Below are 55,644 nucleotides of genomic sequence, written 5' to 3'. Positions count from 1 at the left end.
CAGGGACATAGCTTCTCTACGCTCCGTGACGACCAGCGGCTATGCGCGCACGCACCGCGCCCGGAAGGTTGCGGACCGTACCGGAAGCGGATTACACGCGTATTGCCGTGATGGTCAGTTGTCGGTGGATCCCGTCGTCAAAATCACGTTTCGCAACGGCTCCCGGTTCATGAAGCGGTTCAACTGCTCGGTGACGAGACGCTTGGCGCGCGGCAGGAAGGCCGAGGTGGGGCCGCCGACATGAGGGCTGATCAGCACTCCCGGCGCCTGCCACAAGGGGTGTCCGGCCGGCAGCGGCTCGGGGTCGGTGACGTCCAGGGCGGCGGTGAGACGGCCGCTCTCCACCTCCGCGAGGAGGGCCTTGGTGTCCACGACGGGCCCGCGCGCGATGTTCACGAGCAGTGCGCCGTCCTTCATCCGCGCGAGGAACTCCGCGTTGACCAGGCCCCGCGTGGTGTCCGTGAGGGGCGTGGCGAGGATGACGACATCGGCTTCCGGAAGCAGATCCGGCAGTTCGGTGAGCGGATGCACGGGACCGCGCGCCGAGGCGCGCCCGGAGCGCGCGACGCGCGCCACCCGCGCAACTTCGAAGGGCACGAGCCGGTCCTCGATGGCCGCGCCGATGGCGCCGTAGCCGACGATGAGGACGGTCCGGTCGGCGAGGGCGGGGTGGAAGCCGCTCTCCCAGCGCTCCTGCTGCTGGGCGCGCACGAATCCCGGGATACCGCGCAGGGAAGCCAGCGTGAGGGCGAGCGCGAGCTCGGCGGTGCTCGCCTCGTGCACCCCGCGCGCGTTGCAGAGCTGCACGCCGGGGGCGATCAGGTCGATGGCCGCGGTCATGTCGTCGACGCCGGCGGTGAGGGTCTGGATGAGCCGGACGTTGCGCATCCCCGCCAGCGGCCGCACCTTGACGGACTGCCGCTTCATGTAGGGGACGACGTAGACGGCACAGTCGGCGGGATCACCGGGAAAGTCCTGCTCGCCGTCCCAGAAGAGGTAATTGAGGCCTTCCGGGAGCCCCTGGATCTCGGTCGGGGGGATGGGGAGCCATACGTCAGAGGTCATGGGCAGGAGGCTAGGGCCTGCCCGGCGGGTCCGGCCGGAGAAAAACGACAGCACGTGATCAGCGCAGGTGAGCGGGGTGTGGTGCGGGCAGCTGCAAGGCGGAGGAGACGTGGACATCGGCCGCTGCCGCGGCGGGCGACGCGGTGGGGGCACCTCCCGGCCGAAGGCTGGGGGACGTCGGCGAGTGACGACAACGCGGCTGGGGGTCCCCCACGCCTTTAAGGCAGTGGGGGAGTGCGTGCCACACCCCGCGTCTCCGGCAGGGCCCGCCGGGCAGGCCCTAGGTCAGAGGTGTGGGGAGGCAGAGGTTAGGTTGGGGGCCGGAGAAGGAGGTTCACGGGCTGGTGGAGTGCAGGACGATCGGCGCGGGGGCGCTCGCGGTGGGGGCCGTCGGACTCGGGTGCATGCCGATGAGCTGGGCCTACAGCGGGTCGCGGCAGCGGGGGGACGAATCGGTGCGGGCGGTGCACCGGGCGCTGGACCTGGGCGTGACGCTGCTTGACACGGCCGACATGTACGGCCCGTTCAAGAACGAGCTGCTGCTGGGGCGGGTGCTCAGGGAGCGGCGCGCGGAGGCCTTCGTGTCGACGAAGGTGGGGCTGCTGGTGGGCGACCAGCACATCGTGGCGAACGGCCGGCCTGGCTATGTGAAGCGGGCCTGCGACGCGTCGCTGCGCCGGCTCCAGACCGATGTCATAGACCTCTACCAGCTGCATCGCGCCGACCCCGAGGTTCCCGTCGAGGAGACCTGGGGCGCGATGGCGGAACTGGTGCAGGCGGGGAAGGTGCGGGCGCTGGGGTTGTGCGCCGTGGGGGCGCGCGGGGGGCGCAGGTCCGGCGCGCGACTGCATGACGCGACCCTGCGTCAGCTTCAGCGGGTGCAGCAGGTGTTTCCGGTGAGCGCGGTACAGGCGGAGCTGTCGGTGTGGTCGCCGGAGGCGCTGGAGTCCCTGTTGCCGTGGTGCGCGGCGCGGGGCGTGGGGTTTCTCGCGGCGATGCCGCTCGGCAACGGCTTCCTGAGCGGCACGCTCACGCCGGGTGAGGGGTTCGAACCCGATGACCTGCGGGCGCGGCACCCTCGCTTCACCGCGGAGATGATGGCGGCGAACCAGCCGATCGTGGCGGGACTGCGGAGGGTTGCGGGCCGGCAGGGGGGCGACGGTGTCACCGCGGCTCAGGTGGCGCTGGCGTGGGTGCTGGCGCAGGGGCGGCATGTGGTGCCGGTGCCGGGGGCGAAGCGGTGGCGGTGGGTGGCCGAGAACGCCGGTTCGGTGGACGTCCGGCTGACTGCGGAGGATCTGGCGGAGCTGGGCGGGCTGCCTGCTGCGCAGGGCTCTTGGGATTGAGCGGTTTTCGAAAGTGCCGCGATCTGCCGGTGGTTCGGTGCGGCGCCGTGGGGGCTGGTCGCGCAGTTCCCCGCGCCCCTTACGGGGCGCTGTCAGCGGGCGTTCGCAGCATGATCCGCCGGACAGCCCCGCGCCCCTGAAGGGCGCGTTGTACTACCGTCGGTCGGAGGAGCCGGGCCGTTTCGAAGGGATCGTGATCGTGCGACGTCGAGGTGGGGCCGCCGTGTTGGCCGTGGCCGGGGTCCTGGTGGTGGCCGGGTGTTCGTCCGGGGGCGGGAGTGGGGACCTGCCCACGCCGTCCTGGGCCGGGGGGTCGTCGGCGAGTGGCTCCGGGGGCTCCGCGTCCGCCGGGGCGAGTGACTCGGCCGCGCCCGCCAAGGGGTCGGTCAAGGTGGTGCGTACCGTCGCCCAGGGGCTGAAGTCGCCCTGGGGGCTGGCGCCGTTGCCGGACGGGTCCGGGCTGCTGGTGTCCGACCGGGACGACGGGACGATCAGCAAAGTCGACGAGAAGACCGGGAAGGTCACGGAGCTGGGGGTCGTGTCGGGGGTGTCCGCGGCCGGTGAGGGGGGTCTGCTGGGGATCGCGCTCTCCCCCGGCTTCGCCTCGGACCACATGATCTACGCGTACTTCACGTCGGCCTCCGACAACCGCATCGTGCGCATGCTCTGGGACGAGAACAAGCCGGCCAAGGAGCAGCTGGGCGCCCCCGACACGATCTTCAAGGGCATTCCCAAGGGGTTCATCCACAACGGCGGCCGGATCGCCTTCGGCCCCGACGGCATGCTCTACGCGGGCACCGGCGAGAGCGGGCAGCGCGGCCTCGCGCAGGACAAGAACTCGCTCGGCGGCAAGATCCTGCGGCTGACGCCGGAGGGCGACCCGGCGCCCGGCAACCCGTTCCCGGACTCCCCCGTGTACACCTACGGCCACCGCAATGTGCAGGGCCTGGCCTGGGACGACAAGGACCGGCTGTTCGCCTCGGAGTTCGGGCAGGACACCTGGGACGAGCTGAACGCGATCAAGCCCGGCGGCGACTACGGCTGGCCGGACGCGGAGGGCAGGTCGTCCGACCCGAAGTTCGTGAACCCGATCGCCCAGTGGCACACCGACGACGCCTCCCCCAGCGGCATCGCCTATGTCGGCGGCGTGATCTGGATGGCCGGTCTGAAGGGTCAGCGGCTGTGGCGGATCCCGCTGGACGGCACCACCGCGGCCGCCGCGCCGCAGGCGTTCCTCACCGGCGAGTACGGCCGCCTCCGCACGGTCGTGGCCGCGGGCGGCGACAAGGTGTGGCTGGTGACCAGCAACACCGACGGACGGGGCAAGCCGAAGGCGGGCGACGACAGGATCCTGGAGCTGCAGGTGAAGTAGGCGGCGGCGACACCGCTCACTCCTCGTCGTCCCCGGAGTCCGCTGCGGAGTCCGCCTCGGAGTCCGACACGGGCTCCTCCTGCGGAAGCCGTATGACGACCTTGCCGGACGCGAGGTCTATCGGTCCGCGGCCGGGATCCGTGTCCCCGACGTCCTCCCGGGTCAGCTCCAGCCGCTTCTGCTCGTCGTGGGTGTGTTTGCGGCCGGGTGCGAACAGCTCCTCGAACATGTTGAACACGGTGCCTCCTCTGCCGGTCCCCCTACCTGGTCGGGTCGAGGGCCTCGACGGGGAACAACTCCAGTCTGTGTGCCACCGCCGCCGCCTCGCCCCTTCCTGCAACGCCCAGCTTGCCCAGAATGTTCGAGACGTGGACGCTCGCGGTCTTCGGGGAGATGAAGAGCTCCTCGGCGATCTGGCGGTTGGTACGGCCGGCCGAGACCAGGCGGAGGACGTCGCGCTCCCGGCTGGTGAGGCCGAGGCTCTCGGCGGGGTCGAGGGCCCGGCGGGAAGCACGGGGGGTGAGGGTGAGGCGGGCACGCTGGGCGAGCAGGGCGACGGCCTCGGCGAGCGGGCGGGCGCCCAGGTGGTCGGCGACGGCTCCGGCCAGCCGGAGGAGTTCCGTGGCGCGGTCGCGTTCGTCCTCGCCGGTGGCCGCTTCGAGCAGGGCCTGGGCGAGGCGGCGCCGGACCCGGGCGAGGTCGTAGGGGCGGTCCAGGCACTCGAAGTCGGTGACCACGTCCGACCAGAGGGCGACGGTGTCGGTGCCCCGGGCACGGTGCAGCTCGGCGCGGGTCCAGCGCTCGTACCCCTGCCAGAGGGGCGCGCCGGTGGTGAGCTTGCGGACGGCCTCGGCGAGCCGGTCAAGGGTCTCGGCGCGGCCCTCGGCCGCCGCGGGCAGGGTGCGGGCGTCGGCCTCGGCGCCGGCTGCGGCGAGCAGCAGCGGCCAGCCGCAGTGCTGGGTGCCGGGCGGGAAGCCGGCCGTCAGGGCGCGGTCCAGCTCGGCACGGGCGTCCAGGAGCCGGCCCTCCTCGGCGGCGACGCCGATGGCGATGCGGGCCACGGGCAGCTGTACCTGGGGCATCGGGTCGTGGGTGCCGTAGTGGGCCTGGGCGATGGCCAGTTGGCGGCCGGCCTCGGCGGCGTCGCCCCGGGCGAGGGCGATATGGGCGAGGCGCAGGGCGCCGGCGCCGCGGGGCTTGGCGCTGGCCGCGGAGCCCAGGGCGCCCGCCGCGGCTTCCGCGGCCTCGTCCCACTGGCCGAGCGCGTACAGCGATTCGGAGAGGTTGCCCCAGATCCATGCCTCGGAGTCCAGCAGGCCGTATCTGCGGGTGAAGACGACACCCTCGCGCAGGATCGGCGCGGCCTCCCGGGAGCGGCCGACCGACTCCAGCTTGGAGGGGAGGTTCGTGTAGACGCGTCCCGCGACATGGGCGACGCCTTCCCGGAGCACGGCGTCCTTGACCCGGTGCAGCTCTTCCAGACCGTCCTCGACGTCGCCGGCGTCGACCATGAGGCAGCCGAGGGTGATCCGGGCGTTGAGCTCGGTCTCGCGGGCGCCCACCATCCGCGCGTACTGCACGGCGCGCTCGGCGGCGGCGAAGGCCTCGGGGCCGGGTTCGTGGAGCATGGACCAGCCGGCGGCGTTGGCCAGCACATCGGCGTGCACCTCGGAGGGCGGCAGGCCGCGCACCAGGTCCTGGGCGGTGCCGAGCTCCTGCCGGCCGTCGCCCCGGGCCAGGCCCTGGACCAGCCGGGAGCGCTGCACCCAGAACCAGGCGGCGCGCTGCGGGTCGTGCTCCTCCTGGAGGATCCGCAGCGCCTTCTTGGTGATCTTCAGGGCGCGTTCGCGCTCTCCGCAGTAGCGGCCCGCGACGGCCGCCTCCGCCATCAGGTCGAGATAGCGCAGCGGCTCGGTGCCGGGGTCGCAGCCGCAGGGCGGGTAGACGTCGGTGTAGTCGACGGGGCGCAGGGCGGCGCGGATCTCCTCGGGGGCGGTGTCCCACAGCTCCATCGCCCGCTCCAGGAGCCGCAGTTGCTCGCTGTAGGCGTGCCGGCGGCGGGCCACGACCGAGGCGTCGAGGACGGCGGGCAGGGCCTTGGCCGGGTCGTGGGCCTGGTACCAGTAGCTGGCCAGGCGGGTCACGCGCGCGTCGGCCGGGACCAGTTGGGGGTCGCTCTCCAGGGTCTCGGCATAGCGTCGGTTGAGCCGGGAGCGCTCGCCGGGCAGCAGGTCGTCGGCGACGGCCTCGCGGACCAGGGAGTGCCGGAAGCGGTAGCCGTCGCCGGCGGGGGTGGGGGTGAGGATGTTGGCGCCGACGGCGGCGCGCAGTGCCTCGATGAGGTCGTCCTCGGCGAGCCGGGCGACCGCCTCCAGCAGGCGGTACTCGACGGTGGAGCCGCCCTCGGCGACGATCCGGACGACCCGCTGGGCGCTCTCGGGCAGCGCCTCGACGCGGACCAGGAGCAGGTCGCGCAGCGAGTCGGTGAGGCCGGTGCAGGAGCCCTCGGCGGCGGCGACGGCCAGCTCCTCGACGAAGAAGGCGTTGCCGTCGGAGCGTTCGAAGATCTCGTCGACCTGGGCGGGGTCGGGTTCGGTGGCGAGGATGCCGGCGATCTGGCGGCCGACCTCCTCGCGGGTGAACCGGGCGAGTTCGAGGCGGCGGACGGTGCGCAGCCGGTCGAGTTCGGCGAGCAGGGGGCGCAGCGGGTGGCGGCGGTGGATGTCGTCGGAGCGGTAGGTGGCGAGGACGACGAGCCGGCCGGTGCGCAGGGTGCGCAGCAGGTAGGCGAGGAGGTGGCGGGTGGAGGAATCGGCCCAGTGCAGGTCCTCCAGGGCGAGGACCACCGTGCGGTCGGCGGCGACCCGCTCCAGCAGCCGCGCGGTGAGCTCGAAGAGGCGGGCCATGCCCTGTTCGTCGTGCCGGCTCGAGGTGGCCTCGCCGAGCTCGGGCAGCAGCCGGGCCAGCTCGTCCTCCTGGCCGGCCGCCGCCGCGGCCAGTTCGTCGGGCAGGGCGGCCCACAGCGCGCGCAGGGCGGTGGAGAAGGGTGCGAACGGCAGTCCGTCGGCGCCGATCTCCACGCAGCCGCCCAGGGCGACGACCGCGCCCTGCCGGCAGGCGGCCGTGGCGAACTCCTCGACCAGCCGGGTCTTGCCGACACCGGCCTCGCCGCCGAGCAGCAGCGCCTGCGGCTCGGCGGCTCCGGCACGCCCGAGCGCGTCGTTCAGTGTGTCCAACTCGTCGCTGCGGCCTACGAACACGGGACTCACGGACCTGGTCTCCACAGGCCAGAGCATTGCATGGGGACCGGAGGCCACCCCACGGGTTTTCCACAGCACCGGTGCGCTTGTCGTACCGATGGACGGCGGTGGGGGAAGCACCGGGGTCAGCGACGGGGGAAGCCGGTGGCCAACCCCCGTAAGGCCACCGGCTTTCCCGTTCCCGGCCTCCGGGCGGTCGGCGCCGCCCGGCCGGCCCGTGTTCACGCGGCGCGTGGGAGCCGGCGCCGGCCGCGGCGGTCCGTATGCGCCTCCTCCGCCACGGCGTGGTGCTCGGCCTCGCGGCTCGCGGCGCGGCGGGCGCGGACGGCCTCGCGGGCGAGCCGGGCCTCCGCGGCCTGGCGGCGCAGTTCGGCGGAACGGATGCGGTGGAGTTCGTACTCGAACATGGTGTGTCCCTTGTGAGAGCGGGTGGTGGGGCTTCGCTTTCCGCGATGTCTCCACCTTCGTCTCCCAGGGGGGCGCGCCACATCGGGAGAGTTCCGCATCTTCGCGGGGGTGCCGGCCCCCGGACACGCGTAAGGGGCCTCAGGTCGTCCGTAAGGTGCTTACGGACGCCCTAAGGCCCCTTCTGAGCTGGGCTTTCGCAGCCGGTCTCAGCTGGTCGACGGCAGTCCGAGGAGTGCGTCGGAGTACTTGAGGACGGCGAGCAGCAGGCCGATGACAGCGAGCGCGACACCCGCCCAGGCGACCGACTTGATCCACGGCGCCTGCGTCCTGCCGGGGGCGCCGAAGGCGGGCCGGACCAGCACCACGACAGCGGTGAGCAGCGCGGCCAGCGCGAACAGGCCGGCCCACAGCGCGGTGGTCTGCCACGCGTCGCCGTACACCTCCTTGACCTGCGTGGCGACGCTCGCGCTCGACGAGGTCTGGAGCTGGCCGATGAGGGTCTCGCGGGCGGCGGCCACCGTACCGATCCAGCCGCCCGTGAGGGAGACCAGGCCGAGCACGACGGAGACGACGGCACCGGCGCCCTGGCCGACCCCGGACGGGCCCTCGGCCTCGGCCAGGTCCCCGGCAAGGTCGGCGTCGTCCTCCAGGTCCTCCGCGTCGAGGTCGGCGTCCGTGCCGTCGGCGGCCTCGGTACCGGCGGCCGCCGCCTCCGGCTCGGCCCCGGCCTCGGTACCGGACTCCGACACGGCGTCGGCGCTCTTGGTGACGCTCACCTTCTCCTCGTCGGTCGTGGCTTCGGTGCCCGTCGCGGCACCGGTCTCGTCAGCTGTCTTGGTTCCCATGTCCGGCACCGTACGGATCCTGTCTGAGAGGCGTCTTAATGATCGTTCTCTGCGGCACGCGCGCGTGCTTCACGCCATTCCGGGGCGAGGATCGACCACACCTCCAGGTCGTGCCGTAGGCCACCATAGGGGTGTGCCTCGCGGCGTACGCCATCGCGGGTCATCCCCAGCCGCCGGGCCACGTTCAGGCTGGGCTCGTTGCCCGAGGCGGCGACCCACTCGATCCGGTGGATGCCGCGCTGCTCGACCGCGAAGTCGAGGAGTACCCGCATCGCGCGCGTGACGAGTCCGCGGCCGGTGCCGGCCGGCTCCAGCCAGCAGCCGACCTCGGCGTTCCCGTGTTCGGCGTCGAAGTTCAGGAAGAGCACCCCGCCGACGAGCGTGCCCCCCAGCCACAGGCCGTGCAGGGAGCCGGTGTCGGCGGCGCGCAGGTCGGCGTACCGCTGGAGCATGGCCCGTGCGGAGGGCACGTCCGTCTCCTTGGAGCCGAAGGAGATGAACTGTCCGATGAACTCCCGCCCGCGGTCCAGGTGGGCCAGGAACTCCTCGGCGTGCCAGGGCTCCAGTGGGCGCAGTTCGGCGCCGTCGTCACCCAGGGATATCGCGTACATCGTTGCTTCTCCAGTTCCACCGCGTCCTCGGCCGGCACGCCGAGCCTCTCATGCGCGGCGCGGCACTCGGGCGGCTCGACGCCGGTCCGGGGCGGCGGGTCAGTCGAACTGGTCGCCGAGGGCCATCACCATGGTGCCCAGGATCATCAGCCAGAGGGCCCAGCGGGTACGGCCCCGGGCTCCGAGCGCCCCCGCGAACACGCACACGGCGGATCCGGAGCCGTAGGCGGCCGGCACCACCGCGGCCACGCCCCCGCCCACTCTCATCGACGCGGCGGTGAGCCCCATCAGGGCCAGCAGCACCCCGGTCATGGTGGCGGTCCAGCGGGCCCGACGGGCGTCCTCGTAGAGGTCCTCGTCCTCGTCCCCGTCCATGTCCTCGTCCTCCGCGGCCGCCACCCCGGTTGGCTCGGGTTCGGCGTCGGATTCGGCGTGTCCGGTCATGGCGGGCGAGCGTAGTACCCGCACCTGAGGAAATCGGCTGCGGACCAGGTCGAGAACTGCTAGCTTCCGCTGGTCAGCCCTGACCGGCCCCTCGCCGACGACCGAAGCGGGTGCATTTTTTGACGGTCCGAATGAGCTCCTGTTCATCGCCCTTCACTACGAAGATCACAAGGAGCCCGTTCAGCGATGTCCGACGCCGTCTCTCCCGCACCGTCGAAGGACGCCTCTCTCACTGACCGTCTGACCCTCCCCCGGTATCCGCTCAGCAGCACCTACGACGCCCGCTGGGCCGTCGAGAACCAGATGGGCCCGCACGCCCTGTGGCTGCTGGAATGGCTGGCCCCCGCCCTGGGCCTGGACGCGCTGCGCCCCTGCGCGCGCGTGCTCGACCTGGGCTGCGGCCGGGCGATGACCTCGATCTTCCTGGCCAGGGAGTTCCACGCGCAGGTCACCGCCGCGGACCTCTGGGTCAGGCCCGACGACAACGCCCGGCGGATCGCCGAGGCGGGGTTCGCCGACCGCGTGCAGCCGGTGCACGTCGAAGCGCACGACCTGCCCTTCGCCGAGGGCGGCTTCGACGCGATCGTCTCGGTCGACGCGTACCAGTACTTCGGCACCGCCGACCTCTATCTGCCCACGCTCACCCGGCTGTTGAAGCCCGGCGGGCGGATCGGGATCGTGGTGCCCGCGGTCCGCGAGGAACTGGCGGGCGCCGAGCCGCCGGAACATCTGAAGGCGCACTGGGACCCCGGTTTCTGGGCGTTCCACTCCGCCGACTGGTGGCACCGGCACTGGACGCGCAGCGGGGCCGTGCAGGTCGAGGCCGCCGACTGGCTGGAGGACGGCTGGCGCGACTGGCTGCTGTGGAGCGAGGTGTGCGCCGCGGAGAGCCCGTACCCGGAGATGGCCCGGATGGCCCGGGAGTCGGTGGAGCTGGTGAAGGCGGACCGGGGCCGGCTGCTCGGCTTCGCCCGGATCGTGGGCCGCCGCCGCTGACGCGCCACGGCCCCGGAAGCGCTGCCTCCGGGGCCGTGTCACGTGCGTGCGGCCTGCTCAGCCCTCGCTGACGCCCAGCTTCTCCAGGATCAGCTCCTTGACGCGGGCCGCGTCGGCCTGGCCGCGGGTCGCCTTCATGACCGCGCCGACCAGCGCGCCCGCCGCGGCCACCTTGCCGCTGCGGATCTTGTCGGCGATGCCGGGGTTGCCGGCGATGGCCTCGTCGACGGCCGTACCGAGCGCGGAGTCGTCGGAGACGACCTTCAGACCGCGCTTGTCGACGACCTCGTCGGGGGTGCCCTCGCCCGCGAGGACGCCCTCGATGACCTGGCGGGCCAGCTTGTCGTTCAGGTCACCCTTCGAGACCAGCTCGGTGACCCGGGCGACCTGCGCCGGGGTGATCGCCAGCTCGTCGAGCGAGGTGCCCGACTCGTTGGCGCTGCGCGCCAGTTCGCCCATCCACCACTTGCGGGCGGAGGCCGCGTCGGCCCCGGCGTCGATGGTGGCGACGATCAGGTCCAGCGCACCGGCGTTGATGATCGCCTGCATCTCCACCGCGGAGATGCCCCACTCGGCGAGCAGCCGGGTACGGCGGGCCAGCGGCAGCTCCGGCAGCGCGGCGCGGATCTCCTCGACCCACTCGCGGGACGGGGCGACCGGGACCAGGTCGGGCTCCGGGAAGTACCGGTAGTCCTCGGCCTCCTCCTTCACGCGGCCCGAGGTCGTCGACCCGGTGTCCTCGTGGAAGTGCCGGGTCTCCTGGATGATCGTCCCGCCGCCGTCGAGCACGGCCGCGTGCCGCATGATCTCGAAGCGGGCCGCGCGTTCCACGGACCGCAGCGAGTTCACGTTCTTCGTCTCGGAGCGGGTGCCGAACTTCGCGGTGCCGTTGGGGCGCAGCGACAGGTTCACGTCGCAGCGCATCTGGCCCATCTCCATCCGGGCCTCGGAGACACCGAGCGCCCGGATGACCTCGCGCAGCTCACGGACGTACGCCCGCGCGACCTCGGGGGCCCGCTCGCCCGCTCCCTCGATCGGCTTGGTGACGATCTCGATGAGCGGGATGCCCGCGCGGTTGTAGTCGAGCAGGGAGTGGGACGCGCCGTGGATACGGCCGGTGGCGCCGCCGACGTGCGTCGACTTGCCGGTGTCCTCCTCCATGTGGGCGCGCTCGATCTCCACGCGGAAGGACGTGCCGTCCTCCAGCTGTACGTCGAGGTAGCCGTTGAAGGCGATCGGCTCGTCGTACTGGGAGGTCTGGAAGTTCTTCGGCATGTCCGGATAGAAGTAGTTCTTCCGGGCGAAGCGGCACCACTCGGCGATCTCGCAGTTCAGCGCGAGGCCGATCTTGATCGCGGACTCGACGCCGGTCGCGTTGACGACCGGGAGCGCGCCGGGCAGGCCGAGGCAGGTCGGGCAGGTCTGCGAGTTGGGCTCGGCGCCCAGCTCGGTCGAACAGCCGCAGAACATCTTGGTCCTGGTGCCGAGTTCGACGTGGACCTCGAGGCCCATGACGGGGTCGTAGGACGCCAGCGCGTCCTCGTACGACACCAGGTCGATCGTGGTGGTCACGGTGAAACTTCCCTCTCAGCCCAGCAGGACGTCGTCGTCGCCCAGCCGCTTCAGCTCGCGGTACAGCAGGGCGAAACCGGTGACGATCGCGACGGCGGACACGGTGGCGTCGATGAGCCGGAGCGTGTCGTGCTCGGCGCGGGCCTTCTTGATCTGCTTGGCGACACCGACCGCGCCGAACGCGGTGGTGGCCATGGACAGGTACGTACCGGACTTCGACTTCTTGAAGCCCTTGGCCTTCGACAGTGCGTTGCTCACAGCGACGGTGCCTCCTCCAGGAGCGGGTGCCCCCACCTTTCCACGAAGGCGGCCTCGACGGCGGCGCCGACCTTGTAAAGCCGGTCGTCCTTGAGGGCCGGGGCGATGATCTGCAGGCCCACCGGGAGGTTGTCCTCCGGGGCGAGACCGCAGGGCAGCGACATGGCCGCGTTGCCCGCGAGGTTCGTCGGGATGGTGCACAGGTCGGCCAGGTACATCGCCATCGGGTCGTCGGCACGCTCGCCGATCGGGAAGGCGGTGGTCGGCGTCGTGGGCGAGACGATGACGTCCACCTGCTCGAAGGCCTTCTCGAAGTCGCGCGTGATGAGCGTGCGGACCTTCTGGGCGGAGCCGTAGTACGCGTCGTAGTAGCCGGAGCTCAGGGCGTACGTGCCGAGCATGATGCGGCGCTTGACCTCGGGGCCGAAGCCCGCCTCGCGGGTGAGGGAGGTGACCTCCTCGGCCGAGTGACCGCCGTCGTCGCCCGTCCGCAGGCCGTAGCGCAGGCCGTCGAAGCGGGCGAGGTTGCTCGAACACTCGCTCGGCGCGATCAGGTAGTACGCCGACAGCGCGAGGTCGAAGGACGGGCAGTCCAGCTCGACGATCTCGGCGCCCAGCTCCTTCAGCAGCGCGACGGACTCGTCGAACCGCTGGATGACACCGGCCTGGTAGCCCTCGCCGCGGAACTGCTTGACCACGCCGACGCGCATGCCCTCGACGCTGCCGTTGCGGGCGGCCTCGACGACCGGCGGGACGGGCGCGTCGATGGAGGTGGAGTCCAGCGGGTCGTGCCCGGCGATGACCTCGTGCAGCAGCGCCGCGTCCAGGACCGTACGGGCACAGGGGCCGCCCTGGTCCAGGGAGCTGGAGAACGCGACCATGCCGTACCGGGACACGGCCCCGTAGGTCGGCTTGACGCCCACCGTGCCGGTCACGGAGGCCGGCTGGCGGATGGAGCCGCCGGTGTCGGTGCCGATGGCGAGCGGCGCCTGGAAGGAGGCGAGGGCGGCCGACGAGCCGCCACCGGAACCACCGGGGATCTTGGTCAGATCCCACGGGTTGCCGGTGGGCCCGTACGCGCTGTTCTCGGTGCTGGACCCCATGGCGAACTCGTCCATGTTGGTCTTGCCGAGGATGACCACGTCGGCGGCCTTGAGCCGCTTGGTGAGCGTGGCGTCGTACGGCGGGATCCAGCCTTCGAGGATCTTCGAACCGACGGTGGTCGGCACGCCCTCGGTGGTGAAGATGTCCTTGAGCGCGAGCGGCACCCCGGCGAGGGGGCCGAGCTTCTCGCCGCGGGCCTTCTTCTCGTCGACGGCACGCGCCTGCGCCAGGGCGCCCTCGCGGTCGACGTGCAGGAAGGCGTGCACCTTCTCGTCGACGGCCTCGATCCGGGCCAGGTGCGCCTCGGTGACCTGCACGGCGGTGAGCTCGCCGGCGGCGATCTTCGCGGCGATCTCGGCGGCGCCGAGCTTGATGATGTCCGTCATGGCTGTCTAGTCCTCCCCCAGGATCTGCGGCACCTTGAAACGCTGCTGCTCCTGGGCCGGGGCGCCGGAGAGCGCCTGCGCGGGGGTGAGCGAGGGACGGACCTCGTCCGCGCGCATGACGTTCGTCAGCGGCAGCGGGTGCGAGGTCGGCGGTACGTCTTGGTCGGCGACCTCGCTGACGCGGGCGACCGCGCCGATGATGTCGTCGAGCTGGCCGGCGAAGTGTTCGAGTTCTTCGGGCTTCAGCTCCAGACGCGCCAGCCGGGCGAGGTGGGCGACCTCCTCGCGCGTGATGCCAGGCATGCAGCGTTCCTCTGGGGTGAGTGTGTGTGGTTTGGAGCCAATCCTATGGGGCGGGGGCGGATACCCGTTAAACGGTTTCAGTGGCGGGTGTCCCAGGCCTCGCTCCGCAGGTAGTGGTTGTCGTACAGCTCCTGCACCTCCAGGAGGCTCTCCAGGGTGGCCTCGCCGAGGCGCAGCCGCTGGAGATGGCGGAAGTACTCGAAGCGCTCCACGCCCGGTGTGATGACGATGAGGATGTCGGCGGTGCTGCCGGGGACGGCGGCGAAGGCGTGCGGCTTGCCGGGCGGGACGACGACCAGGTCACCGGGTCCGGCGGTGACGACGTCGGCGCCGGAGAGCACGTCGGCGGCGCCGTCGAGCAGGTAGAACATCTCGGCGGAGTTGCGGTGCAGATGCGGTACGGCGCCGTCGGCGCCCTCGCCGAGGGTGACGCGCACGGTGGACAGGGCGCCGCCGGTGGCACTGCTGTCGGCGAGCAGCCTGACACCGACCGGGTCACCGCCGACGACCTCGGCGTCGGCCTCCCGCACGATCACGGACTCATCGAACTTCGGTACGAACAACGACATTTCCCAGACCCCCTGTTGATGGACGTGTCGTTCACACGAGGAACAGCAGTACCGCACTCACCAGGACAACGACCGCGGTGGCGAAGTGGATCCCGTACGCGACGGCCTTCGCTCCGCCGTGGCGCAGCACTATCAGCGTGTCGAAGAGCGGTACGAGTGCCACGCAGAGCATGAACCAGGCCTCGGCACGGGCGCCGGCGAAGGCGAGCAGGGCGAGGCCCAGGACACCGAAGGTGCCGTCGTTGAGGCCCTTGTTCGTGAGGTAGGCGGCGGCGTCGCCCTTCGGGTCGGCCGGGACGCCGTAGCCGACGGCGGCGGGCCCGGGCTGGAACAGGAACCGGTAGCCGAGGAACACGCAGAACAGGTCGAGCACGACGGCGAGCGTGTACGCGGTGACAGTCATGACGGACGCTCCGTTTCCGGTTTTCTAGCAGCGCTAGGTCTGAGAGTGACGCTAACAGAGCGCCGACAGATTGGCTAGCGTTGCTAGAATCCAGAGCGTATCGATCCACAGACGCCGGAAGCGAACGGGAAGGCGCAGGAGACAAGCCGACCTTGCCGGTCGGCCACTTCGTCACTCCGCAAGGGGCCAGCGCCCCTGTCTTTAGGGGCGCGAGGAACTGCGCGGGCAACCACACTCAACCCGCAGCCGCCGAACGCGCCGCACCCCCACGGCAGACGCTCACCTCTTCAGAGACGGTGAACGGGCGGGCGGGTGGGCGACTATTCGGCGGCCGGCAACGCCGCCCGCGGCCGCTGCCACCCCCGCGACCCCCGCGCCAGCAACCACGCCGTGGTCTCCTCCGGCGGCATCGCCGCGGCCACCAGCCACCCCTGCACCGCGTCACACCCGAGATCCCGCAGCCGCTCCCACGTCTCGTCGTCCTCCACCCCCTCCGCGACCACCAGCAGCCCCAGCGAATGCGCGAGATCGACCGTGCAGCGCACGATCTCCGCGTCCTCGTTGTCGACCGCCAGCCGGGCCACGAAGGACCGGTCGATCTTCAGCTCGCTCACCGGCAGCCGCCGCAGATGCACGAGCGACGAATACCCCGTGCCGAAGTCGTCGAGCGACATCTTCACGCCGTGCCCGTGCAGCCCCGCGAGGGTGTCGGCGGCCCGCTGCGGGTCCTCAAGCAGCACGTGCTCGGTTATCTCCAGCTGCAGCGCCCCGGCCGGCACCCCGTGCCGCGCCAGCCGCGCCGCCACCAGGCCCGCGAACCCCGGCGTGTGGACGTCCCGCGGCGAGACGTTGACCGCCACCGGCACCCGCAGCCCCTGCGCCCGCCACCGGGCGACCTGCCCGAGCGCGGTCTCCAGCACGTACTCCGTCAGATGGGGCATCAGCCCGGACGACTCGGCGATCGCTATGAACTCGTCCGGCGGCACCTTCCCCCGCTCCGGGTGCACCCACCGCACCAGCGCCTCGAGTCCGGCCACCTGGCCGTCGAAGCGCACCTTCGGCTGGTAGTGCAGCTGCACCTCATGGGCGTCCAGGGCGCGCCGCAGATCGCCCAGCAGGCCCAGCCGGTCGGGGGTGTTGGAGTCCCGCTTGGACTCGTACACCTCGACGCCGGTACGGTCCCGCTTGGCCTGGTACATCGCCACGTCCGCGCGGCGCAGCAGCCCCTCCGCGTCGAGCGCGTGATCGGGGAAGACGGCGACACCCGCGCTGGCCTCCAGCACGAGGGTGAGTCCGTCGAGATCGAGCGGGGACGAGAGCGCCGTGACCAGGCCGCGGGCCACCCGGGTGGCCGAGGTCGTGGAGTCGGCGACCGGGAGTAAGACCGCGAACTCGTCACCGCCGAGCCGGGCCGCCTCCGCACCGCGCGGCAGCGCGGCCCGCAGCCGGTCGGCTATCTGGAGGAGCAGCCGGTCACCGGCGAGATGACCGAGCGTGTCATTGACCGAACGGAACCGGTCGAGGTCGATCAGCATGAGGGCGGAGCGGGCGCCGATGCGTTCGGCGTCGTCGAGCGCGGTCCATATCCGCTCAAGGAGCCACTGCCGGTTGGGCAGTCCGGTCAGCGGGTCGCGCAGCTGCTCCTCGGCACGGGCCCGGGCTATCCACAGGGTGGAGTCGAGGGCGACCAACGGGATGGAGAACAGCGGCAGCAGCAGCGGCTGGGCGACGGTGACCACGCAGATCAGCGGGGCGATGCCGAGCAGGGCGACGGCGACCAGGCCCTGGCGCATCAGGGCGGTACGGGCGACGGTGGGCAGGCCACCGCCGCGCGGTGCGTGCAGGTACCAGAGCAGGGCGCGGGTCACGGCGAGGTAGGCGACCGCGACGAGCACGACCTCGGGGGCGGTGGCGACGGTCCAGCCGGTGGGGTCCCAGGGCGACTCGACGGTCGGGACGCGTCCGAACATGCCGAGCACCAGCGCTCCGGCACCGATGCCGAGGATGTCCACCGCGCCGTGCAGGACACCCTGCCGCCAGCGGTGGCGCCTGGCTATGCCGACCAGGACGACGACGGTGAGGCTGACCATGCCGGCGGGCACCCAGCCGTACAGCAGGAGGACGGCGAGGGTGAGGGCGGCGCCGGAGCCGGTGCCGCCCCACCAGCGGGCGCGGCCGAGCAGGACGAGGTGGCCGACGATGATGCCGGTCAGCACGGCCAGCGACCAGCCGACCGTGCCGGACGGGAAGAGGGCGTGGTCGTCGGAGAACGCGCGGTAGAAACCGGCGCCGAGGACGAACGCGGCGGCCGCGACGACCCCGGCGGGCAGCGCGGGCCAGGACAGGTGCCGTTCGTGCTCGGTGCCGACCAGGTCGGGCGGCGGGTCGACGGCGGCCAGCGGCAGCGGGTCGCGCGCCTCCGCCGCGATGCCCGCCACCGGCATCCCGGGCACGCCCGGACGCCGATCGCCCCGACCCGTCCACCGGCTTCCCCGCCACGCGCACGCCCGGCGGCGCAGCGGCAGCCGCGCACCCGGGGCGGCGCTCTCGGTCGGTTCCATTCCCGTCCCTCTCACAGCCGGCGGTGCCCACGCCATGCGGTCCGTGCCCTGCCGGAGCACGGGAATGCCCCGACCGCAGCTGGGCACGGCAGGCGCATATCCCAACAGTAGGCCGCGGAAGGCTTCCACGGGCAGCGGTCGTAGACGGTTGCCCGATTGCACCCCGGCCACCCGTATGCATCTGATATGCGCCGAACGGGTGGCCTTCAACCGCTACTCCTCGGTCGGAAGGGCTACTTCGGCCGCCGCTTCCGGCCCCTGCTCCAAAAGGACGACAAATCCGTCCTCGTTGAGGACCGGAACCTTCAGCTGCATCGCCTTGTCGTACTTCGATCCGGGGTTGTCACCCACGACCACGAACGACGTCTTCTTGGACACCGAGCCGGTCACCTTGGCCCCGCGGCTCTGCAGCGCGTCCTTGGCGCCGTCGCGGGTGAAGTGCTCCAGGGTTCCGGTCACGACGACGGTGAGGCCCTCCAGCGGACGCGGCCCCTCGTCCTCGCCGGTGGACTCGTCCTCCAGCGGAACTCCAGCGGCCTTCCACTTTCGGATGATCTCGCGGTGCCACTCCTCGGCGAACCACTCCTTGAGCGCGGTCGCGATGATGCCGCCGACGCCGTCGATGTTCGACAGCTCCTCCTCGGTGGCCTGCTCGATGCGGTCGATGGAGCGGAACTCGCGGGCCAGCGCCTGCGCGGCGACGGGTCCGACGTGCCGGATGGAGAGGCCGTTGAGGAAGCGGGCGAGCGGGCGGGTCTTCGCCTCCTCGATGTGCTGGAGCAGCGCGAGGGTGTTCTTCTTGGGCTCGCCCTTCTGGTTGGCGAAGACCGTGACGACCTTCTCCTCGCCGGTCTTGGGGTCCCGCTTGGGCAGCCCGCTGTCCGGGTCCAGGACGTACGCCTTGATGGGCAGCAGCTTCTCGACGGTGAGGTCGAACAGGTCGCCCTCGTCGACCAGCGCCGGTTCGGCGGGCTCCAGCGGCCGGGTGAGCGCCGCCGCCGCCACCGCGCCGAAGTTCTCGATGTCCAGGCACTCCCGGCCCGCGAGGTAGGAGACGCGCTCTCTCAACTGGGCGGGGCAGGTGCGGGCGTTGGGGCATCGCAGATCGATGTCGCCCTCCTTCATGGCCCGCAGCGGTGTCCCGCACTCGGGGCACTCGGCCGGCATCACGAACTCCCGCTCGGTGCCGTCCCGCAGGTCGACGACCGGGCCGAGGATCTCCGGGATGACGTCACCGGCCTTGCGCAGCACCACGGTGTCGCCGATCAGCACGCCCTTGGCCTTGACGACCTCCTGGTTGTGCAGGGTGGCGAACTCCACCTCGCTGCCCGCCACGGTGACCGGCTCGACCTGGGCGTACGGCGTGACGCGGCCGGTGCGGCCGACGCCCACCTTGATGTCGATGAGCTTGGTGTTGACCTCTTCCGGCGCGTACTTGTACGCGATCGCCCACCGGGGTGCACGGGCCGTGGAACCGAGGCGCCCCTGGAGCCGGATCTCGTCCAGTTTGACGACGACCCCGTCGATCTCGTGCTCCACGGAGTGCCGGTTCTCGCCGTAGTAGGCGATGAACTCCCGTACCCCGTCGAGGTCGTCGACCACCCGGTTGTGCGGGGAGGTGGGCAGGCCCCAGGTCTTGAGCAGGTCGTAGGCCTCGGAGAGCCGGTTCAGGCCCTCGAAGCCCGCCAGGGCGCCGATGCCGTGGACGACCATGTGCAGCGGGCGGCTTGCGGTGACCCGCGGGTCCTTCTGGCGCAGTGAACCGGCCGCCGCGTTGCGCGGGTTGGCGAACGGCTTGTCGCCGGCCGCGACCAGGCGTTCGTTGAGCTCGGCGAACTTCTCCATCGGGAAGTAGACCTCGCCGCGGATCTCGACCAGGTCGGGGACGCGCTCGCCGTGCAGCCGGTCCGGGATCTCCGCGATCGTACGGACGTTGGGCGTGATGTCCTCGCCGGTGCGGCCGTCGCCGCGGGTCGCCGCGCGGGTGAGACGGCCGTGCTCGTAGGTGAGGTTGACGGCGAGGCCGTCGACCTTCAGCTCGCACAGGAAGTGGTACTCCTGGTCGCCCAGTTCCTTGTGGATCCGCTCGGCCCAGGCCGCCAGGTCGTCGTCGTTGAACGTGTTGTCCAGCGACAGCATCCGCTCGCGGTGCTCGACCGCCGTGAACTCCGTCTCGTACGCCCCCGCGACCTTCTGGGTCGGCGAGTCGGGCGTGCGCAGCTCCGGGTACTGCTCCTCCAGCGCCTCCAGCGTCTTGAGGAGCTTGTCGAACTCCGCGTCGCTGATGACGGGAGCGTCCTTCACGTAGTACCGGAAGCGGTGCTCCTCGATCTGCTCAGCGAGCCGCGCGTGCTTCTCCCGTGCCTCGGCGGGCACTGCCGTCTCCGCCTGCTGCTTGTCGCCGGCCACCGTGTTCCTCCCGTTACTCTGGGTTGTCAGCGAGTGATCTCGCCGCCCGGACGCAGTGGGCGAGCGCCTGCCGGGCGTACGCGGGGGAAGCGCCCGCCAGCCCGCACGTGGGCGTGACCGTGACGGACTCCGCGAGAAGCCCCGGTCGCAGCCCCAGCCTGCGCCACAGCGTCCTGACACCCATGACGCTACCGGCAGGGTCTGACAATGCCGTGTCCGTGCCCGGCACGACACCGACGAACAGCCGGGTGCCCCCTTCCACCGCCTCGCCGACCGCGTCCTCGTCACGTTCGGTGAGGAGCGAGAAGTCGAAGGAGACGGCGGCCGCTCCGGCACGGCGGAGCAGGGCGAAGGGGACGTCGGGGGCGCAGGAGTGGACGGCGACCGGGCCGTCGGCGTGCACGCCGATCACGTCGCGCAGGGTGGACTCGACGACCTGGCGGTCGACCGCGCGATGGGTGCGGTAGCCGGAGGCGGTCCTCACCTGCCCGCGCAGTACGGCGGTGAGGGACGGCTCGTCGAGCTGGAGCACCGGGCGGGCGCCGGGGATGCGCCGCCGCACCTCGGCCAGGTGCAGCCGCAGGCCCTCGGTGAGGGAGGCGGCCAGGTCACGGCAGGCGCCCGGATCGGACAGGGTCGACTCGCCGTTGCGCAGCTCCAGGGCCGCGGCCAGCGTCCAGGGGCCGACCGCCTGCACCTTCACCGGTCCCTGGTAGTCCTGGGTGAACTCCTCCAGCGCGTCCAGGTCCTCGCCCAGCCAGGAGACGGCCCGCCTGGTGTCCCGGCCCGGCCGGTCGCCGAGCCGCCAGCCGCTGGGCTCCACGCGCGCGTACAGCTCGACGAGCAGGCCCGCGGTGCGGCCGATCATGTCGGCGCCGGGGCCGCGGGCGGGCAGTTCGGGCAGGAAGGGGAAGTCCTCGAAGCTGCCGGTCGCGGTCCTGGCGGCCTCGCGGGCGTCGGTGCCGGGGAGTGAGCCGATGCCTGTGGCCGGGCCGAAGTCGGAGAGTGCGTTCACGTGAGGAGCCTAAGCGGGGTGGGCGGTGCGGCGTGCGGCGGCGTGGGTGCGGATCTTGGTGCGCAGCGCCTGGGCCTCCGGCAGGCCCAGTTCGTCGAACAGGTCCAGGGCCCGCCGCCAGGCGTCGAGGGCGGGGCCGGGTGCGCCCGCGGCCTCGTGGGTGTCGCCCAGATAGGTGAGGCCGACGGCCTCGCTGCGGAGGTCGCCCGTCTTGCGGAAGAGGGCGAGGGCCCGGTCGTAGCACTCCACTGCGGTGGTGTGGCGGCCCAGGTGCCGGTGGATGTAGCCGAGGCTGTCCCAGGTGTGCGCCTGGCCGCTGAGGTCGCCCGTCGCCTGGACGAGCGGCAGTGCCTGCCGGCAGTGGTCGAGTGCCTCGCGCAGCTCGCCGAGTTCGGCGAGGTACCAGCCGATGTCGTTGAGGGCGACCGCCTGGCCGCCGCGGTCGTGCGCGAGCCGGAAGTGTTCCAGCGAGCGGCGCGCGTACTGGAGTGCCTCCCTGCTCGCGCCGTGCGCCCAGGCCATCTTGGCCAGGTTCTGGCAGGTGCGCGCCTGGCCGGGGTGGTTGTCCAGGCGCCGGAAGAGGCCGAGGGCGCGGGTGAGGTGGTGCCGGGCGCCGGGCGCGTCCCGCAGCTGGAAGCGGGCCAGGCCCAGACCGCGGTGGGCGGCCGCCTGTCCGGCCAGGTCCTCGTGGTGCACGGCCGCGCGCAGGGCGACGGTGTGGATGTCGGTGAGGGCCTGCCAGTTGCCCTGGCGTTCGAGGAACGTGGTCAGGGTCGCGGCCTGCTGCCAGGTGTGGGCGTCCAGGCCCGGGGCCGGGCGCTCCACGGCGGACAGCAGCACGCACTGTTCGGCGATCAGCCAGGCCAGCGCCTCGTCGTAGTCGGCCAACGGGCGGGGCAGCGCGCCGGGTTCGGCCGGGGCGAGGGTCATCGGGTGGCGGCGCCGGGTCAGCAGGGCGTCGGCCGCGTACGCCGTGTGCAGGTAGTGGTCCCGGACGCGGCGGCTCGCGGCCCGTACCGCGCGTATGTCGTCGTGCTCGGCGGCCAGTTCGACGGCGTGGGCCCGCAGCAGGTCGTGGCAGGTGTAGCGGAGCGGGGTGTGCTCGGTCAGCAGGTGGGCCTCGGTCAGTTCGGCCACCGCGACCCGCACCCGGGCCACCCCCGTACCGGCGAGCGCGGCAAGCGAGGTCGGGTCGGCGTCGGGGCCCGGGTGCAGGCCGAGGAACCGGAAGAGCCGGGCCGCGTCCGGGCCGAGCGTGCGGTACGACCAGTCGAAGACCGTCCGTACCGCGGTGGCCGGGTCGCCGGTGTCCAGGGGGTCCAGGATCCGCTCGGCGGTGCGCAGTTCCTCGGCGAATCCGGCCAGCGGCACGTCGGGGCGGGCGACGGCGCGGGCGGCGACGACCGCGAGCGCGAGCGGCAGCCCGGCACACCGTACGACGATCTCGTCGACCGCGGCGGCCTCGGCGGCCACCCGGGCGGCGCCGAGGCGGGCGGCGAGCAGTTCGCGGCTCTCCTCCGGGCCGAGCAGGCCGAGGGCGAGCAGCCGGGCGCCCTCCGCGGCGGCGAGCCCGGTCAGCGGGGCGCGGCTGGTCACCAGGGCCAGACAGCCCGGCGCACCGGGCAGCAGCGGCCGTGCCTGGTCGGCGTCCCGGGCGTTGTCGAGGACCACCAGGACCCGGCGGCCGGACAACAGGCTGCGGTACAGGCCGACCTGGGCGTCGAGAGACTCCGGCACCCGGGCGGCGGGCACCCCGAGCGCCTCCAGGAACCCGCGCAGGGCACGGTCCGGGGAGAGCGGCGCGCCGCTCGGGTCGTAGCCGCGCAGGTTCACGTACAACTGCCCGTCGGGGAAGGCCGGGCGCGCCTGCCGGGCCCAGTGCACGGCCAGTGCGGTCTTGCCCACGCCGCCCATGCCGGACAGCCCGGCCACCCCGACCGCCGCCGGTTGCCGCCCGAGGTCCGCCAGCAGCGCGTCCAGCCGGGCGAGTTCGTCGACACGGCCGGTGAAACCGCCCGCGCCCGGCGGGAGTTGGGCGGGTGCGGTGTACGGGGTGCCGTCACCGGCCGGGGTGGTCCGCGGTGCGGCGGGAACGGGCCGGGCCTCCGGCGCGGCAGGGTCGGCCGGGTCCGGGCCGGCGGGGGTCGCCGGGGCCGGTCGTGCGGCCGCCGGGGCGGGCGCGGCCGGGTGTCCGCGGACGGGGACGGGCTCGTGTTCACGGGCGGGGGCGGGCGCGGAAGCGGGGGCCGCGGGGTGGTCCCGGAGGATCCGCTGGTGCAGCTCCCACAGCCGCCGGCCGGGTTCCGTGCCGAGCTCCTCCACCAGGCGTCTGCGGGTCAGGGCGTAGCACCGCAGCGCCTCGCCGCTGTCGCCGGCCGCGTGCAGGGCCCGCATGAGGGCCTCCGCGAGGGGTTCCGTCAGCGGGTACTCGCCGAGCAGGTCCGTCAACTGGCCGACGACGGCCGCCGGGTCGCCGCCGTGGATCTCGATGTCCGCGAGCCGTACGGCGGCGTCCACGCGCTGCCGCCGCCAGGTCTCGCGCATCCGGGCGGGCCAGGCCCCGGGCAGGCCGGCGAAGGGCTCGCCGCGCCACAGGGCGAGCGCCTCACGCAGGTGCGCGACACGGGTGCGGCCGGGCAGCGTGCCGTCGCGGGCGGTCGCGGCCAGGCGCTGGAAGCGGTGCAGGTCGACGCGGTCCGGGTCGAGGTCCAGCTGGTAGCCGCCGGCGCGGCGCAGTACCGGTAATCGCCCCTCGCCGCTGTCGTCCAGGCGTTCCGCCAGCCGCCGGATGCGGGCGATGTGCGCGTACAGGGCGCGGCGGGCGCCCTCCGGCGGCTCGGCGCCCCAGACCCGGTCGACGAGCGCCTCGACCGGCACGGGCCGGCCGACGTCCACGGCCAACGCGGCCAGTACCGCGCGGCGTTGGGGCGGCCCCAGATCGACCGGCGTCTCGCGCACGAGCACTTCCACCGGACCCGACAGACACAACCGCAGCATTGCGCCTACCCCCGTTCGTCCTATTTTCACAGTCTCCTCACATCGGTGGGCTGGGCGACAACCTTTCGGCAAAGAATCGGCCCATGCGCGCAACCCACCCTGGTCCGGGCGGTGTCACGCCGGTTCGTCGGCGTGTCGCGCCCGCCACCGCACCCCGGACCGGTACGGGACGGGGCTCACACGTGACCACGGGGGTAGACACGTGCACAGATCGGAGAGCGCGACCGCGATCGCCTCGGCGCCACCACGTCCGGGACCGCCGCACCCCGCACCTCCGGGGCTCGCCGGGGTGGGCGGGCGCGGGGTTCTGGAAGGGGCCTTCGCGCTGCTGTACGCCGTGCAGCAGGAGCAGGACGCCGGGGTGACCGCGCTGGCCGAGGTGTGCGGTCTGCCCAAGACGACGGCGTACCGGCTGCTCGACCAGCTGGTGGAACTGGGCGCCGTGGAACGCCGGGCGGGCCGGTACCGCATCGGACCGGGCATGTTCCGGCTGGGTCACGGCTGGCAGCCGTACCCGGGGCTGCGTGCGGCCGCCCGGCGGCCGCTGCGGCGGCTGACGGCCGTCACCGGGACGACGGTGGCGATCGCCGTGCTGCACCGGGGCCAGACGCTGGTCCTGGACTGGACGGCGCCCTCGGACGCGCCGTGCCAGCTGGCCGACGACCGGCTGATCTGGCCCTGGTACACGGCGACCGGCAAGGTCCTGGCCGCCTGGGCCCGCCCCGCCGCCGTGACCGGCCCGCTGCCCCGGACCTGGCCGGACGAGGCCGCGCGGATCCGGGAGTGCGGGATCGCCTACGACCACGAGGAGGTGCTGGAGGGGGTGTGCTGCGCCGCCGTGCCGGTGGCCGCGGCGGACGGTGTCCCGGTGGCGGCGCTGTGCGTGCTGACCGGCCCCGGCCGGCACCTGGAGCGGCTCGCCGACACGGCCCGGCGCGCGGCGACGGCCATCACGGCGGGACTCGGCCGCCACCGCTGACGCCGGTGTGTGGCGCCCGGCGCTGAACGGCGCGGCGTGCGTGGCCGACCCCGAGGCCGGCGGGACCGGCGGTACTAGCCGGGCAGCGGGCCGGGGCGCACGGTGAGGTCGTTGATCTCCGCGTCCCCCGGCAGGTCAAGGGCGGTCAGGACGGCGGTCGCCACCGACTCCGGGTCGATCCACCGCGCCGGGTCGTACTCCTTGCCCTCCTGCTGGTGGACCTTCGCCTGCATCGGGCTCGCCGTGCGGCCCGGGTAGACCGAGGTGACCCGGACACCGTTGCCGTGCTCCTCGGCGCGCAGGGAGTCGGCCAGGGCCTTCAGGCCGTGCTTGGAGGCCGCGTACGCCGACCAGCCCGCGTGCGCGTTGAGTCCGGCGCCGGAGTTCACGAACAGCACGTGCCCGCGGGCGGCGCGCAGCTGGGGCAGGAAGTGCCGGGTCAGCTCGGCCGGTGCGACCAGGTTGACGTTGAGCTGGTGGCGCCAGGACTTCGGGGTCAGCTCGCCGACCTCGCCCAGGTCGACCACGCCGGCGATGTGCAGCAGCGAGTCCACCCGGTCCGGGAGGGTCTGGTGGGAGAAGGCCCAGGACAGCTTGTCCGGATCCGCCAGGTCGCCGACCAGGGTGCGGGCGCCGGGGAACTCGGCGGCCAGTTCCTTCGCGCGGCCCGCGTCGCGCGCGTGCAGCACGAGTTCGTCCCCGCGCGCGTGCAGGCGGCGGGCCACGGCGGCGCCGATGCCGGAACCGGCACCGGTGATCACATGAGTTGCCATGGGGCCCATGCTCGCATCAGCGGGCGCCGGGACTCTGTTCCAGGTAGGCCAGGGCCTGTGCGGGTTCCTCGGCGAAGAACATCAGCTCCGCCAGGGGGCGGGGCAGGAAGCCCTCCGCCTCCATGCGGTGGAACTGTTCCTTCAGGCCGTCGTAGAAGCCGGCGGTGTTGAGCAGGACGACGGGCTTGTCGGTGCGGCCGTGCTTCTTCAGCTCCAGGATCTCGGTGGCCTCGTCGAGGGTGCCGGTGCCGCCGACCATGATCACCACGGCGTCGGCCTTCTCCAGGAGGAGCCGTTTGCGCTCCGCGAGGTCGGCCGCAACGACCATCTCGTCGGCGCCGGGGCGGGCCTTGTTGGCGAGGAAGCCGACGGAGACGCCGATCAGCTTGCCGCCGGCTTCCTGGACGCCGTCGGCGACGACCTTCATGAGGCCGGTGTCGGAGCCTCCCCATACGAGGGAGTGGCCGCCTTTGCCGATCAGTTTTCCGAAGTCGCGGGCGGGGCGGGTGTAGCGGTCGTCCAGGTCAGCGGCGGAGAGGAAGACGCAGATTCGCATGGGGTCAGGGTATGCACTGGCCATTGGCGGCTGCCGGTGCGTGGGGGCTGGTCGCGCAGTTCCCCGCGCCCCCAGGCAAAGAAGCTGGGCCTTGGGAACAAGTGGGCGTCCGTCAGTGTCAACCTCGTATGGCCTCTGGACACACGATCACCATCGAGCAAAGCCAGCAGCACGTCCGCGTCACGCACGGGGACCTGGTCCTCGCCGAGAGCGACCGGCCTCTCGTCCTGCGTGAGACCGGCTCTCCCGTGCGCTACTACATCCCCGCCGAAGACGTACGTCTCGATCTCCTCACGCCCTCCGAGACGCACACCGTCTGCCCGTTCAAGGGGACCGCCTCCTACTGGTCCCTGCCGGATGCGCCGGACCTGGTCTGGGCGTATCCCGAGCCGAAGGCCGATGTCGCCCAGATCAAGGACCACCTCTGCTTCTACGAGGTGGACGTCACCGGCTGACGCCGGACCGTCGAGGCGATCGTCGCCGAGCCGACGACGCGGGTGTCGTCGTACAGGACGATCGCCTGGCCGGGGGCGACGCCGCGGACCGGCTCGGTGAACGTGACGTGCAGTTCGCCGTCGGTCAGTGCCGCGCTCACCTCGGTCTCGCCGCCGTGGGCGCGGAGCTGGGCGGTGTAGACGCCGGGACCGGTGGGGGCGGTGCCGCACCAGCGGGGCTTGATCGCCGTCAGTCCGGTCACGTCGAGGGCGGCGGCGGGGCCGACCGTCACCGTGTTGTTCACCGGCGAGATGTCGAGGACGTAGCGGGGCTTGCCGTCGGCGGCGGGGTTGCCGATGCGCAGGCCCTTGCGCTGGCCGATGGTGAAGCCGTACGCACCCTCGTGGGTGCCGAGCTTCGCGCCCGTCTCGTCGACGATGTCGCCCTCCGCCTTGCCGAGCCGCTGGGCCAGGAAGCCCTGGGTGTCGCCGTCGGCGATGAAGCAGATGTCGTGCGAGTCGGGCTTCTTGGCGACCGCGAGGCCCCGGCGCTCGGCCTCGGCGCGGATCTCGTCCTTGGTGGTGAGGGTGTCGCCGAGCGGGAAGAGGGCGTGCGCGAGCTGCCGCTCGTCCAGGACGCCGAGGACGTACGACTGGTCCTTCGCCATGTCGGAGGCGCGGTGCAGCTCGCGGGAGCCGTCGGGGAGCGTCACGATCTTCGCGTAGTGGCCGGTGCAGACGGCGTCGAAGCCCAGGGCGAGGGCCTTGTCCAGCAGGGCCGCGAACTTGATCTTCTCGTTGCAGCGCAGGCACGGGTTGGGGGTGCGGCCCGCCTCGTACTCGGCGACGAAGTCCTCGACGACGTCCTCGCGGAAGCGGTCGGCGAGGTCCCAGACGTAGAACGGGATGCCGATGACGTCGGCGGCGCGGCGGGCGTCGCGGGAGTCCTCGATGGTGCAACAGCCCCGGGCGCCCGTGCGGAAGGATTGCGGGTTCGCGGAGAGCGCGAGGTGGACGCCGGTGACGTCATGGCCGGCCTCGGCCGCGCGGGCGGCGGCGACGGCGGAGTCCACGCCGCCCGACATGGCGGCGAGGACGCGGAGGGGACGGGTGCGCTGCGGGGTGTCAGTCATAGCCCCTCCAGGGTAAGGGGGCGCGGGAACCGGGGCCCGCGGGTATCCGTTGGAGATCGCATGGGGGCACATCAGACAGCGGCCGGCGACCGGGACCGGCGGATCGGGCGGCGGGCGCTGCTGGTCGGCGGGGCGGCGGCGGCCGCGGGCACGGTGGCGCTGGCCAAGGACGAGCTGTCGCGGTTCTACTGGCGGTTGCCGGGGGTGCGCAAGGCCCGGGTGGCGGGCGCGGTGGACTTCAGGAGCGCGCGCTGGGTGGCGGCGGCCCAGGGGAACTACCGGACGGCGGACCGGCCGTCCGACTACCCGGTCGACCGGGTGGTCATCCATGTCACCCAGGGCGATTACGCGAGCGCGGTGAAGGTCTTCCAGAACCCGTCGTACGGGGCGGCGGCGCACTACATCGTGCGCAAGGACGGGCGGATCACCCAGCTGGTCCGGGAGCTGGACGTGGCGTTCCACGCGGGGAACCGGTCGTACAACGAGCGGAGTGTGGGGATCGAGCACGAAGGGTTCGTGGACCGCCCGGAGGACTTCACCGCCGCGATGTACGCGGCCTCGGCGCGGCTGACGGCCGCGATATGCCGGCGGTACGGAATGGCCGTGGACCGCGAGCACGTGATCGGTCATGTGGAGGTGCCGGGGACGGATCACACCGACCCGGGCAAGCACTGGGACTGGGGTCGCTACATGGGGCTTGTTCGGCGCGTCGGACAGGCCTGACACCCAGTTCCACCTGTGACTTAATCGTTATCCTGTGGTTGTGCTGCGCACTGTCTGTGTCCGTTGCGTCCCGCACCCGTGGCGCCAGCTGCGTCTGCTCAACTCGGCGCTTTTTCAAGGGAGTTAAGCATTAAAAGCATTCACGGCCGCTTCACAGTTCCGCCGGTTCGCTCCTAACTTCGCCTCAGATTTCACACAGTCCCCAGGACAAACATCCGGGGCCATGACCCACACCACAGATCCCGCCTTCGAGGCGAACAACGAAGAAGAGCAGGTCACCGGCGGCAGGCGCCGTCGCGCCAAGGGTGCGAAGAACTCCAAGGCGGAGCACTCCAAGGCGGAGCGCACCGCGGACGCCGAGCACTCCAGGGAAGGAACGGCCAAGCGCGGCAAGGGCGTTCACCGCCGGAAGTTCCTCGGCGGGATGGCCGGGGTCGGTCTGGGCGCCGTCGCCGCGGCCGGCGCGTCCTTCGCCCTGCTGACCGACGCGAAGGGCAACAAGGCCGGCGCGGCGACCAACACCGCCACCCTGAACATCCCGGACCTCCTGGAGGGCACCACCTCCGACAGCACCACCACCTTCACGCTGGAGGCGAAGACCGGCACCGCCGAGGTGCTCAGCGGCGTCACCAGCACCACCGCCGGCTACAACCAGTCGTTCCTCGGCCCCACCATGAAGTGGACCAAGGGCGATGTGGTCCTGCTCAACATCACCAACAGCCTGGGCGAGGACACCACGGTCCACTTCCACGGCGCGCACGTCCCGCCCAAGATGGACGGCGGTCCCCAGGTCGCCTTCGCCGACGGGGAGACCTGGTCGCCGACCTTCACGGTCAAGGACGACCCGACCACGCTCTGGTACCACCCGCACGCGCTGGGCACCACGGCGAAGCAGGCGGTGCACGGCCTGGCCGGCATGATCATCGTCGAGGACAGCGACGACACCAGCGCGGCGCTGCCCAGCACCTACGGCACGGACGACATCCCGCTGATCTTCCAGTCCCTGGCCGTGGACGCCGCCGGCGACATCAAGTACGACGTCACCGGCTATCTGGCAGCCACGAGCTTCCCGCTGCTGGTCAACGGCACCAACGTCGACGACACCACCCTCACCTTCACCGCGACCAAGACCCGGACCCGGTTCCGGCTGCTCAACGCCTCGCCGTCGGACATCATCGTCATCCAGCGCAGCGACGGCGGCACGATGACCCAGATCTCCACCGACCAGGGCTACCTGGCCGAGGCGGCGGACGTGACCACGATCCGCCTGGTGGCCGGCGCCCGCGCCGAGATGGTCATGGATATGTCGGACGACGTCACCCTCCAGGCGGTCATCACCACCGGCTGGATCCGCGGCGGCAGCGGCACGTACGACTTCCTGGCGGTCACCGCGAGCGGCACCGACACCCCGTCCGACCTGCCCAGCTCGCTGCGGACCATCGACCGGTACGACACCAGCGACTTCACGGCCCGCACCATCACCCTCGGCAACACCGGCGGCACCATGCTGATCGACGGCAAGGCCGGGACCAGCATGGACTCCATGACCATGATCAGCACCACGCTGGGGTCCAAGGAGATCTGGACGATCAAGAACAGCACGCAGCTGGAGCACTCGTTCCACCTGCACGACGTGCCGTATCAGCTGATCTCCATCAACGGCGTGGATCCGACCGGCGTCCAACTCGGCTGGTACGACACCTACGAGGTGGTCGGCGGCGGCTCCATCGTGATCGCCATGGAGTTCACGGACTTCTCCGACGACACGTACATGTACATGCTCCACTGCCATCTGCTGCAGCACGAGGACGAGGGCATGATGGCGGCCCTCATGGTGACGGACAGCTAGCCGCTCGGGCCTCCTGAGCAGGCTGCCGCCGGCAGTGGAAGTGCCGGCGGCAGCCGTTCGTGAGGTTCCGGTCACGGGCAGGCCCCCCGGAACACATCGACCTGGCCGCCCGTGCTGTCCGCCACCACGAGGTCGCGGACGCCGTCGCCGTCCAGGTCGGCCGCCGTCGCGTCGTAGGCGCCGGTGGCGGGCACGTCGGCCAGCCGGGTCAGGGTGCCGCTCGTGGCGCCCTGGTACGGCGTGACCGAGTTGCCCTGCAGAGAAGAGACCAGCAGGTCCGTGGTGCCGTCCCCGTCCAGGTCGGCGGCGCCCACGGCGACCGGCAGCGCGGGCGTGCTGTAGGTGGTGGCCGCGCCGAAGGTGCCGTCACCGTTGCCCGGCAGCACGTCCAGGGTGTCGGCGCCGTTGCTCACCGCGGCCAGGTCCGGGCTGCCGTCACCGTCGAAGTCGCCCTCGGCGAGAGAGTAGAGGCGGGCGGTGGCGGCGTACTCGGTGGCGGCACCCAGGGCTCCGGTGCCGTCACCGAGGTGCACGCTCACCCCGTCGTCGCCCACGCTCGCCGTGGCCACGTCGGCAGTGCCGTCGCCGTCGAAGTCGCCGACGACGATGCCGTGCGGCTGGCTTCCGGTGGCGGTCCGGCCGGTGTCGGTGAAAGTGCCGTCCCCGTTGCCGAGCAGCACCCGCACGGTGCTGGTCTGCTGTTCGGCGACCACCAGGTCCGCCAGTCCGTCCCCGTTCAGATCCCCCGTCGCCAGCGCCCGCGGCGACCCGGACACATCGATCGCCGAGGCCGTACCGAACGTGCCGTCACCCGAGTTCAGCTCCACGCTCACCTGGGCGCCGCCGAAGTCGGCGGTCGCGAGGTCCGGGTGCCCGTCGCCGTCGAAATCGGCGACCACGGTCTGGTACGGGTGTGTCCCGACCGCGTAGGTGCTGCCCGCCGCGAACGTCCCGTCCCCCGCGCCGAGCAGCACGGTCACCGAGTCGCCTTCGAGGTTGGTGGCGATCACGTCCACCACGCCGTCGCCGTTCAGGTCGGCGGTGACGACATGCCGGGTGTTGGTGGCGGCGGTGGCGGAGCCGGTCAGGGTGTACGACGGGACGCAGGAGGCGTCGGCGGCCACGGCGGCGGGCGTGCGGGTCGCGGGCAGCGCACCGGCGAGGACCAGCCCGCCGGCCACCACGATCCGCAGGGACACGCGCCTGAACACGCGCCGGGACAGGTACCGGGTCATGGCCTGCCTCCTTTCGGCTCAAGGGATGTCATCGGCAGGCTCAGCTCTGGTCGGCGGCGACCCGGAAGCCGACCGTGGGGTAGCCGCCGCTGCCGTCCCGGCCCTCGCCGCGGTAGTGGGTCGTGCAGCTGCGCCCGGTCGCGTACCAGGAGCCGCCGCGCACGGCGTTGACGTCCAGACCGGCCTCCTGGCCGTTGGTGGCGGTGACGACGCTGGAGGTCCACTCGAAGCAGTTGCCGGCCATGTCGTAGGCGCCGTACCCGCTGACGCCGTCGGCGTACGCGCCCACGGCGGAGGTGAGTCCGCCGGTCGCCGTCAACGCGTCGAAGAGGTCCGTGTAGACGAAGCCGGTCCAGGTGTCGTGGTCGATCCAGCCGGTCACCCCGCCGGTGGCGGTGACGGTGAGGATCTCGGAGACCGGCTCGCTCTCGCCGTACCGGGTGGATTCCGGGTTGTCGTAAGTGGCCTCGGTGGAACCGTAGTCGGCGAGGTAGTACGCGGCGCACACCGCGTTGTAGTTGTACCTGCTGGTGAGCACGGAGTCGGTGTAGGTCGTCCCGGCGGTGTCGCCCCAGGGGTAGGCGTAGGAGTCCGGGCCGCGGGCCACGCTCTCCCACTCGGCCTCGGTCGGCAGCCGGAAGGTCCAGCCGTCCGCCTGCCCGGTGAGCCAGTCGCAGAAGGACTCGGCGTCCGCCAACGCGACCTGCAGAACCGGGTGTTGCTCCTTGCCGGTGGGGACCATGCCGTCGTCCCAGTACGACGGGACGGTGTGGCCGGCCCCCGCGTCCGCGTCCAGGAAGGCCGCGTACTGGGCGTTGGTGACCTGGTAGGCCCCCAGCCAGTAGGCCGAGTCGATCGGCGAGGCCTCGCCCGCGCCCGTGGTGTTGGACAGGTCGGCCGTGAACACGAAGTCCGGGTCCGCGGGGGCCGGCACCAGGGTCTGCCCGGCGACGGCGACCGAGTCGGCGGGGGCGGCCGTGGCTGCCGCGGCCGCCGGAGCCGCGCCGAGCAGCGGCATCCCGAACAATGGCACCCCGAACAGCGGCGCGACGGCCGAGGTACCGGCGATGCGCAGCAACTTCCTTCTGCTGAACGGCTCTTGGTGCGGTGGTACGACGGTCATGGGGCGGCCCTCCGTCGACTCGATGGCTGGGGAGGCCGACCACGCGGCATTTCAGGGGGACAGCGCGCCGCGTGACCGGCCCTTCAACGGAACGTAAAGTGCGCGCCTTTGCTCCGGCCAATGCCGGCCTGTGACTTCCCTGGACGCGTGCACACAGGTTCCGCGCCGGATGCGCGGTCCTTCCCGTCGAGCCCGCAGTCTGCCCGAAGAAGGGCACAGTGTCGACACCTTGGGCTGTGAATGACACAGGACCTCTTGACCAAGCCATACTGTCGACACTAGACAGTCGTCGGAGGAACTTCCCGCGCGACGAGGAGCACGCCATGACCGATACCCGGCCCGGACAACGCCTCCTGGGCAAGGTCGCTCTCGTGACCGGCGCGGGCGCGGGGATCGGCCAGGGCTGCGCGCTGCTCTTCGCCGAGCAGGGCGCGACCGTGGTCGGCTGCGACATCGACGCGGAGGCGGCCGGGCGCACCCGGGAACTGGCCGCCGAACGCGGGGTGAAGCTCGACGTCCTGGCCCCGCTGGACATGACGGTCGAGGAGGACGCCCGGCACTGCGCGGACACCGTGTTCGAGCGGCACGGCCGGATCGACGTCCTGGTGACGGCCGGCGCGATCGCCCCGCACATGGCGAGCGCGGCGGAGATGGACTTCGCCGGGCAGTGGACGCCGACCCTGCGCGGCGAGGTGGACGTGGTGTTCCTGCCGGTCCGGGCGGCCTGGCCGCACCTGGTGGCCTCCGGCGGCGGCTCGATCGTCAACTTCGCCTCGGTGAACGCCTTCCGGGGCAGCGGCACCTTCGGCATGGTCGCGCACTGCGCGGGCAAGTCGGCGGTGCTGGGCCTGACCCGCCAGCTGGCCGTGGAGGGCGGACCGTCCGGGATCCGGGCCAACACCATCTCGCCCGGCATGGTGCGCACCCCGGCCACCGAGTCGGCAGGTGCGCACGGGGGAGCCGCCCGGGAAGCCCTGCTGGCCCGCATTCCGCTGGGCCGGGTGGGCACGCCTGAGGACATCGCCTGGTGCGCGGTCTATCTGGCGTCCGACGAGGCCGCGTGGGTCACCGGCGGGAACTTTCCGGTGGACGGCGGTGTGCTGGCGAAGTGAGGGACCCCGGGCCGCCTCCTGGATCCCCGAGCCGCCTCCGGGATCCCCGGGCCGTCACGCCGACGGGGTGCGCCGCCGGCGTGACGGCTTGCGGTCCGCCTCCTGCTCCTGGATCTGCTCCTCCACCGAGCGCAGCGCCCGGACCGTCGCCCCCGCGATCAGCGCGGAGGCCAGCTCGCCGTCTCGCTCCTCGCAGGCCTGCATCAGGCGTTCCTGGTCGTCGACGCTGTAGGCGAGCCGGCCGGGGCGGGTCAGGCTGAGGTGACGCAGCATGAGGGTGCGCAGCGCCAGGGAGTCGAGGATCTGCTTGAGGGTGGCGTTGCCGACGATCTCGGTCATCCGCTCCTGGAGCTGCACATGGCTCCAGAAGTACGCGTCCACGTCGCCCTCGTCGGCCAGTCCACGCATCTTCTCGACCCGGCCGCGCAGCTCGCCGATCTCCTCGTCGGTGGCCCGCTCCACGAGCAGCGCGGCGAGCATCGACAGGAGCTGGCGCCGGACCTGGTAGATGTCCCGGATGTCCTGGAGGGAGGGCGCCGCGACCCGGGGTCGGCGGCGCGCCTTCATCTCCACCAGGCCCTCCTGCTCCAGGAGCATCAGGGCCTCGCGCACGGGGGTCCGGCTGGTGTCGAACCGCCGTGACAGGTCGACGCTGTTGAGGTCCTGGCCCGCGGCCAGCCGTCCCTCGATGATCCCGGCGCCCACCCACTCGGCGATCTGCGCGACCAGCGGCTCCCGCCGGTCCCGCAGCCGCAGCAGGCGGGCGAGCACGACATGCGTGTCCTGATCGGTCATCCGGCGGCCTCCCGGTCCGTGCCCGGCCCGGCGCCGGGTTCACAGCGGATCCATCGGTGTCGACACTATCGCACTCCACTGGCGCCCAGAACACCAGCCACCACCCGTCTGTCGACAGCTGTCCGGAGCGAAAGCCGTCCAGGGGCAACGGCCGGCTAGGGCCGGATGTCCAGGGCGACCAGGAACCTGGACACCATGTTGTACACCGCCACGGTCGCCGTCAGCTCGGCGAGGCCGGTCTCGTCGAAGTCGGTGCGCAGGGCGTCGAACACCGGGTCCGGGACCTGGACGTCCCGGGTCATCGCGTCGGTGTAGGCGATGACCCGCGCGAGACGCCCCTCGAACTCCGGTTTCTCCTTGCGCAGTTCGGCCAGCTGCGCGTCGTCCGCCCCGGCCCGCCGCGCCTCCGGCTCGTGCGCCGCCCATTCGTACGGCGCCCGGTTGAGGACCGCGATCCGCAGGATGACCAGCTCGCGCAGGTCGGCGGGGAGCGACAGCCGCTCCCTTACGGCACCGAGCAGACTGTTCCAGCCGTCGGCCACCGGCGGGCTGTGCAGCAGCATCCGGTCGAGCGGATGCAGGCTGCCGCCGCGCCGGGCGCGGACCCGGTCGGCGATCTCGCCGCCGCCCTCGGTGCCGGGGAGTCGTGCCATGGGATTCCTTCCGTCCGTGCGGTCGCGTCAGTCGAGCAGGGGGCGGGGCACCCGGTCCAGCAGCCGCAGCGCGTCGAGCCGCTGGACCGGCCCCATGGCCGCCCCGCCGGTTCCGAACACCATCGCCCGCTCCCCGGTGAACTCCGGCCAGGCGGGCAGCGTGCCCCCGCCGGGGTCGTGGTCGGTGACGAAGCGGGCCCAGGTGTCGGCCATGGTGCGGGCCAGCTCCCGGTCGGCGTCGGTCCAGGGCCAGGCGCGGGCCGTCAACGTGTCGAGGGTGTAGGGGAGTTCGGCGGTGTGGTGGACGCCGTAGCCGGGGATCCCGTCGCGGGGCGGGGCGAGGGGGAGGCCGGGCGGCAGGGGCGGGGTCCGGGTGAAGCGGTACATCCAGGTGGGTGCGACCGCCGCATGCGTCCGCGCCCAGTGCCACACGGGGTAGCCGAACCGGCTCTCGCCGGTGAACCGCCGTGCCGTACGCCGGACTTCACCGCCGTCCCGCAGCGGGTACACGGCATCCGTGCCGGGCTCGACGGGCAGCCGGCGCAGGATGTCCAGCGAGGCGTACACCGAGCCCTCGTCGTCGTTGGTCCCGACGAGGAGGGGCACGGCGTGCTGGCGGGCGGTGCCGAAGACGTCGTCGCTCGGTTCGGTGAGGACGCGGCCGTCGACGACCGGCCCGAAGTGGCCCTTGAGGACCAGTCCGACCCCGTCCAGGCGGCGCAGCGCGCCGAGGCCGCGGTCCTCCGCCCAGCGCAGCCCCTGCTTTTGCGCGGCCGACTGGTCCGGCAGCGGCCCCTCCGCGCGGCCGATGCCCGAGGCGCTCTGGCCGATGGCCGCGTGGAAGAGGTGCCGGGCGGCCGGCGAGGCCATGAGGTGGCACAGGTGGGCGGCGCCGGCCGAGTTGCCGGCGAGGGTGACCCGGCCGGAGTCGCCGCCGAACGCGGTGATGTTCTCGTGCACCCAGGTGAGGGCGGCGACGATGTCGAGCAGCCCGTAGTTGCCACAGGCGCCCAGGTCGTCCTCGGCGGCGAGTTGGGGGTGGGCGAGGAAGCCGAGGGCGCCGAGCCGGTGGTTGAGGGTGACGACGACCAGGCCGCGCCGGGCCTGCGCACGGCCCTGGTGGATCTCCTGGCCGCCGTGGCCGTAGCGGTTGCCGCCGCCGTGGATCCAGACCAGCACGGGCAGCCGGGCGCCCGGCGCCGGATCCGGGGTCCACACGTTCAGGTAGAGGCAGTCCTCGCTCATCACCAGCGCCCGCCGGTCGGCGAAGTTGGTGTGGAACATGATCGAGTCGCGGGGCGGCTGGGGCTGCAGGGGGGCCGGCCCGAAGGTGTCCGCCCGGCGTTCGCCGTCCCAGCGGGCGGCGGGCCGCGGGGGCCGCCAGCGCAGTTCGCCGACCGGGGGTTCGGCGAACGGGATGCCGCGGAAGACGGCGACCTCACCGTCGTACTCCCCCGCCAGCCGCCCGGCGCCGGTCCTGGTCCTGATCACCCGGCCGCCTTGTGCAGCACGCCGTCCTTCATGATCATCCGCAGCCGGTCGCGGTCCTGGAGGATCCGGATGTCGGCCAGCGGGTCGCCGTCGACCAGCACCAGGTCGGCGAGGTACCCCTCCCGGACCAGGCCCAGCTCCTCCCCCATCCCCATCACCTGGCCGCCGTACCCGGTCGCCGCGCGCAGCGCCTCGGCCGGGGTGAAGCCGAACCAGTCCACGAACAGCTCCAGGTCCCGCAGATTGCGGCCGACCGGGTTCCAGGCGAAGCCGTAGTCGCCGCCGGGGACCACCCGGACCCCGCGGGCCGCCAGTTCGGGCACGACCGCACACACCGCGTCCCGGGTGGCCTCGACCTCCATGCCGGGCTCGGGTTCGCTGTCCGCCTCGTGGAGGTTGGCGTGGATGATGCCCGGGGTCGGGGCGACGAAGATCCGGTCGCGGGCGGCCTGGAGGAGGTCGAGGGCCTCCTCGTCGGCGAAGGTGCAGTGGTAGACGGCGCGGATGCCGTGCCGTACGGCCGTCTTGACCGACTCGGCCGCATGGGCGTGCGCGGTGAGCCAGACGCCGTGCTTCTCGGCGGTGTGCGCGGCGGCGGCCACCTCCTCGTCGGTGAACTGCACGATCCGGGACGTGCCCGGTACGACGGCGCTCTCGCCGGAGAGGGACAACTTGACGATGTCGACGCCGAGTTCGGCCATGTCGGTGACGAACCGGGCGACCGAATCCGGGTCGGAGGCGCGGTTGTCCGTGCCGGGGAAGTCGTAGACGCCGGGCTCGACCATGCCCGCGCTGCCCTCCCAGGAGGCGGCCTTGAGGCGTGGCCCCGGCAGCCAGCCCTCGGCGAACGCCTTGCGGGCGGCGATCTCCGTGCGGGGCAGCCGGTTGCCGCCGGAGTAGGCGCTGGTGATGCCGTGGTCGAGGAGGACCCGGCCGGCGTGCGCGACGAGCAGGGTCTTCTCCTCGTCGGGTTCGTCGCGGCGCCGGGAGAGGTGCTCGACGGTGGAGCCGAAGCCGAGGTGGGTGTGGGCGTCGACGAGTCCGGGGAGCAGGGTGCCGCCGCCTCCGTCGAGCACGTGGGCGGTGGCGGTCAGGTCGTGCGGGATGCGCCCGGCGACCGCGGTGATGCGGTTGCCCTCGACCAGGACCTGGGCGGGGAACGGGTCGCGGCCCGTGCCGTCGAAGACGTGGACGTCGGTGAAGAGCGTGCTGGTCATGGGGTCCTCGGCCTCCAGAAGCGGTGGCGCATCTCGCCGACTCCCCCGATCCTGCTGACCAGTTCGTCCTCGGGGGTCAGGAAGCGCCGCGGGACCCGGCGGTTGCCGACGCCCGCCGGGGTGCCGGTGAAGATCAGATCGCCGGGGAGGAGCGTGCAGAACCGGCTGAGGTGGGCCACCAGCCGGGGAATCGGGAAGATCATGCCGGCGGTGCGGTCGTGCTGGACGGTCTCGCCGTTCAGCTCGCAGGTCAGCTCCAGGTCGTCGGGGTCGTCGATCTCGTCCAGGCTGACGAGCGCGGGGCCGACCGGACCGAAGCCCGGGTAGGACTTGCCGAGCGAGAACTGGGCGGGTTTGCCGGCGAGTTGACTGATCCGTTCGGAGAGGTCCTGGCCCACGGTGAGCGCGACGACCGGGTCCCAGCCCTTCTCCTCCGGTACCCGATGGGCCTCCCGGCCGATGACGGCGACCAGCTCCAGTTCCCAGTCGACATGGCCGGGCGGGAGCGTGACCGTGGTGTACGGGCCGGTGAGGCAGCTGGCGAACTTGGTGAAGACGAGCGGGACTTCGGGCTCCTCGTAGCCCGCCTCGGCGGTGTGCGGGCGGTAGTTGAGGGCGACGGCGAAGATCTGCCGGGGGGCCGGGACCGGGCACTCCAGCTCGGTCTCGTCGTAGGGGCGGGCGCCGGTCGCGGCGGCGGACCACAGGCGCAGGTCGTCCCAGCGGGCGAAGGGGTCGGCGGCGAGGCCGGGCGGTACGTCGACGGCACCGTCCGCGGTCAGCAGGACGGTGCGGCCGGCGAGTCGGGCGATGCGCATCCGACGCTCACACCCAGTGCCCGGCCGGCGGCTCGTCCTCGCCGTACGCCTCTCTCCAGGAGACCACCGGGTTGCGCAGCACACCCAGGCCCTCGATCTCGGCCTCGACCACGTCGCCGGGCCTGAGGTAGTTGGCGAACGGGTCCTCGGTGCTCGCGGCCACGCCCGCGATGGTGCCGGTGGTGACGAGATCGCCCGCGCTGTAGGTCTGCGGGGAGTGGTAGGCGACCAGCTGCGGCAGGGAGACCGCCATCCGGGCGGTGCTGGACTTCTGGCGTACGTCGCCGTTGACCCTGAGCTCCATGTCCAGGGCGTGCGGGTCGTCGATCTCGTCGGCGGTGACGATGTACGGGCCGACCGGGCAGAAGGTCTCGATCGCCTTGGAGAAGGAGAAGACCCCCGACTCCATCTCCCGGCGCTGGATGTCCCGCGCCGTGATGTCGTTGAAGATCACATACCCCGCGATGTGCTCGACGGCCTGCTCGGCGGAGAAGAAGCGGCCCGGCCTGCCGATGACGACGGCGAGTTCGAGTTCGTAGTCGAGTTCCCGGGTGAGGTTCGCCGGGTACACGATCGGCTCGTCCGGGCCGATGATCGCGTCGACGTTCTGGAAGAAGACGATCCCCTTGTTGACCGGGTGGGACCAGTCCACGCGGGCCAGGTCCTCGTGGTGTTCCCGGAAGTTGCCGGCGGTGTGGAAGAACTTCTTCGGCACGATCGGCGCGCGCAGCCGGATGTCGGCGAGCGCGAACGTCCGTCCCGTCTCGGTCACCTGGCCCTCCCGCTCGAACCAGGCGCGGGTGGAGGGCACGTCCAGTTCCACGACGGTGTCTCCGTCGAGCCGGCCCACCAGTCCGTCGTCCGGTCCGTCGTCCGCTCCGTCGTCGAACGTCACCAGTTTCATCAGACCTCCCTTAACTGTCGACAGACAGCCTGACTTGAGGCCGTCTGAACGTCAACAGGTGTGCAAAGTGTGGACACAAATCGGTGCGGTGACCTACCGTCCGAAGCATGCGGACGACATGGGACTTCACGGGGACCCGGGCGCTGGTCGCCGGGGCCGGCGGGATCGGTGCGGCGGTCGCGAGCGGGTTCGCGCACGCGGGCGCCGGGGTGGTCGTGCTGGACGTCGACGAGGGCAAGGCGGCCGACGTCGCCGAGGTGGCCGCGTCGGCGGGACCCGGCTCCGTCAAGGGGCTGTGCGCGGACGTGACTTCGGCGGACGCCTGCCGGGACGCTGTCGAGCATGCGGTCCGACTTCTGGGCGGCCTGGACGTGTTCGTGCACGCGGTGGGGGTGAACGACCGGCGGCCGGTGCTCGACACTCCGGACGGGGTCTGGGAGCGGATCACCTCGGTCAACCTCGACAGCGCGTTCTGGCTGGGGCGGGCCGTGGGCGGGATCATGGTCCGCGCCGGGTACGGGAGGATCGTGTTCCTGTCGTCGGTGTCCGGGCTGCTCGCCCACGCGAACCATGCGCCGTACGCCGCGACCAAGGGGGGCGTCGACCAGTTGATGCGGGTCATGGCCCGGGAGTGGGCGGCGAGCGGGGTCACCGTCAACGCGGTCGCGCCCGGCTACACCGAGACCGACCTCACGCGTGAGTACCTCGCGGCGCCGGGGGTCCGGGCGTCCCTGGAGTCCCTCGTCCCCGCGGGTCGGCTGGGCCGGCCCGCCGATCTGACCGGGCCCGTGCTCTTCCTCGCGTCCGACGCCGCCGCGTTCGTCACCGGGCAGGTGCTGTACGTCGACGGCGGGCGGACGCTCGTCTGAATTCCGACCCACGATGACTTTCGAGGCTTGGGAGGCCTTATGACCGCCGTGTTCGAACGATTCGCCGGGAAGACCGTGCTCGTCACCGGCGCCGGGACCGGGTTCGGTGCGGAGATCGCGGTGCGGGCGGCGCGGGAGGGGGCCGATGTCGCCGTCCACTACCGCGGTTCCCGCGAGGGAGCCGAGGCCACGGCCGAGCGCGTGACCGCGCTCGGCCGCAAGGCGCTCGTCGTACGGGCCGACATCTCCGAGCACGCGCAGATCACCCGGCTCGCGGAGGAGGTGTGGGCGCACTTCGGGCGGCTGGACGTGGCGGTCAACAACGTGGGGGACGTCGCCCGTGAGCAGATGTCCTGGCGGGACATCACGGAGGAGTCGATCGACCATGTGCTGGCCGTCGACATCAAGGGCACGCTGCTGTGCACGCACGAGTTCGGGGGGCGGATGCTGGAGCAGGAGGGGGGCGGGGCGATCGTGAACATCGGGTCGACGGTGGTGGTGCGGGGCAGCGCGCGGGCGCCGCAGTACGCTGCCGCGAAGTACGGGATCATCGGGCTGACCAAGTCCTATGCGCATGCGTTGGCGCCGAAGGTGCGGGTGAACGTCTTCGCGCCGGGGTTCATCGAGACGGCGGCGACGTTGGGGCGCGAGGACTGGAAGAGCGGGCGGGGGGATGTGTTGCGGGCCAGTACCCCCATGGGGCGGATTCCGGGGCCGGAGGAGTTGGCTGGTGCCGCTCTGTTTCTGGCGACTGAGGATGCCGGGCATATCACCGGGGGCTTCTTGGTGGCTGATGGGGGATACAACATGATTGGGGCGTAGAGGTTGTTCGTCGGGTGCGGGTGAGTGGGGGCTGGTCGCGCCCACGCGGCGGAGCCGCAAATTGACACAGCCCCGCGCCCCCAGGGCGTTGCTCAGCCCCTCGTTTCAAAGCTCCGGCCCCCGGGAATCGGTTCGCATCCTTCCTCGGGGGCCGGTTCCCTTCTGTTGGTCTGCTTACGACACCGTCAGTGTGAGGGCGCCGGTGTAGGTGCTGCCCGGCTCGATGGTGGTCGTCGTGCCGTCTACCGTCAGGGTCACCGTCTTGTCGGTCGGGGCCGTTATCGACGCGGTCGAGGCCAGGGTGAGAGCGCTGAGGTGCGACGTCGCCGTCACCGTCCAGGTGGCGGACTCGCCCAGGGTCACCAGGACGCCGTTGTTGACCACCGCGCTCGGGGTGTTGGTGACCTCGCTGATCTCGCGGTACTCCGTCTTGGTGATCGTGGAGACGCTGTGCTTGGCGGTGCTCGCCGAGATGACGCCCTCGACCGTGGTGCGGGTGAAGGAGAGGGTGAGGTTCTGGCCCTGGAGGCTCGCGTTGCCGCCGCCCCAGACCGAGTTGTAGAAGTCGCCGGTCAGGGCGATGTCGGTGAAGGTTCCCTTCGCGTCGGTGGACTGGGAGGTGGTCGGGTCCCAGCTCGACGACTTGGCCGGGGAACCGGTCGGCTCGGTGTAGGTGCCGGTCGTCTCGCTGGACCAGGGCTCGCCGGACACCGTGACACTGCTCGGGCGGTCGGTGTCCATCAGCTGGAAGAGGACGCCGTTGCCGGAGGTGACGGTGGCGCCGTCGGAGCCGTCGACGGTGACGGTGCCCGCGACCGCCTTGCACATGAACGCGGTCTCGCCGGTGGTGATCTGGGTGCCGCCGTCGATGGCCACCGATCCCGCCGCGTACCACATGACCATGAAGCGGCCCGCGTCGATGGTGGTCGACTGGACCGCGAGGTCGTCCAGTTCGGCCGCGGTGAGGCCTAGGGAGAGGGAGTCGTTGAGGTCCGAGACCGCGTCCTTGGTGCTGTCGCCGTAGTGCGCCGAGGCGCCCCAGTGGATCAGGGCGTAGTCGCCGACGTCGAAGGTGCAGCCGAGGAAGTGCTCGGTGACGTTGCCGATGGCGTAGCTGCCGTAGCCCTGGCCGCCGGTGTTGGCGATGGTGCTGTTGATGGCGGTGAGGGTGCAGTAGCTGCCGCCGTCGACCGACAGGGCGCCCCACTTCTCCGAGGAGATCGAGGAGTTGATGTACGACGCCTTGGTGCTCGCGCCGAGCAGGTTGGTGGCGCGGACGTTGCCGGAGATACCCAGCATCCACGGCACGGTGATCATGTAGCGGGTGTCGCCGGTGCCGGCGGACGGGTACTCGGCGGGGACCACGCCGTCGGCGCACTTGATGGTGGAGTTCTTGACGATCACGTTGGCGGTGGCGTCGGCGATCACCGCCGTACGGACCACGCCCACGTTGCTGATGTTCGCGCCGTCCAGGACGAGGGTGGTGCCCGAGCCGGTGCCGACCACCGCGGCGCCGTAGCCGACGAAGTCGCAGCGGCCGTTGCCGTCGAAGGCGATCGTCGGGTCGGTGAGGGTGTAGCTGCCGCCGGCGACGTAGACGCCGTTGTAGGCCTCGCCGTTGGAGAGCAGGGTGATGTCCGAGGCCCCGGTGTCGGTGACGGTGCCGTCCAGGACGCCGGAGGGGACGGACTTGTCCTCGTCCACGCCGTCGGCGTCGACGTAGATGGCCTGGCGGAACGGGAAGGTGAGGGTGCTGTAGGCGACGTCGGTGGCCTCGGCGACGTTCAGCACGATGGTGCCGGTGTAGGTGCCGGCCGCGATGGCGGTGGCGACGCCGCCGTATCCGTCGGTGAGCGCGGCGAGTTCGCTGCCGGTCTCCACGCCGTTGACGGTGAGGCTGAGGCTGTAGCCGTCGCCGACGGTGATGACACCGCCCTCCTCGATCACCAGCTCGGTCGCGGTGGTGGTCTCGGTGAGGGTGAGGGTCTCGTCTGAGCCGACGGTGATCGTGGTCGCCTTGGTCTTCCTGGCCTTCTTGGTACTGGCTGCCTGTGCGGTGGCGGGGGCCAGCAGGGCGGGGGCGAGGGCGGCGGCCACCGCGACGATGAGGGCGCGGGGGCGGGCCCGGTTGGCGACGGGCCGGTCGAGCAGGTCGGTGGCGGACGTGGTCTCGGGGGTGTCGTCCGTCCGGTCGGTGGGCAGCACTGTGAACTCCTTCGTTCTCCGGTGTTTTCGGGCAGGGGGTATCGCGACGTGTGGGGGGTGAGGCGGTGCGGGCAGGGGTGAGCCGAGCCCCCTGCCCGGTGGTGTGGTGGGTCAGTTGTGGGCCGGCTCGGCGTCCTGGTCCAGGCGTTCGCCGCGGATCCGGGCCAGCACTCTGGTGCGCAGTTCCGCGAAGCGCCGGTCGGCGCGGGTGGTGAGCTGGTCGCGGTCGGTGCCGAAGGGCACGGTCAGGGTGTCGAGGACGGCGGTCGGACGGCCGCCGAGGACGATGACGCGGTCGCCGAGGTAGACGGACTCGTCGATGTCGTGGGTGACCACGACGACGGTGATGCCGAGGCGGCGGCGCAGCTGGAGGGTCAGGTCCTCCAGGTCGAACCGGGACTGGGCGTCGACCGACCCGAACGGCTCGTCCATGAGCAGCACCGGGGCGTCGTAGGCGAGGCCGCGCGCGATGGCGACGCGCTGCTGCATACCGCCGGAGAGCTGCCAGGGGTACTTGTCGCCGACGTCCGCGAGGCCGACGGCGTCCAGGCACTCAAGGGCGGTCGCCCTGCGGGCCGCCTTCTTCACGCCACGGCCCTGGAGCGGGAAGGCCACGTTGTCCCACACCCGCATCCAGGGCAGCAGCGAGCCTCGGTAGTCCTGGGAGACCACGGCGATGTCGGCGTGCGGCCCGGTCAGGCGCTGGTCGCCGTAGCGGACGGTGCCGGAGGTGGGCGGGGTGAGTCCGGCGAGGCAGCGCAGCAGGGTGGTCTTGCCGGCGCCGGAAGGGCCGACGACGCACACCGATTCCCCCGGCTCCACCCGCAGGTTCAGCCCGGCGAGCACCCGGTGCTCCTGCGGGCCGCCCCGGCCGAAGGTCATGCAGAGGTCCTCGACGTGGAGGGCGGATCCGCGGGTCATACGACCACTCCGTTGCTCTTCTTCTCGACGGACGCGACGGGCGTGCGGGGCGCCCGGGGGGCGCGCTGTTGGTACCAGCCCAGCAGGGCGTGTTCGCAGAGCAGGAGCAGCACGCTCAGGCCGTAGCCGAGGATGCCGATGAGCAGGGTGCCGGCCCAGGTGTCGGCGACGTGGAAGCTCGATCCGCTCTGCAGGATGAAGTTGCCGAGCCCGATGGGCGAGCCGTAGATCTCGCTGACGACCATGAGGACGACGGCGATGGACAGGGCGACCCGGATGCCGGCGAAGATCTGCGGCAGGGCGCCCGGGAGGACCACCCGGCGCAGTTGCAGGTGCCAGGGGACGCGGTAGCTGCGCGAGGTCTCGTGCACGGCGGGGTTGATCTGCCCCACCCCGGCGACGGTGTTGAGCAGGATCGGCCAGAGCGAGCCGAGGAAGATCAGGAAGACCTTGGGGCCCGAGCCGATGCCCAGGGTGAGGATGATGACGGGCACGAAGCCGACGGTCGGGGTGGCGCGGGCGAAGTCGAGGAGCGGGCCGAGTGCCAGGCGCAGGGTGCGGACCTCGCCGATCACCAGGCCCGCGACGATGCCGACGACGGTGGCGAGGGCCAGGCCGAGGACGATGTTGCGGAGGCTGAACCAGAGGTCGTCGAGGAGGCCGCCGCCCGCGAGCTGGTCCCACAGGGTGTGCAGGACCGTGGTCAGGGGCGGGAAGTAGAAGCTGGTGCTGCCCGCGGTCGAGAGCAGCAGGATCACGAACACCGAGGAGGGGAGCCAGAGTTGGCGGAGGACGCGACCGGTCATGTCGCCTCCCCCGCCCGGACCGGGGGGCGCCGGCGCAGCAGCCGGTGCTCCGCGTACTGGGCGAGCAGGGTGATCGAGTAGCCGATCGCGCCGGCCGTGAGGATGTAGGCGTAGGCCCGGTCGGAGGCGCCGGCCTGCTGCGACTCCATGATCATGTGGCCGATGCCGGGGAGCGTGGTGAGCACCTCGACTCCGATGGCGACCAGCACGGAGGTGGTGGCGGCAAGACGCAGGCCGGTCATCACCGACGGAACGGCACCGGGCAGGATCACCCGGCGGAAGCGCAGCAGGCGGGGGATGCGGTAGGTCCGTACGGTCTCGTGGACGGACGGGGTCACGCTGCGGGCGCCGTACTGGGACTGGAGCAGGACCGGGAAGACGCAGGCGATGAAGACGACCGTGGCCTTCATGCCCGGGGTCGAGCCGAGGACCAGCAGGAACACCGGGAGCAGTGCGATCACCGGGAAGGAGCGCAGGATCTCCACCAGCAGCCGGGAGGACTCCTCGGCCGCCGCGTACACCCCGGTGACCAGGCCGGCCGGGATGCCGACGACGACGGCCACCGCGAGGCCGGTGACCGCGCCGTCCAGGGTGTCCCCGACGGCCTGCCAGTAGGTGCCGCTGCCGAGCAGGTCGCCGAGGGCGGCGGCCACGGCGGCGGGGCCCGGCAGCGCGGTCGAACTCACCACGCCCGCCCCCGCGACGAGCGCCCACAGGGCCAGCACCGCTGCCAGCGCGCCGAGTTGGAGGAGCCGGACCCGCAGGACCCTCACGAGGTCACCACGGGCGCCTGGTCCCAGTACACGTCGGCGTCCTTGGGCTCGTTGTCGAGCAGGCCGAACTCGTGCATCTTGGTGATCACCGTGCGCATCATCGTCCTGTCGAGGTTCTTGTCGTAGTAGCTGATGTCGTGCGAGTCGATGAAACCGGCGTCGACCTGCGTGTACTTCTTGTCGATCGCCTTGACGGCGGCCGGGTGCGCGTCGGCGTAGGTGATGGCCTTCGCGACGGCGTCGACGAACTTCTTCGCGGTGTCGCCGTTGGCCGACAGGTACTTCTGGCCGGCGAACAGCAGGCCCTGGACCATGCCGGGCAGGTCGTTCATGCCGTTGCCGATGGACCGCAGGCCGCTGTCCTTGCCGGCGAAGTAGAACGGGCCGAAGGAGAACACCGCGTCCGTCTTCCCCGACTTGGCGGCGTCGGTGAGCGAAGTCGTCGGCAGCGCCGCGAACTTGATCTTCGAGGGGTCGCCGCCGGCCTTCTGGGTCAGGTACTCGCAGATGAACTGGATGGTGCCGCCGAGCGCGGAGACACCGACGGTCCTGCCCTCCAGGTCCTTGAAGGAGGTGATCTCGCTGTCCTTCTTCACCAGCAGGCCGTCGGTGGGGGCGGTCCTCGTCGTCGCCGACTGGAGTCCGGTGACGATCCGGATCGGCAGGCCCTGGGCCGCGCCCTTGAGGAAGCCGGAGCTGTCCGTCATCGCGAACTGGGCCTCGCCGTTGAGGACGGACGGCGCGTTCTGCGAGGTGTCCTGGGCGCCGGCCTTGATGGTGACGTCCAGGCCGGCGGCCTTGAAGTAGCCCTGCTGCTCGGCTATGTAGAGCGGCTCGAAGACGGCGCCGTTGGAGCGCAGCACGGTGATCTCCGCCTTGCCGTCGGCGGTCCGGGTGCCGGCGGCCGAGTCGCCGCCGCAGGCGGTGGCGGTCAGGGACACGGTGGCGGCGAGGGCGGTCAGCAGGACGAGGGTGCGGCGCCGCGGGATTCTCGAGGTGGGCATGGAACGGCTCTCCTTAAGGGCAAGGATCAATGCGTCCGCGCGGGGCCCGCGGCGGCGTAGGCGGTGGTGGACTCGGCGGGAGTCATGCAGGTGTGGAACAGACCCTCGGGGTCGTACACGGCCCGGATCTCCTCCAGGCGGGCCGCGGCCGCGGGGCCGAGCCCGTGGTCGAAGCGGTCCGCGAGGTTGTTGTCGGAGAACTGGAGCCCCTTCGACAGGTGCTGGATCGCGGCGAGTTCGCCGTGCGTCCAGCGTTCGTGGGCGAGGTCCTCGGCGGGGTCCGTCCAGCCCGCGTTGGGCGACAGGTAGAGCTTGGCCTGGCTGGACCAGCAGGCGTCGGGGCGCTGTGGGAAGCCGCCCCACAGCATCCACAGGACATGGCTGGTGGTGTCCGGGATCGAGTCGAACAGCGGCCGGGCCGCGTCCAGCACCTTGTCGACCGGCTCGTCGGTCCAGATGCCGTCGAGGGCCCAGCGCATCCCGGCCGGCGTCATCCGGTCGGCGTGCCCGTACAGCTCGGCCATGCTCGTCCCGGCGCTCACGACCGCGCGCAGCGCCTTGTCCCGGAAGGGCGCGGTCTCCAGCGGCGCGAGCGGGTCGGAGTCGTGGTCCTGGGCGAAGGCGGTCGCGGTGACCGACACGGTGTGCCGGTCGAGGCCTTCGACGAAGCCGACCTTGGCCGAGAACTCGACCTCCGTCGGGAGGAGTTCGAGCATGTCGTAGGTCCAGGCCAGCACCTCGTCGCGGAGGTCCAGGGGGTAGCTGTGCAGGGTGCGCAGCAGCCGCTTCGGGGCCGGGTGCGGCGCGAGGTGGAAGCGGGTGACGACCCCGGGGAAGCCGGGGCCGCTGCCGCGGGCCGCCCACAGCAGGTCGGGGTGGCCGGCGTCGGTGGCGTGGACCAGGGTGCCGTCGGCGAGGACGACGTCCACGGCGCGGATGCTCAGGCAGGCCGGGCCGAGGTGGCGGGAGTCCCAGCCGTAGCCGCCGCCGAGCAGAAAGCCGCCGAGGCCGACGGTGGGGGCGTGGCCGGTGGGGAAGAACAGGCCGTGCGGGGCGAGGGCTTCGAGCAGGGCGGGTCCGGTGGCGGCGGGCTGTGCGATCGCCGTCCGGGCGGCCGGGTCGACGGTGACCTCGGTCAGACGGGACAGGTCGAGCAGCATGCCGCCGTCGCGGACGCCGTTGCCGACCCAGCTGTGTCCGCCGGAGCGGATGCCGATCCGCCGGCCCTCGGCGCGGGCCAGCCGGACGGCCGCGACGACGTCCCGCTCGGTTCCGGCGAGCGCGATGAGGTCCGGGTGGCGGTCGGGTTTGCGTTCGTTCCAGACGGCGTCGAGACGGGCCCGTTCGTAGGCCGCGTCGCCGCGCCGGATGAGGGTGCACTGGGGCAGCTGGTGCATGGCCGTCTCCTCACGCGTATCAACCGGGACCATACTGTCGACACTTTCTGCCTTCAAGGCATCTGCAGTCGGAATATCTGGCATCTCTGGCGACACTAGGTGTCTTGTTGGGGAGTCCGGAAAGATGGGTTGTCGGTTGGGTGCGGCGCTGTTGTGGTTGATCGCGCAGTTCCCCGCGCCCCTTTGGGGCGCGTTGTCGCCTCGAAGTCGAAGAGTTCGGCCGGGTTGTCCACCAGGAGTTGCCGCAGGTGGGCCGGGTCGGGGGCGATGTGTTCGAGGAGGTCGACCAGGAGGCCGTCGTCCGGGGGCTCGCCGGTGATGTTGACGTGTGGGTAGTCGGTGCCCCACACGACTCGTTCGGGGGCGTACGCGACGAGGGATGCGGCGAGGCCGACGGCGTCGGAGAACGGCGGTCCCTCCAGAGAGACCCGGTCGACGCCGCTCACTTTGACCCACACCTTCCCCGTGTCCATGAGCGCGCGCAGGCTGCGCACCGCCGGACCGTCCCGGCCCGCCGCGAGGTCGACGCGGCCCATGTGGTCGATGACCACCCGGCCGGGCAGGGCGCGTACGAGGTCCGTCAGGTCCGGCAGGTCCTCGCCCCGTACATGGAGCTGGGCGGCCCAGCCGAGGCCGTCCACGCGGTCCAGCACGGCGTCGATCTCCGCGCTGGTGGGCCGGGACCGCAGATGGGGCAGGAAGTTGAGCCGGAAGGCCCGTACCCCCGCCCGGTGCAGGTCCTCGGTCTCGGCCCGGCCGGTCGACTCGCCGATCAGGGCCACGCCCCGGAGCCACCCCTCCCCGGCCGCGAGGGCGTCGAGCAGCACCCGGTGGTCGTGGCCGTGGCAGGACGACTGCACGACCACCGCCCGGGTCAGGCCCAAGTGGGCGTGCAGGGAACGGAGTTGCTCCTTGGGCGCGGCCGGCGGGGTGAAGGTGCGCTCCGGCGCGTACGGGAAGACGTCGGCGGGCCCGAAGACATGGCAGTGGGCGTCGCAACTGCCCGGCGGCAGGCGGAGCTTCGGCACCCGGGGCGCGGGATGCGGGGGCGGGCAGCCCGGCGGCGGGGTGCGGGGCAGGGCGGTCGCGGCGGGTTCAGTCACAGCGCGCCGTCATTCCGCCGTCGACGACGATCTCGGTGCCGGTCACGAACCGCGCCTCGTCCGAGGCCAGGAACAGCGCCGCGTACGCCGTGTCCCGCCCGTCCCCCATGAAGCCGAGCGGGATCCGGGCCTGGCGCTGGGCGAGCAGCTTCTCGACATCACCGCCGGCGCGCTGCCCGGCCAGCCGGGCCTCCACCATCGGGGTGTGCAACTGCCCCGGGACGACGGTGTTGACGCGGATGCCGTCCGGTGCGTACTGGACGGCCGTGACCCGGGACAGCTGGATGACCGCCGCCTTGGCCGCCGCGTACCCGGCCTGCGCGGCCCCGGTCCAGCGCAGCCCGGAGCAGGAGGCGGTGTTGACGATCGCCCCTCCCCCACCGCGCCGCATGACCGGAATGACGTGTTTGCAGGCGAGGAAGGCGCTGGTCAGGTTGGTGCGCAGCTGGCTCTCCCAGTCGTCCAGACCCAGTTCGGCGGCGCCGCCGGGCCGGGAGCCGCCCACGTTGTTGACGAGGATGTCGATGCGGCCGGTCCGGGCCGCCGCCTCGGTGAAGTAGGCCTGGACGGCGTCGGGTTCGGTGACGTCCAGGAGGTCGGTGCGGACCGTGCCGCCCTCGGCGCGGACCTGGTCCGCGGTGACCTCCAGCGCGTCCTTGTCCCGGTCGGTGAGCAGGACCGTGGCGCCCTCGCGGGCGAAGAGCACCGCGGCGGCACGGCCGTTGCCCCAGCCGGGGCCGGCACTTCCGGCGCCGCCGATGACGGCGACCTTGCCGGCGAGCCGCCCGGCGGGGGGCGGGGACTGAGGTCGGGGCATGTCCTGAAGCACAGGAGTCTCCCTCCATGGGGGATCGGAGCCTGCCGACAGTCATAGCCAAGTGTCGACACAAAGTAAACATGAGACCTTTGCTGCGCAGATCTTCGGCGTCTTCTTGCCAAGGGTGTCGACAGAGGGCTTGTATGGGGCATCGCGAGGAAGGCGTACGCGAGGAATCTGGAGGACCCCTGTGCGCAAACCCCCCGTCTTCACCCCGGAGGAGATCGCCCGCTTCCGCGCCGAGCTCGCCGCGCGGCGGACGCCCGGCGCCCATGAGCCCGGCCGCTGGTCGGTGAGCCCGCTCAACCGCCGTACGGACGTGGTGGGTTCGTTGCCCGGAGCGGTCCGGCTGCGGGATGCGACGCTGCGCTCCCTGGAGACCCTGCCGGGCGTCACGGCCCCGGCCGGGGCGAAGCGGGCGTTTCTGCGGCGGGTGGTGGCCACCGGGGTGCCGGAGGTCGTCACCGCCGGGCCCGGCGGGCGCGCCGAGGACGTGCTGAAGGCGGAGGTGGACCTGGTCAAGGGCGAGAACCCGGAGTGCCGGGTGATCTGCCCGCTGATGCGCTCGACGGACGACATCGACCGGGCCGCGCGGGCCGGTTACGACGCCGTGCAGGTGTGGGTGCAGGGCTTCGGCGAGACGGCGCTGCTCTACCGGCCCGACGTGTACGCGGCGGCGTGGCGGGGCGAGGAGTGGCGCACCCCGGACACCCCGCGCGACCGGACCGCCGTACTGGACCGGGCCGCCCGGCTCATCGGGTACGCCCGCTCGCTGGGCCTGGACGTGATCGCGCCGATGCTGATGGTGTCGTACCTGACGGAGGAGGACCACGCCGCCACCGTCGCGGCGCTCACCGCGGCCGGGGCGGGCGAACTGACCCTCTTCGACGGGCCGGGTGCGCTGAGCCCCGAGGCGTACGGCCATCTCGTGTGCCGGACCAGGGAGTTGGCGCCGGACGTGGCGGTGGGTCTGCATCCGCACAACACCTTCGGACTGGCCGTCGGCTGCGCGGTCGCCGCCGTCCGGGCCGGTGCCGGTGCCGTCGAGCTGTCGGTCAACGGTTACTGCGGCGGCCCCGGCAACGCCGATCTCGCCGCGACCGCGTTGGCCTTCGAGGCCGTCTACGGCGTCCGCACCGGCATCCGCACCGAGACCCTCACCGAACTCGCCCGGCTCGGAGCCGAGTTGACGGGCCACCGCACCGCCTGGAACCACCCGCTCACCGGCCCGGACGCGTTCTGCTGGGGCGGCCTGGACTTCATCACCCAGGAGACGGCCGTCGACCCGCTGCTCCACAACTGCGTGGAACCGTCCCTGGTCGGCAACGAGCGCCGGATCCCGTTCACCCCGGACAGCGGCCCCTACACCCTGGCCGACCGGACGGCGGCCCTCGGCATCGAGCTGCCGCCGGCCGCCCTGGACCAACTGCTCGGTCAGGTGAGGCAGTTGATGTCCCGGGAGAACCGCCTCGCCACCGACGAGGAGCTCCGGGCGCTGGCCCGCGCACTGGGCTGAGCGGCCGGCCCGGCGGCCGTGACGGGGCGGCCACCGGACCTGCGGTGCCAGGTGCTCCGGGCCCGTCGGCCTCAGGAGGAGCTGACACCCACGGTGAGCGTCGCCGCGTACCCGTCGGAGACGCTGTCACCCAGTGCGGTCAGGGTCAGCAGGCCGGAGGAGGCCCCGCCGTCGTCGTAGATCGTGTCGTCGTCGAGCTGGGTCTCCGTGGTGGTGTTGTCGGAGTACGGCGAGGCCGCCTGGATCTCGGAGTTGATGTCCGCGTCGAAGAAGAGCTGACCGGTGTGGATGATCGAGCCGCCCGTGTACGAGTCGTCGGTCAGCGTCACGTCGGTGTGCACCCGCATGTGGACGTGCACGGCCCGGGAGACGTAGTGGCCGGGCCAGATCGAGACGAGGCTCACCTGACCGTTGGAGTCGGTCGTCTGACCGCCCCGCAGGAAGGTGCTGTCGTCGGTCTCGGTGTGGCCGTTCTTGCCGACGTAGCCGGAGTACTCGCCGAGGGCGTCCGCGTGCCAGATCTCGACCAGTGCGTTCTCCAGCGGAGCACAGTCGTTGGCCTGGTCGACGACGGTGAAGGTGTACTGGACCTCGACACCCTCCCGGTCCTCGCGGATGTCCTCGCGGACGAGCGCGCCGGCCAGCCAGTACGGGCCCTCGGTGACCTCCGAGGTGAGGGTGCAGACGTCGGAGGAGGCGTCGCTGCCGACGGTGGTGGCGGCGTCGGAGTCGCTCTCCGAGGTGGTGGTGTCGGCGGAGGCGAGGCCCGCGGCCATCAGCCCGCCGGCCGCGGCGATGGTGGCGCCGCCGATCAGCACGCGCCGCCGCTTCATGGTGTTGTCCGTGCGGTGACGACCGGACTGGGCGGAGACGGAGTCGACGGAAACGGGCTCGGGGGTCTGCTCGGAGGCAGAGGCGTTGTCTGTCATGCCGGGAGAACTTACGGACCGACCTGAGGCGGGCCATGGCCACGCACTGTGGGATCCCTGGAGGCAAAACCCCCAACTCACCTTCTTTGCAGCCGAGTCGGCGCGAATTCCGCGTGTCGCGGAGGTGTTCGGGAACGCCCGCCGGGTCAGCTGAGGCCGGCGGCCCGCGCCCGCTCCACCACCGGGCCGATCGCCTTGGCGACCGCGTCGACATCGGCCTGGGTCGAGGTGTGGCCGAGCGAGAAACGCAGGGTGCCGCGGGCCAGGTCGGGATCGGTGCCGGTGGCCAGCAGGACATGGCTCGGCTGGGCGACCCCGGCCGTGCACGCGGAGCCCGTCGAGCACTCGATGCCCTGGGCGTCGAGCAGCAGGAGCAGCGAGTCGCCCTCGCAGCCGGGGAAGGTGAAGTGCGCGTTGGCCGGGAGGCGGTCCACCGGGTCACCGCCGAGGATCGCGTCCGGTACGGCCGTACGGACGGCGTCGATCAGCGCGTCGCGCAGGGCGCCGACCTCGCGGGCGAACCACTCGCGGCGCTCGGCGGCGAGGCGGGCGGCGACCGCGAACGAGGCGATCGCCGGGACGTCGAGGGTGCCGGAGCGGACGTGCCGCTCCTGGCCTCCGCCGTGCAGGACCGGTACGGGGGTGTACTCACGGCCGAGCAGCAGGGCGCCGATGCCGTACGGGCCGCCGACCTTGTGGCCGGAGACGGTCATCGCGGCGAGGCCCGAGGCGCCGAAGTCCACCGGGATCTGGCCGAAGGCCTGGACCGCGTCGGAGTGCAGCGGGATGCCGAACTCGTTGGTCACGGTGGCGAGTTCGCGGATCGGCAGGACCGTGCCGATCTCGTTGTTGGCCCACATGACGGTGGCGAGGGCCACGTCGTCGGGGTTGCGCTCGATCGCCTCGCGCAGCGCCTCGGGGTGGACCCGGCCGTGGGAGTCGACGGGGAGGTACTCCACCGTGGCGCCCTCGTGTTCGCCGAGCCAGTGGACGGCGTCCAGGACCGCGTGGTGCTCGACGGGGCTGGCGAGGACCCGGGTGCGGGCCGGGTCGGCGTCGCGGCGGGACCAGTAGAGGCCCTTGACCGCGAGGTTGTCGGCCTCGGTGCCGCCGGAGGTGAGGACGACCTCGCTGGGGCGGGCGCCGAGCGCTTCCGCGAGGGTCTCCCTGGATTCCTCGACCGTGCGGCGGGCCTTGCGGCCGGAGGCGTGCAGGGAAGACGCGTTGCCGGTGACGCCGAGCTGCGCGGTGAGGGCCGCGGCTGCCTCCGGGAGCATCGGGGTCGTGGCGGCGTGGTCGAGGTAGGCCATGATGACGTCGATTCTACGGGGGGCGGGGTGCAGGTCGCCCAGCGCCGTAGGGGTCGGTCGCCGTTTGCGGGTGCCGGTGGTTCGTGGCTGGTCGCGCCCGCGCGGCGGAGCCGCAGACTCAGCGCAGCCCCGCGCCCCTGAAGGGGCGCTGCTGTGGACGGCGCTTCGAAGGTCAGGTCTACAGGCTCCAGGAGACCGTGTTCGAGGCCGCCATGGCGATCGCCAGGACCGCGAGGTCGGCGACGCCCAGGGTCAGGCCCAGGTATGCGCGGCCCTTGCGGGCGGTGCCGCGCCACAGGGAGACCAGGGACAGGATGATCGCGATCGGGCCCAGGAACAGGTTCAGGACCAGGAGGCCCAGGAGGCCCAGGATGAAGGACGCCACGGCCATGCCGTCGGCGTCGCGGGTGCGGGTCTGCGGGCGGGGGGTGGCGGGTGCGGTGAGCTGCATCATGCTCGGCTCCTCAAGTGAGCGGGGGCGGAAGGTCAGTTGGCCGAGGTGCGGCGACGGGCGAGGCGCTCGCGGAGTGCGAAGACGGCCAGCCAGACGACGATCACGGCGGCCAGTCCGGCGGTGACGTCGAGCGGCGCGTGGGCCACGGTGCCCAGCACCACGCCGAACAGCATGAGTGCGGCGACGAGGAACAGCATGGGTTCGATCCCCCTCCGAGTTACATTTGGGTGAACGGTTGTAGTAACACTTGTTCACTGACTTTGAGTCTAGCAACTCGCACGGCTTTCCAATTCCGGAGAACAGTTGTTAACTGGATGACATGAGTCACACCCTCGGCATCCGACAGGCCCAGAAGCAGAAGACCCGCCAGGCCTTCCTGGACGCGGCGCTCGCCCTGCTGGAGGAGCAGAGCCTGAGCAGCCTGGGACTGCGCGAGGTCACCCGGGCCGTGGGCGTCGCCCCGACCGCCTTCTACCGGCACTTCCGCTCCACCGCCGACCTCGGCGTCGCCCTGGTCGACGAGGCGCTCGGCAGCCTGCACCCCATGGTCCGCACCACGGTCTCCACCTCCGGCGAGGAGCGCATCACCCGTGCCGTGCGGCTGATCTCCGACTACGTGGCCGCCCATCCGGCGCACATCCGGTTCATCGCCCGGGAGCGGCACGGCGGGGTGCAGCCGGTGCGGGAGGCGATCCGGGACCAACTCGCCCGGTTCGCCGAGGAGGTCAAGACCGAGCTGGCCAAGGACCCCGAGGCCGAAGGGTGGAACGACGCCGACCTGCTGATGCTCGCCCACCTCTACGTGGACCAGATGCTCATCACCGCCTCGCTGTTCCTGGAGACCCTGGAGTCGCCGGAGTCGCCGGAGTCGCCGGAGCCCTCGGAGGCCGAGCGGGAGCGCGTCTCCCAGGTCGCCGCCCGGCAGATGCGGCTGATCAGCCTCGGCCGGCAGCACTGGCTGGATTAGCCCGCAGGCAGCACAAAGGGGCGGCGCGTCCG

At 72.0% G+C, this 55,644-nt stretch carries 52 protein-coding genes; 12 read left to right on the top strand and 40 right to left on the bottom strand.

Annotated elements, in window-relative coordinates:
- Positions 1-114 precede the first annotated feature (114 nt).
- Positions 115-1,065 carry a 2-hydroxyacid dehydrogenase gene (locus tag ACWGKQ_RS38030; RefSeq protein WP_453296608.1) on the bottom strand — a complete coding sequence of 317 codons (951 nt, stop codon included), beginning with the start codon at positions 1,063-1,065 and terminating at the stop codon, positions 115-117.
- A 344-nt stretch (positions 1,066-1,409) separates the two neighbouring features.
- Between ACWGKQ_RS38030 and ACWGKQ_RS38025 the strand changes: the two genes are divergently transcribed.
- Both ACWGKQ_RS38025 and ACWGKQ_RS38020 read left to right on the top strand, forming a co-directional pair.
- A complete protein-coding gene (locus ACWGKQ_RS38025; RefSeq protein ID WP_453296607.1) occupies positions 1,410-2,411 on the top strand; it encodes an aldo/keto reductase in 1,002 nt (333 codons plus the stop codon).
- A gap of 193 nt (positions 2,412-2,604) precedes the next feature.
- Positions 2,605-3,783, top strand: a complete 1,179-nt coding sequence (locus ACWGKQ_RS38020; RefSeq protein ID WP_453296606.1) for a PQQ-dependent sugar dehydrogenase — start codon at positions 2,605-2,607, stop codon at positions 3,781-3,783.
- A gap of 16 nt (positions 3,784-3,799) precedes the next feature.
- On the opposite strand, the gene ACWGKQ_RS38015 is transcribed toward ACWGKQ_RS38020, so the two are convergent.
- The 6 genes from ACWGKQ_RS38015 to ACWGKQ_RS37990 form a co-directional block, all read right to left on the bottom strand.
- Positions 3,800-4,012 carry a DUF6191 domain-containing protein gene (locus ACWGKQ_RS38015; RefSeq protein WP_453296612.1) on the bottom strand — a complete coding sequence of 71 codons (213 nt, stop codon included), beginning with the start codon at positions 4,010-4,012 and terminating at the stop codon, positions 3,800-3,802.
- Between the two features lie 31 nt (positions 4,013-4,043).
- Complete coding sequence (locus ACWGKQ_RS38010; RefSeq protein ID WP_453296605.1) at positions 4,044-7,079, bottom strand: helix-turn-helix transcriptional regulator; 3,036 nt, start codon at positions 7,077-7,079, stop codon at positions 4,044-4,046.
- A gap of 185 nt (positions 7,080-7,264) precedes the next feature.
- Entirely contained in the window at positions 7,265-7,450 is a 186-nt protein-coding gene (locus ACWGKQ_RS38005; protein WP_453296604.1) for a hypothetical protein, read from the bottom strand.
- 207 nt (positions 7,451-7,657) lie between these two features.
- On the bottom strand, positions 7,658-8,296 hold the full coding sequence (locus tag ACWGKQ_RS38000) for a hypothetical protein (RefSeq protein WP_453296603.1): 639 nt from the start codon (positions 8,294-8,296) through the stop codon (positions 7,658-7,660).
- Positions 8,297-8,331: 35 nt separating this feature from the next.
- On the bottom strand, positions 8,332-8,907 hold the full coding sequence (locus tag ACWGKQ_RS37995) for a GNAT family N-acetyltransferase (RefSeq protein ID WP_453296602.1): 576 nt from the start codon (positions 8,905-8,907) through the stop codon (positions 8,332-8,334).
- Between the two features lie 99 nt (positions 8,908-9,006).
- Positions 9,007-9,351 carry a hypothetical protein gene (locus ACWGKQ_RS37990; protein WP_453296601.1) on the bottom strand — a complete coding sequence of 115 codons (345 nt, stop codon included), beginning with the start codon at positions 9,349-9,351 and terminating at the stop codon, positions 9,007-9,009.
- 186 nt (positions 9,352-9,537) lie between these two features.
- Between ACWGKQ_RS37990 and ACWGKQ_RS37985 the strand changes: the two genes are divergently transcribed.
- Complete coding sequence (locus ACWGKQ_RS37985) at positions 9,538-10,347, top strand: SAM-dependent methyltransferase (protein ID WP_453296600.1); 810 nt, start codon at positions 9,538-9,540, stop codon at positions 10,345-10,347.
- A gap of 57 nt (positions 10,348-10,404) precedes the next feature.
- Here ACWGKQ_RS37985 and gatB read toward each other — a convergent pair whose 3' ends face one another.
- The 10 genes from gatB to ACWGKQ_RS37935 form a co-directional block, all read right to left on the bottom strand.
- A complete protein-coding gene (gene gatB / locus ACWGKQ_RS37980; RefSeq protein WP_453296599.1) occupies positions 10,405-11,919 on the bottom strand; it encodes an Asp-tRNA(Asn)/Glu-tRNA(Gln) amidotransferase subunit GatB in 1,515 nt (504 codons plus the stop codon).
- 15 nt (positions 11,920-11,934) lie between these two features.
- On the bottom strand, positions 11,935-12,177 hold the full coding sequence (locus ACWGKQ_RS37975; protein WP_089098594.1) for a hypothetical protein: 243 nt from the start codon (positions 12,175-12,177) through the stop codon (positions 11,935-11,937).
- A complete protein-coding gene (gatA, locus tag ACWGKQ_RS37970; RefSeq protein WP_453296598.1) occupies positions 12,174-13,667 on the bottom strand; it encodes an Asp-tRNA(Asn)/Glu-tRNA(Gln) amidotransferase subunit GatA in 1,494 nt (497 codons plus the stop codon). Before gatA ends, ACWGKQ_RS37975 begins: the two co-directional genes overlap by 4 nt.
- Before the next feature lie 6 nt (positions 13,668-13,673).
- Positions 13,674-13,970, bottom strand: coding sequence for an Asp-tRNA(Asn)/Glu-tRNA(Gln) amidotransferase subunit GatC (gene gatC, locus ACWGKQ_RS37965; RefSeq protein ID WP_067164579.1), 297 nt, complete (start codon positions 13,968-13,970; stop codon positions 13,674-13,676).
- 77 nt (positions 13,971-14,047) lie between these two features.
- Entirely contained in the window at positions 14,048-14,539 is a 492-nt protein-coding gene (locus ACWGKQ_RS37960; protein WP_453296597.1) for a cupin domain-containing protein, read from the bottom strand.
- Between the two features lie 31 nt (positions 14,540-14,570).
- A complete protein-coding gene (locus tag ACWGKQ_RS37955; RefSeq protein ID WP_453296596.1) occupies positions 14,571-14,942 on the bottom strand; it encodes a DUF4267 domain-containing protein in 372 nt (123 codons plus the stop codon).
- Between the two features lie 320 nt (positions 14,943-15,262).
- A complete protein-coding gene (locus tag ACWGKQ_RS37950) occupies positions 15,263-17,503 on the bottom strand; it encodes a putative bifunctional diguanylate cyclase/phosphodiesterase (protein WP_453296595.1) in 2,241 nt (746 codons plus the stop codon).
- A 213-nt stretch (positions 17,504-17,716) separates the two neighbouring features.
- Positions 17,717-19,912, bottom strand: coding sequence for an NAD-dependent DNA ligase LigA (ligA, locus tag ACWGKQ_RS37945; protein WP_453296594.1), 2,196 nt, complete (start codon positions 19,910-19,912; stop codon positions 17,717-17,719).
- A 13-nt stretch (positions 19,913-19,925) separates the two neighbouring features.
- Complete coding sequence (locus ACWGKQ_RS37940) at positions 19,926-20,927, bottom strand: methionine synthase (protein WP_453296593.1); 1,002 nt, start codon at positions 20,925-20,927, stop codon at positions 19,926-19,928.
- Positions 20,928-20,936: 9 nt separating this feature from the next.
- A complete protein-coding gene (locus ACWGKQ_RS37935; protein WP_453296592.1) occupies positions 20,937-23,885 on the bottom strand; it encodes an AfsR/SARP family transcriptional regulator in 2,949 nt (982 codons plus the stop codon).
- Positions 23,886-24,126: 241 nt separating this feature from the next.
- On the opposite strand from ACWGKQ_RS37935, the gene ACWGKQ_RS37930 reads away from it, so the two are divergent.
- On the top strand, positions 24,127-24,903 hold the full coding sequence (locus tag ACWGKQ_RS37930) for an IclR family transcriptional regulator domain-containing protein (RefSeq protein ID WP_453296591.1): 777 nt from the start codon (positions 24,127-24,129) through the stop codon (positions 24,901-24,903).
- Between the two features lie 74 nt (positions 24,904-24,977).
- Here ACWGKQ_RS37930 and ACWGKQ_RS37925 read toward each other — a convergent pair whose 3' ends face one another.
- Positions 24,978-25,685: an SDR family oxidoreductase gene (locus ACWGKQ_RS37925; protein WP_453296590.1), complete on the bottom strand. Its 708-nt coding sequence runs from the start codon at positions 25,683-25,685 to the stop codon at positions 24,978-24,980.
- 7 nt (positions 25,686-25,692) lie between these two features.
- Positions 25,693-26,232, bottom strand: coding sequence for an LOG family protein (locus ACWGKQ_RS37920; RefSeq protein ID WP_453296589.1), 540 nt, complete (start codon positions 26,230-26,232; stop codon positions 25,693-25,695).
- Between the two features lie 128 nt (positions 26,233-26,360).
- On the opposite strand from ACWGKQ_RS37920, the gene ACWGKQ_RS37915 reads away from it, so the two are divergent.
- Positions 26,361-26,687 (top strand): DUF427 domain-containing protein, encoded by a 327-nt coding sequence (locus ACWGKQ_RS37915; RefSeq protein ID WP_388924662.1) that lies wholly within the window; start codon positions 26,361-26,363, stop codon positions 26,685-26,687.
- Here ACWGKQ_RS37915 and mnmA read toward each other — a convergent pair.
- Positions 26,663-27,799: a tRNA 2-thiouridine(34) synthase MnmA gene (mnmA, locus tag ACWGKQ_RS37910; RefSeq protein ID WP_453296588.1), complete on the bottom strand. Its 1,137-nt coding sequence runs from the start codon at positions 27,797-27,799 to the stop codon at positions 26,663-26,665. The two genes, ACWGKQ_RS37915 and mnmA, sit on opposite strands and share 25 nt — an antisense overlap.
- A 60-nt stretch (positions 27,800-27,859) precedes the next feature.
- Here mnmA and ACWGKQ_RS37905 point away from each other — a divergent pair, with 60 nt between their 5' ends.
- Both ACWGKQ_RS37905 and ACWGKQ_RS37900 read left to right on the top strand, forming a co-directional pair.
- Positions 27,860-28,522, top strand: coding sequence for an N-acetylmuramoyl-L-alanine amidase (locus ACWGKQ_RS37905; protein WP_453296587.1), 663 nt, complete (start codon positions 27,860-27,862; stop codon positions 28,520-28,522).
- Between the two features lie 223 nt (positions 28,523-28,745).
- Positions 28,746-30,371 (top strand): multicopper oxidase family protein, encoded by a 1,626-nt coding sequence (locus ACWGKQ_RS37900; RefSeq protein WP_453296586.1) that lies wholly within the window; start codon positions 28,746-28,748, stop codon positions 30,369-30,371.
- A gap of 71 nt (positions 30,372-30,442) precedes the next feature.
- On the opposite strand, the gene ACWGKQ_RS37895 is transcribed toward ACWGKQ_RS37900, so the two are convergent.
- On the bottom strand, positions 30,443-31,606 hold the full coding sequence (locus tag ACWGKQ_RS37895) for an FG-GAP repeat domain-containing protein (RefSeq protein ID WP_453296585.1): 1,164 nt from the start codon (positions 31,604-31,606) through the stop codon (positions 30,443-30,445).
- A 40-nt stretch (positions 31,607-31,646) separates the two neighbouring features.
- Complete coding sequence (locus ACWGKQ_RS37890; protein WP_453296584.1) at positions 31,647-32,729, bottom strand: formylglycine-generating enzyme family protein; 1,083 nt, start codon at positions 32,727-32,729, stop codon at positions 31,647-31,649.
- 323 nt (positions 32,730-33,052) lie between these two features.
- On the opposite strand from ACWGKQ_RS37890, the gene ACWGKQ_RS37885 reads away from it, so the two are divergent.
- Positions 33,053-33,841, top strand: a complete 789-nt coding sequence (locus tag ACWGKQ_RS37885) for an SDR family NAD(P)-dependent oxidoreductase (protein WP_453296583.1) — start codon at positions 33,053-33,055, stop codon at positions 33,839-33,841.
- Between the two features lie 54 nt (positions 33,842-33,895).
- Here ACWGKQ_RS37885 and ACWGKQ_RS37880 read toward each other — a convergent pair whose 3' ends face one another.
- From ACWGKQ_RS37880 to ACWGKQ_RS37855, 6 genes are all read right to left on the bottom strand, one after another.
- The gene (locus ACWGKQ_RS37880) at positions 33,896-34,636 is read right to left on the bottom strand and encodes a GntR family transcriptional regulator (RefSeq protein ID WP_453296582.1); all 741 of its coding nucleotides are present in this window, start codon (positions 34,634-34,636) and stop codon (positions 33,896-33,898) included.
- Positions 34,637-34,791: 155 nt separating this feature from the next.
- Entirely contained in the window at positions 34,792-35,289 is a 498-nt protein-coding gene (locus tag ACWGKQ_RS37875; RefSeq protein ID WP_453296581.1) for a carboxymuconolactone decarboxylase family protein, read from the bottom strand.
- Between the two features lie 27 nt (positions 35,290-35,316).
- Positions 35,317-36,780, bottom strand: coding sequence for a carboxylesterase/lipase family protein (locus ACWGKQ_RS37870; protein ID WP_453296580.1), 1,464 nt, complete (start codon positions 36,778-36,780; stop codon positions 35,317-35,319).
- Positions 36,777-37,997 (bottom strand): amidohydrolase family protein, encoded by a 1,221-nt coding sequence (locus ACWGKQ_RS37865; protein ID WP_453296579.1) that lies wholly within the window; start codon positions 37,995-37,997, stop codon positions 36,777-36,779. Before ACWGKQ_RS37865 ends, ACWGKQ_RS37870 begins: the two co-directional genes overlap by 4 nt.
- Positions 37,994-38,815 carry a fumarylacetoacetate hydrolase family protein gene (locus ACWGKQ_RS37860; protein WP_453296578.1) on the bottom strand — a complete coding sequence of 274 codons (822 nt, stop codon included), beginning with the start codon at positions 38,813-38,815 and terminating at the stop codon, positions 37,994-37,996. The genes ACWGKQ_RS37865 and ACWGKQ_RS37860 overlap by 4 nt, the downstream gene beginning before the upstream one ends.
- Before the next feature lie 7 nt (positions 38,816-38,822).
- Positions 38,823-39,719 (bottom strand): fumarylacetoacetate hydrolase family protein, encoded by an 897-nt coding sequence (locus ACWGKQ_RS37855; RefSeq protein ID WP_453296577.1) that lies wholly within the window; start codon positions 39,717-39,719, stop codon positions 38,823-38,825.
- A 107-nt stretch (positions 39,720-39,826) separates the two neighbouring features.
- On the opposite strand from ACWGKQ_RS37855, the gene ACWGKQ_RS37850 reads away from it, so the two are divergent.
- Together ACWGKQ_RS37850 and ACWGKQ_RS37845 are read left to right on the top strand one after the other, a co-directional pair.
- Entirely contained in the window at positions 39,827-40,588 is a 762-nt protein-coding gene (locus ACWGKQ_RS37850) for an SDR family NAD(P)-dependent oxidoreductase (protein ID WP_453296576.1), read from the top strand.
- Between the two features lie 39 nt (positions 40,589-40,627).
- A complete protein-coding gene (locus ACWGKQ_RS37845; RefSeq protein ID WP_453296575.1) occupies positions 40,628-41,410 on the top strand; it encodes an SDR family NAD(P)-dependent oxidoreductase in 783 nt (260 codons plus the stop codon).
- Positions 41,411-41,584: 174 nt separating this feature from the next.
- On the opposite strand, the gene ACWGKQ_RS37840 is transcribed toward ACWGKQ_RS37845, so the two are convergent.
- From ACWGKQ_RS37840 to ACWGKQ_RS37805, 8 genes are all read right to left on the bottom strand, one after another.
- The gene (locus tag ACWGKQ_RS37840) at positions 41,585-43,615 is read right to left on the bottom strand and encodes a hypothetical protein (RefSeq protein ID WP_453296574.1); all 2,031 of its coding nucleotides are present in this window, start codon (positions 43,613-43,615) and stop codon (positions 41,585-41,587) included.
- Between the two features lie 111 nt (positions 43,616-43,726).
- Positions 43,727-44,536 carry an ABC transporter ATP-binding protein gene (locus ACWGKQ_RS37835; protein ID WP_453296573.1) on the bottom strand — a complete coding sequence of 270 codons (810 nt, stop codon included), beginning with the start codon at positions 44,534-44,536 and terminating at the stop codon, positions 43,727-43,729.
- The gene (locus ACWGKQ_RS37830; RefSeq protein WP_453296572.1) at positions 44,533-45,342 is read right to left on the bottom strand and encodes an ABC transporter permease; all 810 of its coding nucleotides are present in this window, start codon (positions 45,340-45,342) and stop codon (positions 44,533-44,535) included. The genes ACWGKQ_RS37835 and ACWGKQ_RS37830 overlap by 4 nt, the downstream gene beginning before the upstream one ends.
- Positions 45,339-46,115, bottom strand: a complete 777-nt coding sequence (locus ACWGKQ_RS37825) for an ABC transporter permease (RefSeq protein ID WP_453296571.1) — start codon at positions 46,113-46,115, stop codon at positions 45,339-45,341. The genes ACWGKQ_RS37830 and ACWGKQ_RS37825 overlap by 4 nt, the downstream gene beginning before the upstream one ends.
- On the bottom strand, positions 46,112-47,119 hold the full coding sequence (locus ACWGKQ_RS37820) for an ABC transporter substrate-binding protein (RefSeq protein WP_453296570.1): 1,008 nt from the start codon (positions 47,117-47,119) through the stop codon (positions 46,112-46,114). Before ACWGKQ_RS37820 ends, ACWGKQ_RS37825 begins: the two co-directional genes overlap by 4 nt.
- Positions 47,120-47,145: 26 nt before the next feature.
- Positions 47,146-48,516 carry an FAD-binding oxidoreductase gene (locus tag ACWGKQ_RS37815; RefSeq protein ID WP_453296569.1) on the bottom strand — a complete coding sequence of 457 codons (1,371 nt, stop codon included), beginning with the start codon at positions 48,514-48,516 and terminating at the stop codon, positions 47,146-47,148.
- 95 nt (positions 48,517-48,611) lie between these two features.
- A complete protein-coding gene (locus ACWGKQ_RS37810; protein WP_453296568.1) occupies positions 48,612-49,619 on the bottom strand; it encodes an amidohydrolase family protein in 1,008 nt (335 codons plus the stop codon).
- Positions 49,612-50,436, bottom strand: coding sequence for an SDR family NAD(P)-dependent oxidoreductase (locus ACWGKQ_RS37805; RefSeq protein WP_453296567.1), 825 nt, complete (start codon positions 50,434-50,436; stop codon positions 49,612-49,614). Before ACWGKQ_RS37805 ends, ACWGKQ_RS37810 begins: the two co-directional genes overlap by 8 nt.
- A gap of 190 nt (positions 50,437-50,626) precedes the next feature.
- Between ACWGKQ_RS37805 and ACWGKQ_RS37800 the strand changes: the two genes are divergently transcribed.
- Positions 50,627-51,952, top strand: a complete 1,326-nt coding sequence (locus ACWGKQ_RS37800) for a hypothetical protein (protein ID WP_453296566.1) — start codon at positions 50,627-50,629, stop codon at positions 51,950-51,952.
- A 71-nt stretch (positions 51,953-52,023) separates the two neighbouring features.
- On the opposite strand, the gene ACWGKQ_RS37795 is transcribed toward ACWGKQ_RS37800, so the two are convergent.
- From ACWGKQ_RS37795 to ACWGKQ_RS37780, 4 genes are all read right to left on the bottom strand, one after another.
- Positions 52,024-52,881, bottom strand: a complete 858-nt coding sequence (locus ACWGKQ_RS37795; protein ID WP_453296565.1) for an intradiol ring-cleavage dioxygenase — start codon at positions 52,879-52,881, stop codon at positions 52,024-52,026.
- Between the two features lie 146 nt (positions 52,882-53,027).
- A complete protein-coding gene (locus tag ACWGKQ_RS37790) occupies positions 53,028-54,191 on the bottom strand; it encodes a cysteine desulfurase family protein (RefSeq protein WP_453296564.1) in 1,164 nt (387 codons plus the stop codon).
- 178 nt (positions 54,192-54,369) lie between these two features.
- The gene (locus tag ACWGKQ_RS37785) at positions 54,370-54,642 is read right to left on the bottom strand and encodes a DUF4190 domain-containing protein (protein WP_453296611.1); all 273 of its coding nucleotides are present in this window, start codon (positions 54,640-54,642) and stop codon (positions 54,370-54,372) included.
- A 35-nt stretch (positions 54,643-54,677) separates the two neighbouring features.
- Positions 54,678-54,842, bottom strand: a complete 165-nt coding sequence (locus ACWGKQ_RS37780) for a hypothetical protein (RefSeq protein ID WP_453296563.1) — start codon at positions 54,840-54,842, stop codon at positions 54,678-54,680.
- Between the two features lie 122 nt (positions 54,843-54,964).
- Here ACWGKQ_RS37780 and ACWGKQ_RS37775 point away from each other — a divergent pair, with 122 nt between their 5' ends.
- A complete protein-coding gene (locus ACWGKQ_RS37775) occupies positions 54,965-55,612 on the top strand; it encodes a TetR family transcriptional regulator (protein ID WP_453296562.1) in 648 nt (215 codons plus the stop codon).
- Positions 55,613-55,644: the final 32 nt, after the last annotated feature.

The organism is Streptomyces sp. NPDC054770 (genome assembly GCF_053611985.1).
The sequence above is the reverse complement of the archived record's forward strand: the minus strand, read 5'-3'. Positions and strand labels throughout refer to the sequence as shown.

Bases quoted from the DNA above. Each gene is read 5' to 3' on its own strand.
- ACWGKQ_RS38030 (WP_453296608.1), bottom strand. From the start codon at position 1,065: ATGACCTCTGACGTATGGCTCCCCATCCCCCCGACCGAGATCCAGGGG.
- ACWGKQ_RS38015 (WP_453296612.1), bottom strand. From the start codon at position 4,012: ATGTTCGAGGAGCTGTTCGCACCCGGCCGCAAACACACCCACGACGAG.
- ACWGKQ_RS38010 (WP_453296605.1), bottom strand. From the start codon at position 7,079: ATGCTCTGGCCTGTGGAGACCAGGTCCGTGAGTCCCGTGTTCGTAGGC.
- ACWGKQ_RS38005 (WP_453296604.1), bottom strand. From the start codon at position 7,450: ATGTTCGAGTACGAACTCCACCGCATCCGTTCCGCCGAACTGCGCCGC.
- ACWGKQ_RS38000 (WP_453296603.1), bottom strand. From the start codon at position 8,296: ATGGGAACCAAGACAGCTGACGAGACCGGTGCCGCGACGGGCACCGAA.
- ACWGKQ_RS37995 (WP_453296602.1), bottom strand. From the start codon at position 8,907: ATGTACGCGATATCCCTGGGTGACGACGGCGCCGAACTGCGCCCACTG.
- ACWGKQ_RS37990 (WP_453296601.1), bottom strand. From the start codon at position 9,351: ATGACCGGACACGCCGAATCCGACGCCGAACCCGAGCCAACCGGGGTG.
- ACWGKQ_RS37985 (WP_453296600.1), top strand. From the start codon at position 9,538: ATGTCCGACGCCGTCTCTCCCGCACCGTCGAAGGACGCCTCTCTCACT.
- gatA (WP_453296598.1), bottom strand. From the start codon at position 13,667: ATGACGGACATCATCAAGCTCGGCGCCGCCGAGATCGCCGCGAAGATC.
- gatC (WP_067164579.1), bottom strand. From the start codon at position 13,970: ATGCCTGGCATCACGCGCGAGGAGGTCGCCCACCTCGCCCGGCTGGCG.
- ACWGKQ_RS37960 (WP_453296597.1), bottom strand. From the start codon at position 14,539: ATGTCGTTGTTCGTACCGAAGTTCGATGAGTCCGTGATCGTGCGGGAG.
- ACWGKQ_RS37955 (WP_453296596.1), bottom strand. From the start codon at position 14,942: ATGACTGTCACCGCGTACACGCTCGCCGTCGTGCTCGACCTGTTCTGC.
- ACWGKQ_RS37950 (WP_453296595.1), bottom strand. From the start codon at position 17,503: ATGGAACCGACCGAGAGCGCCGCCCCGGGTGCGCGGCTGCCGCTGCGC.
- ACWGKQ_RS37925 (WP_453296590.1), bottom strand. From the start codon at position 25,685: ATGGGCCCCATGGCAACTCATGTGATCACCGGTGCCGGTTCCGGCATC.
- ACWGKQ_RS37920 (WP_453296589.1), bottom strand. From the start codon at position 26,232: ATGCGAATCTGCGTCTTCCTCTCCGCCGCTGACCTGGACGACCGCTAC.
- ACWGKQ_RS37915 (WP_388924662.1), top strand. From the start codon at position 26,361: ATGGCCTCTGGACACACGATCACCATCGAGCAAAGCCAGCAGCACGTC.
- mnmA (WP_453296588.1), bottom strand. From the start codon at position 27,799: ATGACTGACACCCCGCAGCGCACCCGTCCCCTCCGCGTCCTCGCCGCC.
- ACWGKQ_RS37905 (WP_453296587.1), top strand. From the start codon at position 27,860: ATGGGGGCACATCAGACAGCGGCCGGCGACCGGGACCGGCGGATCGGG.
- ACWGKQ_RS37900 (WP_453296586.1), top strand. From the start codon at position 28,746: ATGACCCACACCACAGATCCCGCCTTCGAGGCGAACAACGAAGAAGAG.
- ACWGKQ_RS37895 (WP_453296585.1), bottom strand. From the start codon at position 31,606: ATGACCCGGTACCTGTCCCGGCGCGTGTTCAGGCGCGTGTCCCTGCGG.
- ACWGKQ_RS37890 (WP_453296584.1), bottom strand. From the start codon at position 32,729: ATGACCGTCGTACCACCGCACCAAGAGCCGTTCAGCAGAAGGAAGTTG.
- ACWGKQ_RS37885 (WP_453296583.1), top strand. From the start codon at position 33,053: ATGACCGATACCCGGCCCGGACAACGCCTCCTGGGCAAGGTCGCTCTC.
- ACWGKQ_RS37880 (WP_453296582.1), bottom strand. From the start codon at position 34,636: ATGACCGATCAGGACACGCATGTCGTGCTCGCCCGCCTGCTGCGGCTG.
- ACWGKQ_RS37875 (WP_453296581.1), bottom strand. From the start codon at position 35,289: ATGGCACGACTCCCCGGCACCGAGGGCGGCGGCGAGATCGCCGACCGG.
- ACWGKQ_RS37865 (WP_453296579.1), bottom strand. From the start codon at position 37,997: ATGACCAGCACGCTCTTCACCGACGTCCACGTCTTCGACGGCACGGGC.
- ACWGKQ_RS37860 (WP_453296578.1), bottom strand. From the start codon at position 38,815: ATGCGCATCGCCCGACTCGCCGGCCGCACCGTCCTGCTGACCGCGGAC.
- ACWGKQ_RS37855 (WP_453296577.1), bottom strand. From the start codon at position 39,719: ATGAAACTGGTGACGTTCGACGACGGAGCGGACGACGGACCGGACGAC.
- ACWGKQ_RS37850 (WP_453296576.1), top strand. From the start codon at position 39,827: ATGCGGACGACATGGGACTTCACGGGGACCCGGGCGCTGGTCGCCGGG.
- ACWGKQ_RS37845 (WP_453296575.1), top strand. From the start codon at position 40,628: ATGACCGCCGTGTTCGAACGATTCGCCGGGAAGACCGTGCTCGTCACC.
- ACWGKQ_RS37835 (WP_453296573.1), bottom strand. From the start codon at position 44,536: ATGACCCGCGGATCCGCCCTCCACGTCGAGGACCTCTGCATGACCTTC.
- ACWGKQ_RS37830 (WP_453296572.1), bottom strand. From the start codon at position 45,342: ATGACCGGTCGCGTCCTCCGCCAACTCTGGCTCCCCTCCTCGGTGTTC.
- ACWGKQ_RS37820 (WP_453296570.1), bottom strand. From the start codon at position 47,119: ATGCCCACCTCGAGAATCCCGCGGCGCCGCACCCTCGTCCTGCTGACC.
- ACWGKQ_RS37815 (WP_453296569.1), bottom strand. From the start codon at position 48,516: ATGCACCAGCTGCCCCAGTGCACCCTCATCCGGCGCGGCGACGCGGCC.
- ACWGKQ_RS37805 (WP_453296567.1), bottom strand. From the start codon at position 50,436: ATGCCCCGACCTCAGTCCCCGCCCCCCGCCGGGCGGCTCGCCGGCAAG.
- ACWGKQ_RS37795 (WP_453296565.1), bottom strand. From the start codon at position 52,881: ATGACAGACAACGCCTCTGCCTCCGAGCAGACCCCCGAGCCCGTTTCC.
- ACWGKQ_RS37790 (WP_453296564.1), bottom strand. From the start codon at position 54,191: ATGGCCTACCTCGACCACGCCGCCACGACCCCGATGCTCCCGGAGGCA.
- ACWGKQ_RS37785 (WP_453296611.1), bottom strand. From the start codon at position 54,642: ATGCAGCTCACCGCACCCGCCACCCCCCGCCCGCAGACCCGCACCCGC.
- ACWGKQ_RS37780 (WP_453296563.1), bottom strand. From the start codon at position 54,842: ATGCTGTTCCTCGTCGCCGCACTCATGCTGTTCGGCGTGGTGCTGGGC.
- ACWGKQ_RS37775 (WP_453296562.1), top strand. From the start codon at position 54,965: ATGAGTCACACCCTCGGCATCCGACAGGCCCAGAAGCAGAAGACCCGC.